Source organism: Halonatronum saccharophilum DSM 13868 (assembly GCF_000517025.1).
GTDB classification, from domain to species: domain Bacteria; phylum Bacillota; class Halanaerobiia; order Halobacteroidales; family Halobacteroidaceae; genus Halonatronum; species Halonatronum saccharophilum.
The window spans coordinates 51816-109486 of the sequence record NZ_KI912091.1 but is presented as its reverse complement, the minus strand read 5'-3'; the positions used below and the strand labels follow the sequence as shown (position 1 = coordinate 109486).

The following is a 57671-nucleotide window of genomic DNA, read 5'->3' as shown; positions in this document are numbered from 1 at the left end:
GATATAGATTATGCTTCTCCTCCACTTCAACCTTCTCCTATAAGAATATAATCCTATTAAATTTAAGAGGATTACCAAAATCTTAGTTGCATTAATTAAACTTTTATTTACACCTATATAAGAAGCACTAATTAGTCCTAATGCCATCAGGATAAAGATTAAAACTAAGGGTCTAGTCTTTAAATCAATAGGTAATCTGGTCTTTGAGTCTATCATAGGTCCTCTCTCCTATCCCTGAAACCTCCATTAAATCTTCTAAAGAGTCGAAGCCACCAACTTTATTTCTATAGTCTATTATCCGCCCAGCAGTAGCTGGGCCAACGCCGCTTAAAGTTTCAAGTTCATTAGCTGTAGCACTATTAATATTAACCAGTCCTAAAGCATCACCACTGCTTCCACCACCCTGAGAAGGTATGATAACCTTACCGCCATCTCTAACCTCATCTACAAGATTTATTAAATCAAGATTAGCTTTGGCTGTTGGCCCGCCCGCTTTCTCTACCAATTGATAAAGCCGATCCCCCTCTTTTAGCCTATAAACACCTGGATTATCTACTTCTCCTCCTATATGAACAAGAATCTCCTTAGCCACTTCTTTAGGAAGAGTTGATCTCTTCTCCTCGACATCTTTAATGTTTGAATTCTCTTTTTCAATACTACTCCTAATCTCTATACTATCTTCACTTCTAAACACACCATCACCAAGCAACAAAAAAATACTCGCTCCAATTATAAAGACTATAAGTACTAGCAAAATCCCATCTTCAATTTTATTTATTCTAAACATCCACATCACCCGGAAATTATCTTACCCGAATTAGATATTTTTATACTTGATTTTTACTACTTTTTAGTAATATAGTGTCACTTTCGTGCCACTAGTAATGGGTAATGAGTGAAGAGTAATGAGTAAAGTCAAAATCTCAAAACCTCTTATAAGTCTTAGGTAACAAAGGGGTTTCTGTTTTTTAAGGTTTTACCCATTACTCATTACTGATTACTCATCACCAGTAATAAAGCTACGCTTTATTACTATATTGTTTAACTTCTAAAAAACAAAAAGACCTTATACCTTTAGGTACAAGATCTAATCTAATTATACTATATCTAATATCTGACTTGGATTATGAACTATATAATCTGGGTTCTCTTTCTCTACAGCCTTCAATAAATCAAAACCCCAAGATACCCAAATAATCTCAACTCCAATCTTCTTACAAGCTTGAATATCTCTTTCTTCGTCTCCTACATAGATTATCTCAGAACTATTAAGTTTATTCTTTTTCAAGAATTTTTTTATCACCTTATCCTTACCAAAGATATTATTAGAGGAGAATATCTCTTCTATGCTATCTAATATCCCTTCACCTTCTAAAAATTCTCTAATATTCTCTTCAGCATTTGATGAAATAATAGCTAATTTATACCCCTTTTCTTCTAAAGAAGTCAACATATTCCTAATACCATCAAATAGCCTAAGTTCACTAAGAGATTCTTTAAATATTCTCTGAAACTCTAATGCTAAAAAGGGTAATCTATATATAGGAACATTAACAGCTTTACACTTTTCTATAACTGACAAGCCCCTTAGCTCTTCAATATTACCATCTTTAAGCTTCTTAAAACCATACTTATCAGCCATCTGGTTAAAGACCTTTACTCCAATGCCCATTGAATCTGCTAGGGTCCCATCAAAATCAAAAACTATATATTTAACCACACTCTATACCCCTTCCCAAAATTAGTCTTCTTTACAACGATTTAAGATTTAACCCTTATATAATTTAGTTTTAGCAAAATAGCTTGTTAATAAAATAATAACAACTAGCCTATTATTACTTCTACATAAAACTCATTCTCCCTTTAAAAATATTAATTATAAATAAAGAAGGTCTTGTCCTTATTAGGATACAAGACCTTTTAAGTTATTTATTTTACAACTAAATTAACTAATCTTTTTGGAACTACAATCTCTTTAATTATCTCTTTATCTTCTAAATACTCCTTAATTTTATCATCTTCTTTAACTAAAGCTAATAGATCATCTTTAGAAACTTGGGCAGAAACTTCTATCTTGGTCCTTACCTTTCCATTAACTTGAACAACTATCTCTATTTCATCTTTTTTAGTTGCCTCCTCATCAAATTCAGGCCAGGTTGCTAGATGTATACTCTCTTGATGACCTAGCTCTTCCCAAAGAGCTTCAGTCATATGTGGAGCAAAAGGAGCTAATAGTAATAATGCTGATTCCACTACCTCTTTTAAGAGCGAATAGTTAAGCTCATCAATTTCACTTAGATATTTATAAGTTGCATTTACCAACTCCATAATAGAACTAATTGCTGTATTTAGCTGTTTTCTCTCACCTACATCAACAGTCACGCTCTTTATAGCTAAATGAAGTTGACGATTTAATTCTTTTTCTTCTTTATTACTTAGTTCAAAATTGCTCTTTGCTTCTTTTAGAGAATCAATGTGTTCAGAAACCAATCTCCAAACCCTATTCAAGAACCTTTGAGCTCCCTCAACACCTTCATCATTCCAATCTAAATCTCTCTCTGGAGGTGCTGCAAATAGAATAAATAAACGGGCTACATCGGCACCATAATTATCAAGAATCTCTAAAGGATCTACAATATTACCTTTAGACTTAGACATCTTAGCTCCATCTAAAAGCACCATTCCTTGGGTCAAAAGATCATCAAAAGGCTCTTTATAATCTACTAAACCTTGATCACTGATAAACTTCATAAAGAAACGAGCATAAAGTAGGTGTAAGATAGCATGCTCAATTCCACCAATGTATTGATCAACATTCATCCAGTAGTTGGCCCTATCCTTATCGATAATCTTATCCGAAAGATCTGCACTAGTATACCTTAGATAATACCATGAAGAGTCTACAAAAGTATCCATAGTATCAACTTCACGCCTTGCCTTCTTTCCACACTCTGGGCAAGTAGTATTAACAAAATCTTCTATAGTGGCTAAAGGTGATTGGCCCTCTCCAGTAAATTCAACATTTGTAGGTAATTCAACTGGAAGGTCCTCTTCAGGTACAGGTACAACTCCACAACTATCACAATAGATCATTGGAATTGGAGTTCCCCAATATCTTTGACGAGATATCAACCAATCCCGTAATCGATAATTGACTTCTTTCTTACCTATACCTTCACCTTCTAAATAATCTATAATCTTATCTATTGCTTCTTTAACATTCAAAGCATTTAAAATATCTGAATTTACTACCTTACCGTTTTCTGTATAGGCCTCCTTCAGGTCATCTCCATTAAAATCTTCACCTTCAGGTTGGATAACTACTTTTATTGGCAAGTCATACTTTTTAGCAAATTCAAAGTCTCTTTGATCATGAGCAGGAACAGCCATAATAGCTCCAGTTCCATACCCCATCAAAACATAATTAGCAATCATTACAGGAATCTCTTCACCACTTAAAGGATTAATTGCCTTAATCCCTGTATCAAGTCCTAGCTTAGGCGCATCTCCATCCGTTCTCTCTTCTTCTTCTTGACCTTTCATCTTCTCTATAAAGGCCATAACCTCCCCTTCTTTTTCCGTTCCTTTGACCAATTCCTCTACCAAAGGATGTTCAGGGGCCAACACCATATAAGTTGCTCCATAGATAGTATCTGGCCTTGTAGTAAAAACCTCCAATTTCTCATCACTACCTTTAATCTCAAATTTAATCCGAGCTCCTTCACTTTGACCTATCCAGTTTTCTTGCATAGTCTTAACCCTTTTAGGCCAATTCTTAAGTAGTTTATGGTCTGCTAATAGATCTTGAGCATAATCAGTAATCTTAAAGAACCATTGCTCTAAATCTTTATCTATAACTTCACTATCACAACGCTCACACTCTCCATCTACTACCTGCTCATTGGCAAGAACAGTACTACAACTTGGACACCAATTAACAAGAGCTTTCTTCTTATAAGCTAAGCCTTTCTTATAAAGTTGTAAAAATAACCACTGAGTCCATTTATAATAATCTGGATTAGAGGTAGCTACCTCCCTATCCCAATCATAACTCAACCCCATCATCTTAAACTGTTTTCTCATATTATCAATATTATCACAAGTCCAACTATTAGGATGAATTTTATGCTTAATAGCCGCATTCTCAGCTGGCAAACCAAAAGAATCCCAACCCATAGGATGTAAAACATTATAACCTTCCATCCTCTTAAAACGAGCAAATACATCCCCTAAAGAATAATTTCTAACATGACCCATATGTAGATTACCTGAAGGGTAAGGAAACATCTCTAAAACATAATATTTAGGTTTATCCCCTTTAACCTCACTTTTATATATCCCATCTTCTTCCCACCTATTTTGTAACTTAGGTTCAATATTTTTAAAATCATACATTCCCATCATCTATCAACAACCCCTTTAACTTAGTGTTAGTTTATGTATACTTTATAATTAAAATCAAACTTCTTAAAATATTATTCCCTAAATCTATAAAAAACCCTCGTCTCTAATAAAGAAATAATTCTTTACTAGGGACGAGAGTTCTTTCTCGCGGTACCACCCTAATTGATATATTAGCACAATCACAAAATTTCCATTACTTAATAATTGAAATTTTGTGGTGTGACGGCCTCGATGACCTAACACCAAAAATTTCATCGCGTATTATAATTGAAATTTTTGGTGGAGATAGCCGGGCTCGAACCGGCGACCTCTTGTCTGCCAGACAAGCGCTCTCCCAACTGAGCTATATCCCCATAACATATCCTCTTAAGAACAGAATAACGACTGTTAACCGTATAAGCTACTACTACTTCACTTATAAAGCTCCAAGGCGAGTTCAGCTTAAGCCTACTACTCCTTTTCCTAGCCCACTAATATTCAATTCAACAATAATCATTATAAGATAAGATATTCCCTTTGTCAAGAGCTTTTAAGAAAAGAATTTTAAGGCGAGAAGGCTCGCCTTAAAATTAAACTTCAATCCTCTTTGCATCTCCCCATAGTCTTTCTAAATCATAATGCTCCCTTTCATCCTTGTGAAAGATATGAACTATAGCATCAGAATAATCTAAGACAGCCCAACGACCTCCATCTAACCCTTCTTTTCTATCAACATAGACCTCTTCATCCTCAAGCCTATGTTCAATAGAAGTAGCTACAGCTCTAACTTGAGTATTAGCACTACCACTACAGATGATAAAGTAATCAGCCAATATAGAGATCCCTCTAACATCTAAAACTACAATATCTTCAGCTTTTTTATCTTGTGCTGCTTCTACAATTTTTTCAACTAATTTGCTTTCCACTATCAAAATACCTCCTCATAACTCTAATCATTCTATATATTAATTATTCTATATTCAACTAAAAAGACCTTGTTCTATCTTGCGTTCAACTATATCTTTTCCAATAATAACTTCAATCAGAGCTCTCTCTTCTTCTAATCTCAAATCTGCGTTTAAATACTCAACTAAAGACCTAAGATCATCTGCCTTATCTTCAGGAGCAAAAACTAAAGTTTTCGAATAATCATAGCGATCAGCATTAGCGATACCTTCAACAGTATATCCTTGCTCACCTAAGATATTAGCAAAACCTCTAGCAACTCCAACTCGGCCGCTCCCATTTGAGATACGAAGATTCAATTTGGAATTATTAAAATAATACTTATTTCTAACTAGGGAATCTACTAAAAGCTCTATCTCATCCTTATGAGGGTACCAGTAACTAACACCGCTAATGTATCTAGGGTCTCCTGGCAAGGTCAACATCTCTAAATTATCTTCTTCAAAGTTGTATAAAAAAGAACCTAACTGAAGCATTCGACTTAAACCTAAGTCTGTACTAACATTCCGGTTAATAATCTGCACCAACTCTGGAACCTTTAGTATAGTTCTAAACTTCATAGCTTCATCTAAAGCTGCCTCTAAGAATTTCTGTTGTCTTTCTATCCTTCCAATGTCAGCAAAGAGTTCTTCTCTATAACGAACATAGTCTAAAGACTCTTCACCATCTAGTCTTCTTCTCCCCGCCTTTAAATTAATATATAGATCATCTGCTTGGTCTACATAATACATATCTTGCTCTATCTCTAGTTCAACTCCACCTAAGCTGTTTACAATTTCTATAAAACCTTGATAATCTAGCTCTAAATAATAATCCACATCTGTTTCTAATAGACCTTCTACAGCCTCCTTAGTTAAAGAGGGACCACCTTCTGCATAAGCAGTATTAATCTTACTATGATGATCTCTGCCAGAAAGTTTAACTCTAGTATCTCGTGGAATAGATATTATTCCAGCTTTATTAGAATCTAAATCTAAACTAAGAATCATTAAAGTATCAGCTCTACTATCTCCGTTATGAGCTGAATCAATACCTAATAAAAGAAAATTAAGAGTTCTATCCTCTTTTATCACTTCTTCTAAATCTTCATCTTCAAATTGATCTCTAAAAGGCGAGAACAAATTAAAACCAAAGATACCTGTCCCAAAAACCACCAAAAAAATTATTAAAGCCAGACCAATTATCCTGAAAGTCTTAGATTTAAGGGACATAATTTCACTTCCTCTCTAAATTAAAGAGTTTCTAGTCAATATAGTTTGTGGATGAATAATTCTTCCTAAAGTTAAATTATATCTTATTGTATTTTCACAAGCCATTCTAACTCCTTTATCTAAAGACTCTCCCTTCACCTTTTCTCTTAAAGTTTCTATAGCTTCACAGTTTCGATTAGGCTCAATAAAATCGGCTAAAAAGATAACCTTATCTAATTGGCTCATCTCTTCACTTCCTAAAGTATGGCAACTTATTGCTCTTAAAATTTCTTCATCTTCTATTCTAAATTTATTCTTTGCAATCTCTGCACCTACAGGACCATGCAACAAAGCAGGAACTTTTTTATAAATATCATCTATCACTATAGCAAATTCTTCTGCTTTCTTCAATAGGATATTATTGGGGATCCCCTTAGCACAATCATGTAACAAAGCAGCCCAACGGGCTTTCTCCTGATCAACACTATGAATCTTTGCTAATTTTATTGCTGTATCCCTAACTCCTAAAGTATGTTTTAAACGATCTTCACTTATCATTTGAGATAAAATTTCAATAGCTTTCTCTTCTTTCATTGAAAACACCTCTTTTTAACTTCGCTTGATAATTTATTGTAAATAAAAAAGCGAATAAAGAATAATGAATAGATTAATTTAGAATCAAAATCTATACCTTTATCCTTTATTCTCTATTACCTATTATTTATATCTTTATCTTGGGTTAGCAGGCTCCATAGTTATATTGTTACCTTTTATTCTATTATTCTGCATTACATTAAGCACTTCTCTAGCATGCTCTCTTGGAACCTCTACAAAAGTATATCTATCATAAATATCAATTAATCCAATCATACTTCCTGGAAGATTGGTTTCTCCTGCAATTGCTCCCACTACATCACCTGGACTTATCTTTTGTTTCTTTCCAATATTAACAAACAACCTTACCATACCAGGCTCTGCACCAGTATTTCTAAACTCATCCTCAAGGTCAGTATCCTCTTTAGCGGTATCCTCAAGGGCCAACTTTAATAGTGCAGCAGCAATATCTATTGCTGTATAGTCATCTTCTACTAAGTTTTCAATAAACTTAATCTCTTTAGATAATTTGCCGGCATCTAATACTTCAGCTACATTCTCAAGATATAGATTAGCTTTAATCTCCTCTACATCACTTGCTGAAGGTACTGACCTTCTCTTTATCTTAGTCTTAGTATACTTTTGAATATCCTTTAATTTATAGATCTCTTTACCTACTACAAAAGTAAAGGCCCTACCAGTTCTACCTGCTCTACCAGTTCTACCAATTCTGTGGACATAATACTCCTCATCCTGAGGAATATCATAATTAAATACTGCCTCAACATCATCAATATCAATTCCACGAGCTGCTACATCAGTAGCTACTAAAACTTCAATTGTACCATTCTTAAATTTGCCCATAACTCTATCTCTTTGAGGTTGATTTAAACCACCATGTAGTCCATCAGTAAAATAACCTCTAGCTTGTAATTGAATTACCAACTCATCAACCTGTCTTCTTGTATTACAAAAGACAATAGAAAGCTTAGGATTATACATATCTATCAGTCGAGATAATACATCTAACTTATCTCTCTTTTTCACCTCAAAGTAAGCTTGTTCGATACTTGGAACTGTTAATTTCTTATGAACTACTTTGATCAATTCTGGGTTCTTTTGATACTTCTTTCTTAAGTTCAAAATAGCTCTAGGCATTGTAGCAGAGAAGAATATTGTCTGTATCCCATTATTAAGCCCTTTTAATATTGTCTCGATATCTTCTCTAAAGCCCATATTTAACATCTCATCAGCTTCATCTAAGATGATTTTATTTATATTATCTAACTTCAAAGTTCTTCTTCTCATATGATCCATCAAACGACCCGGAGTTCCTATTACAATCTGTACACCCTTCTTTAGAGCTTTAATCTGACGATTAATAGATTGACCTCCATAAATAGGTAGTACTCTAACACCTCTCATATGTTTAGAAAGTCTCTTTAATTCTTCAGATACCTGTATAGCTAACTCCCTTGTTGGACATAAAACTAACGCTTGAGGTGCATTGATTCTTTCATCAATCATCTCTAAAATTGGAATACCAAAAGCAGCAGTTTTTCCAGTTCCTGTTTGAGCTTGACCAATAACATCTCTTCCATCTAGTATATGAGGAATAGCCTGACTTTGAATCGGAGTAGCCTCCTCAAAGCCCATATCTGAGACTGCCCTCTTTATATCATTAGATATATTTAACTCTTCAAATTTCTTCTTTTCCATATTTTAAACTCTCCTTTTTTATTTCGTTAGCTTCTTCACTATATAGTATTACAATTATTAGGATAAAAAATAACCATTTTAAAATTTTATTTAAATTATAACCTAAATTGACTTTATAACTTAGAATACTAACTTCACTTTTATTTATTATTAATATCTTAGCATTAATTATCTATTCCTATAATGCGACATTTAGACTCAAAGGATTTTTATATCCTTTAAATCTCTTAACCAATCAAAGCACAAAACTTAATGCCACAATCCAAGTCGATTTGGTAGTATTGGTCTCAACTATCATTTAAATACAAATAGAATTGACATAATAGTTAACTTATTGACCAAAGCTTTCTCTTTAAATCTAAAATTCCTTCCTTTCCCCTTTAATAATATAAGAATAGCTCATCTGCCTCGAATATGATAATCTATTTAATAGTATAGCCAACATTTACCTTATCATCTTCTTACTAAAAAGTAAAGAAATATAGTAATAAAGCTACACTTTATTATTACAATCTCTACCAGCCCTTAATCCTATCTGTATAGATTATGTTTTTTAATATAAGCTTCTATGCTTTCTGGTAACTGATACTTTATTGGACGTCCCTCTTCTACTCTTGCTCTTATATCAGTAGATGAGATAGCTAGTCCCGGTATTTGTAGAGGATGTATTGTCTCTCGATAAGAATCATATATCTTTTGACCTAGCTGTGACAGGCAATAACCTGGCCTACTTGCTGCAATAAACTCTGTCTCCTCTAATAGTTTTTCTGGATTCTTCCACGTAAATATCTCTAATATAGCATCAGCTCCAGTTATGAAATATATCTTTCTATCTGGATATATCTTTTTAAACTCTCTTACTGTATCTACAGTATATGACAGTCCTTCCCGATCAATCTCAATTCTAGATACATCAAAGATTGGATTACTCATAGTAGCCAATAAAGCCATTACATATCTCTCTTGGGCATCTGTAATCTTCTTTTCTGTCTTATGAGGTGGGTTTCCTGATGGTACGAAAATAACTTTTTCTAAATTATGTTGATAAGCTGCACACTGGGCAGTCAATAGATGTCCATTATGAATTGGATCAAAAGTTCCTCCCATAATCCCAATCCCTTTTTTATCTTCAGCCATACTTTCAACTCCTAATATAAGATTTATCGTAAGTATACTATATATATTATATCAACTTTCCCTTTCTCTCAAGTTAAATTTGACCCAAACAGGCTTTTTACTGACCCAAAGCCAATCTATTGATTATAAATAGTAGCTAATTTGGATAAACTAAAATAAAAAAGGAGGTAGCATAAGTGTTAAAAACTGAAAAGAAAAAACTTCTACCCATCGAAGAAGAGAATAAATTATTAGAACTAGAAGGCTTATACTATCAAACTCCCAAAGAAGAATTAGTTCCTGATAAACTTTATCATTTTATTCGAGAAGAGAAGAAGAGATATAAAAAAGAAGCCTTTGCAAAAATAAAGAAAGAAGGCCTAATAAATGCTAAAAACCCAAGGGGTACTACCTCCTTTATCGATCAGAAGGTAAAGCGCCCATTGGGTATATATTTCTGGGGAGAGATGATTAAAGAAGAGACCCATATTGAAGTAAAGATCAACAAACTTGACCTAACGAAACTTTATGCCTTCCCTCACCAAATTGCTGATGAAATTCTAAAACTCAATGAAGAATATCAAATATCTAATCACTTCTGGGAGAGATTAAAAGATATTGCCATTACTATCCCCTTTGAAGAATACCAGGGTCAATTCAAAGCAGAATTTATCTATACCAAAGATATTCCTTCTAAAAACCTTAATATCAAAAGAAGATAGCCCTTAGTCTAACCTCTCTTCTACCTTAAATCTAGATAAGCTTACCTTGGTCCCTTCATCACCAAAGAAAGATAGATAGTTACTTGTTAAAGTTGAATATGCTACATCTACTAACCTTTCCTCCTGCACATAAAGGGCCAACTTCTCCCCCTCAACCTTCCACTCTAAATTAATTAACTCTTCATTAGAATCAAATTCCCCTTGATAAATTAAATCACCTTTACCTTTAAGTAAAGTCAGTTCTTCTTTACTAAAATGTAGGGTATAGATATCTTCCCCTTTTAATATTAAAGCAAAAGGCCCCTGATTAATAAAACTAAAGTCTAATTCCAAAGAGAAGCTCTTGAAATTAAAGTTATCTAAGCCCATAATAGAGCTCTTGTTAAACTTAATAATATATGACTCTTCTCCCCGCTTACCACTAAATGAGTAGTTATCAACATCATCTAAATACCTAGGGTAATCCCTTTTAAAGTCCTCTTCTATAATTATACTCTTTTCAAAACTATCATCTAGGTCATTTAAAGTATAATCTAAAGCATAAGATAGACCTTCACGCCAGTTGGCCCATCCATTACCACTATAATGTTTTCTGAAGGTATATGAATAATCAAAAGCTTCTAACTTATGCAAAAGATCAAGAGTATTATTAAAATTAGAGTCCCAATTAAAGATGCCCCAATCTATATAAAACTCTAATCCCTTATTATCACCTTTTTCAATCAATGTTAAGAGATTTCTATCTACTATTGGGGATTGAAGAACTACTTTGTCTATTAGCCCCTCCCCCTCCAAAGAAGCCCTAGCACCTAGAGAAGCTAAGTTAGAATTAGACACTATAATCTGATCTTTAATCGCATTATAAGTGTCACTAATATAAGGCACTAAACCCTTAAGAATATCTATCCTCTCCTTATCATTATAAGATAACAGGTGATTATAAGGAATAAATATAGCAATAACCCCATCCACCTCTTTAGAATAAATTAAATTATCTAGGGTATTAACTGCTTTTCCATAACTTAGATATTCATTGCCGAGAAAATAGATTGCTGAATAATTTTCATCTTTATTATAATCAAAGGGTAAATAAAGTTGTATATTCATATCTTCGATACTAATATCCTTTATACTACCTCTCTCAACACCTTCCCTTTCTACCCAATAACCTTTAAGATCATACTTTTCCATAACTACTTGATTACTTTCTTCAAATTGATAATTAGCAACTTTTAGGCTATTTAAAGAATCAGCTTTGAATTCCCCATCAACCCAAAACTTATATTCAAAGCTTGACTTAGGGTCTATTTTAAGTTGTACATAATATAAAGAAGTATTGTCCAAATTATTCATATTAATCTTTTGCCAATTGCTTAGATCACTTAATAAATAAACTTCTTCTCCTACATCGCCTCTATAAAAAAAGATAACATCCTCTCCTTGAACTAAAGGAAAGCTACCTTCTCCCATTTTATCAATAATATCATCAATTAATTCCTCTTTTCCTTGTACCCCTCTAAGTTTTTTCACTTCTTCTTTGAAGTTTCTAAACTCTTTTAAAAGGTCAATACTCTCATTAACTACCTGTCCATTTTGACCACCATTTAACTTATCATCATCTTTACATCCAACTACAGTTAACATAACTACAAGAGATAATATAAAGACCAAAATTTTCCTCATCTTAATCCCCCCACTCCTGCTATTTATTTATTAAATTTAACGACTTTAGCCGCTCCTCTAATTCTTTAACCCCTTTAAAGTCTAAAGTTCTTATTCCTAATCTAGAAGCTATCTCCAAAGCTTTAGGATTATTGTCTATATATAAACATTCACTACCTGATACTTTTAAATGATTAAGTGCATACTCATAAATTTCTATATTAGGCTTTAAATATCCTACATTATGTGAATTAATAATAATATCAAATATACCATCAATTTGAAGCCTTTTTAATTTATTATCTAACAAACCAATATCATTAGTAATCAAAGCCAGTTTTATATTCATATTTATATTTGCTAAGGTTTCCTTCATCCCATCCTTTAAAACCTCTGCCTGGTAATATTCCATTACAAACTGATCTAATTCTCTTCTATCTACACGTCCAAAACCTTCATTCAAATAATCTATAAATTGGTTTAAGCTCATTTTTCCTGTTAACAATAATTCATACTCTTTAGAAAATATCCTTTCTTTTAAATCATCAACTTTCCATCCATAAATCTGACTATACTTTTTTAATACATTTTCAAATTTGGTTTGAGTAATTACCTCACCTAAATCAAAAAGAATAGCTTTTATCACCTTATATCAACTCCAAGTATTTTATTTAAGCTTATAGCTATACTGAGAAAAAGATACAATATAATTTTACCTATATCATATATAATTTATTCTAGATAACTTATCGTTATCCTTTATAAAAGAAGAGGGGATGGTTAAGTTAACTTAACCATCCCCTCTTTTCATAATTTAATAACTTATAAGGATACCTCTGCTTTGCTACGGTTGATCCATAGAATGAACAAAATACCAATTATATTAATAAAAGTGACAACCAATCCACCTTCCGGGCCAAAGTAACCTCCAGTTATCACCTCTGATCCATTGACTGAAAGGTGAAGTAAACTAACCGAACTTGCCATACCACTTACCTCTAAACCAAAGATATTACCTTGAACAAAGTTCCAAGCTGTATGAAAACCACAGACTCCCCACAGCCTTTCCTCTCCTAAAGCATAAAAAGCAAATAAAAAGCCAATCAAAGCCAAGTTGATAAGAGATATTAAGGTAACATTAGCATTAAAGATGTGCATAATAGCAAAGATAAGACTAGAAAAGACAAAGGCAAAACCAGGGGTATACTTAGCACCTAAGGTAGGCATCTGCCAGCCCCTTATTAAAATCTCCTCAGCTGCCCCCTGCACTACCCAAGCCAATAAAATTATAAAGATAGCAATAAAAATTCTTGGCCCATAAAGGTCTAAGCCACTAGCCTCCAAACTTACTAGGCCAAGTGTAGCAAGAATAATAACAGAAAGTATCATCAAAGCTGCTCCAAAAATAAATCCATTAATATACTTCTTCAAAGGGTTGACCCCTTCAAAGCCTAAAGACTTAAACCCTCTTCTTTCTACAAACCTAACCCAAAGATATACCCCTACTATCATCCCACCAAAAGGAAGTAATAAATATAGGGATTCTCCTAAAGAATAGAACATAGGTGAATCTAGAAATTGAGCTCGCAAGAATATATAATCAAAGATACTTCCATATCCATCTAAAAAAATATTTGTTACTATATTAAACAGGATAATTGGTATAATGGGAAAGATCATCAATAACAAGATAATTATCAACAAAGATACAAAAGCATTTGGTAGATACTTTGATTCGTTGGCCCTTCTAAATAACCTATTATCTTTAGATAATAAAACTTTAACACTATCTATAACCCACATAAGATACCTCCTTTTAATACTAATCAACCATAATCCTATCTCAACATCTTAGCAGCCTTGGTTATATTATCTGCTGCACCTACTAAAAATAACTGATTTAACTCCTTTATAATAGTATCACCCTTTGGTATTGTAAATAGATCATCTTCTTCATTATAAAGTCCAGCAATCAATATATTGTCAGGAAAACCTTCTGTTCGAACTAATTCAGATATAGTCTTCCCATGGCACCATGAACCTTTAGGCAGGGTAAGAATTGATATCTCTGCTTTACCACCGCTTAAAGCAAATAATTTCCTAACATCAGGCTGCTCTATATCTAAGACAAAATCCTCAACCATCATATCTACAATCCCTGCAATTGTAGTAGCACCTGCCATCCTATAGGCACTCTTGTACTCTGGATCCCTCATCCTTACCATAATTTGTTCTACACCATAATTTTTTGCTAACAAGGAAAAGGCTAAATTATCGGCATCATTTCTCATAACACTAACTACTACATCACACTTTTCAATTCCTGCTTCCCTTAATACATTTATATTCGTAGAATTTCCACATATACTAATAGCTCCGTAACTAGAATAAACCCTTTCACAAATATCTCGATCTAAGTCAATTAGTACTACATCATGTTTCTCAGCAAGACGCTTAATCAAATTACGCCCTACAACGCCTCCACCAGCAACTATTATATACATTCTCTACCCCCTCCAAGCTCTTCTATTAAAGATAATAAATAGTGGTAAGATCTCCAAACGACCGGCCAACATAGCAAATATGTATGTAATCTTTATCCAATCAGATAACTCTTGCATCTTCTCTACACTAAAATAAAAAGGCCCAATATTACCCAAGGCTGAAAAGATACCAGAAAAAGAATTCCAAGCAGGTAAATCAGAAGCCAGAGCAGTAATACCGCCACCTACTAAGATCAAAAATAGCCAACTAAAAAAGATTGATACTATTCTAAAAATCTCCTCATCTGGTATTATATTGCCATCAATCACTACAGGCAATACCGCCCCTTTAGGACTATATATCTTGCGTATCTCTCTTTTAAATAACCCTCCTAAAATTCCAATTCTAAATAATTTAAATCCCCCCGAAGTAGAACCGACACAAGCACCAGTAAACATAAATACTAAAAATATCTGTTTGGAAAATGATGGGAAGAAAGCCGAATTAATATCTTCTGTTCCATAACCTGTAGTAGTTAGAAGTGATACTACCTGAAAAATTGTCTTTCGAAAACTTTCTTCAAAATCAGCCCATAGAAAGGGGAAGTTAAGATAATGATTAATTAGTATAAGGCCTGTTCCACCAAATATTATACCCCAAAAATACTTCATTTCTAAGCTCTTCCACAAACTATTTAACTTTCCTGTAAGAACCTGATAATGCACCAAGAAATTAATCCCACCTAATGCCATAAAGAATGTAATTACATACTCTATCTGCTTATAGTTTTCATATCCAGCATTAGCAAAGTGAGCAATACTATCATCGTAGGTAGAAAATCCTCCAGTTGATAAAGTAGTTAGTGAATGATTAATAGCATCAAAATATGACAAACCTAAGAAACTTAAAATGATAAATTCTGATACTGTAAATATTAAATATATACCCCATAAAATTTTAACTGTCTTAAAAATATTAGGTACAGGACGAGCCATATCAATCTTATGACTTTCAGCAGTAAATAATTGAAATAATCCTGATTGTCCTCTAAAGGTAACAACTAAAAAGAAAGTTAAGAATCCCAAACCTCCAAACCACTGAATCAAAGAACGCCAAAAAAGAATAGATTTCGGAAGATTATCCAAGCCTGTAAAGACTGTAATTCCAGTTGTAGTGAATCCACTTACTGTCTCAAAGAGTGAATCTACATAAGAGTAATCAAGGGCCAAATAAAATACCAATGCCCCAACCAATGAAATTACAATCCAACCCAAAGCACAGATAATCATTCCCATTGATAATGATATCTTACTACCCCTACCCTTCCCCCGCAATATATACCCTACTATTAACGATAATAAAGAAGGAAATAGGTATACCCAAAATAACCCTTCTCTATAAACCAAACTCAGTATTAATGGAATAAATAATATTATTCCTAAAAGTATTAATAAAGATCCTAATAAACTAATTATGGTAAGCAAATTATCCATTTAAACACCTCCCTACAGTTAAGCTGTAAGCTATGTGCTGTGTGCCATAAGCTGATTCAACACCTTTAAAAAATCACAGCTAAAACAACCCTAAGCTTAAAAACTAGAATTGTTTTAAACTTTATAAAACTTTCTATTTTTTATCTCACAACACAAACACACCACTCATAGCCAGTAATAAAGCTATGCTTTATTACTTAATATCGCATCCATATCCTCTTTAGAGAACCTATAGTATTCACCACAGAAATGGCATCTAATCTCTACTTGGCCCTCTTTCTCCAAGATATCCTTTAACTCGTCTTCTCCTAAGCTAGCAGCTAAAGCCCCAACTCTATTTCGATCACATTTGCACTTAAATTGGGCATCAGCCTTAGCCAAAACTCTAAAATCAAATCCTTCTAATAATTTCTCTAATATACCTTCTGGACTTACTCCATCTTCAATCAAAGAACTTATAGAATTTACCTGACTTAAATTCTCTTCTAATTTGCTTATAGTTTCTTCACTAGCATCTGGTAGTAACTGAATCAGAAATCCACCTGAGGCTTTTACCGATAAATCTTTATCTACTAAAACACCCAACCCTACTGCAGAAGGAGTTTGCTCAGACTTAGTAAAGTAATAGGTTAAGTCATCACCAATCTCTCCTGAAATCAAAGGTATACTCCCTTGATAAGGCTCCTTTAACCCTAAATTCTTCTTAATAGTTAGACTCCCATTACCAATAGCACCACCTACATCTAATTTCCCCGCATCATTGACCATAAAATCAAGGTTTGGATTCCCTACATATCCTCTAACTTCACCTTTATAGTTAGCATTAACAACAACTCTGCCTAAGGGGCCATCTCCAGAGATTGTCAAACTTATCTCACTTCCTGACTTAAGTAAATTAGCTACTAATAACCCTCCAGTCAACGCTCTACCTAAAGCTGCTGTTGCTACTGGTGTAGTCTGATGTGATTTTTGAGCTTTGTTAACTAAATCTGTTGATCTAATAGCCAAAGCCCTAATCTCTTTATTTGTAGTAATTGCTCTAATTAAATAATCCTTTTCCATTATCCTTCACTCCTTAGCTCTTTTAGTTTCTCTATTATTGTATAATCATTTTCTGGTACTCCACCTAGATCTATTTTAGGCTTTAAATGGCCATGAAAATCACTTCCTGCTGTTGCTAGTAATTCTTTTTTCTGAGCAACTCTTAACCACTCTTCCATCTCTTTTTTATTATGGTAGGTACTATAAACTTCTAATCCTTCTAAACCCGCTTCCATTAAATCATCTATTACCTCTTCATCTAATGGATCTAAAGTAGATCCTGGATGGGCCAACACAGCAACTCCCCCTAATTCTCTGATCAACTCAATTGTACCCTTAGCATCAGGCTTCCAGCAAGGAATCTCAGCTATAGCACCTGGTTTAAAGAAGTCTAAATAAAAGTTAAAATAAGGTTGATCACTCTTCTCCCCACTATAATAGGTCTGTAACCTTTGATCCTCTTTGTTCTCCTCCTTTGCCAAAAGTACCTCTGCGATAAACCCACCTAAAGGTATAGAGACATCAGACTTCTCCAAAACCTCATTAGCTGTTATAGAATACCCTAACTCCTGCAATTTCTCTATCCTGCCATAAAACTGCTCCTTCTTAGCCTTTTCCATACCATCAAGCATCTCATCTATCTTAGGAGACTTCCAGTCCAAATAATAACCTAAGATATGAAGAGTATTGTCACCATAATTGGTATCAAACTCAACACCTGGGATAACCTCTAATTCACCAGCTACTGCTAGTGCCTCATCCACCGCAGATGTCACATTATGATCGGTTATTGCTATTGCAGATAAGCCTTTCTCCTTTGCCATCTCCACTATTTCTTTAGGAGATAAATCTGCATCATCACTATGACTGGTATGTATATGTAGATCTACCTTCTTCATTATTTTCCCCCTTAATTATAATCTTATAATCTCCTTTTTATAATATATCAAAAGATTAGTATAAAAATCAATATTTTTAGCTATCAGCGAAAACCTTAAAGCAAAATCATTTACACAGACAAGACCTTAGACTAAAAGATGACTAAGGTCTGACTAAACCTTTTTTATTCTTTATGCCTTGTCGGACCTTAGTCGGCTCTTGTCAGATCTAGTCAGCGCAACTGCCTTTGATCTTTATATATTAAAAACCCAAACCCAAAAACTTTTTTATTTTTTTAAAACCTTCAATCTGCTTTGGCTTAATATCTCTATTTCTTCTTGATAACCTTTAATCCCTGCAAAGGTTCTATTGCTCTTATTAAGACTTATTTAAAACTTTTAAATCTTCAACCACTAAATAAGTCCTTTTAATCCTTCTTTTAATTGAAGTTGGCCCATGATTAATCACCTCGTTATTTTTTATCTACTCAATAAAAGTAAATCAACTGTGATTATTTTACCTCTTTATTAAACCTTTATAATAATTTTAGTTGAAATGATAATAATATTCAAGAATGATTTTAAAATAAAGATCCCTCTTGTAATCAAGAGGGATTAATAATAATCTGCTGAAAAATAAAAGAAAAAATGGGGTAAGGCTAAATTTGACTCACCTAAAGCATTTATTTAATAAATATACTGACATATTAAAATTTCTAATTACAATTAGCAGAAAATATACCTCTTCACAACTACATTAAATAGCGAAGAGCCAAAACAATCATACACTTCTACTAAAAATTGAACCTTCCCTCTCCAAATCTTTCTCTTTATATTGGCCAAATTCTAAAAATCCATACTAACTCAACTTTAAGTCAATAATTATTTTTACCTGTTAGCATACCAAACTGCATAATCATCTAAGATTTTATAATTAACATCTTCTTTATTTGTTATTTCTAATTCTGATAATCCAAGCCAAAATATCTTATCATCTGATTTTCGTCTCACTTTAGCTCCTATATCCTCTCCTCTAAAAGAAAGCATCCATTTTGAATATTTATCTTTTTTTATCTCAATAAGTTCATATATATCTTCATAAGATGGTTGACTCTTTTTCAACTTTTCATATTCTTCATCACTTCCAAATCCAAATACATAAGGTTCTTCCCAATCAAAATCTTCAATACCTGTTACCTCACAAGGAAATTTTAAAGCATCTTTTAAATAATTAAAAAAACATATCTAGTTGTTCCTCGAAAGATATTTCTTTATCCTTAGTAATTTGATATATTCTTTCTGAAAAATTTTCATTTGCTTTTTTCATTTTAGCTAAATCCTTTCTTTTTTTGTGTTCAAGAATAATTATTTATTCCCATTTTTATATAATACAAGTGATTTATAGACCTTGATTTTGTGGGATTCTCAATTCTAGATAATTATTTTATCACCAACTACTTACATAAGCACTACTCAAGCGGAAGCTTATGTAAATATTCTAACTACTCCTAAAAATTCATTAACACTATCTAAGTCTGGATGTCCTTTCGGAAAATTATATTCCAAAATTTCCTTTGCCTGTTTGAAATATTTAATGCTTTCTTCATATGACCTCTGTTCAAAATAAATTATCCCTAAATTCCTATAGGCAGTTGCTAAACTAGGATGTTTGTCATCCAATATTTCTTCGCGTATCTCCTTTGTTTGCTTAGTATACTTCAAAGCTAATTCTAATTCTCCCTTAGCTTGATAAATCTGACCTAAACTATTACAGTATACGGAAAAATTAGGATGTTTGTCCCCTAATACTTCTTCGCATATCTCCTTTGCTTGCTTAGTATACTTCAAAGCCAAATTCAATTTTCCCATATCTAAATAAATTGTTCCTAAATTATTGTAGAAAATTGCTAAACTAGGATGTTTGTGATTTAATACTCCTTCGTGTATCTCTTTTGCTTGCTTAACATACTTTAAAGCTAATTCTAATTCTCCCATATCTTTATGAATTGCTCCTATATTACTATATGATTGGATTAAATCAGGATGCTTCTCATCTAATATTTCTTCTCTCATATCTTTTGCCTGCTTAATATACTTTAAAGCCAAATCTAATTTTCCTATATCTTTATAGATTGTTCCTAAATTATTATAAGAATGAATTAAATCAGGATGCTTCTCATTCTGTAATATTTCTTCTCTTATATCTTTTGCCTGCTTAGCATACTTTAAAGCTAAATCTAATTCTCCCATATCTTTATGAATTTGTCCTAAATTATCATAAGATGTAGCTAATTTAGAATCTTTCTCACCTAATACTTCTTCTATTATCTCCTTTGCCTGCTCAGCATAATCTAAAGCTAACTCTAACTCTCCCTTAGCTTGATAAACTTGTCCTATATTACTATAACATGTGGCTAGATTAAGATGTTTCTCATCCTGCAATACTTCTATATATATCCTTTGCCTGCTTAGCATACTTTAAAGCCAAATCTAATTTTCCTAGATCCTGATAAATTATACTTATATGGTTATAGGAATCTGCTAAGTCAGGATGTTTCTCACCTTGTAATACCTCTCTATATATATTCTTTGCCTGCTCAGCATACTCTAAAGCCAAATCTAATTTTCCTATAGCTTTATAAATTTGTCCTAAATTATTACTCAAATTTGCTAAATCTTTATTCTCCTGCCGACAATACTCTAATATTGACACTCCAAAATTAACATACTCCTTTTTCTCTAAAGGATTTTCATTTGGTGATGAATATAATAACGCCTCAATAGCCTTCACTAAATTTTCTGCTTTAGAAAATTCAAGCTCCTGTTCCTCACGGACAATCTCCTGAATTACATTATGAATTACAACATAATAATCACTAGTATCTTTATTATATATTTCCTTTAGCCAACCCTTCGCTATCAAATCATCAATAACATCTGTATTCTCTAACTTCAGCCATTCTTCTAAATTACTTATTTTTAAAGGAGTAGAAGGCAAAATCGATAAATTAAGCAAGACAACCTTTTCTTCTATTCCCAGATTAGATATATCAAAAACCTTCCTTAAATGCTGAAATAATTCCCGTTTATCATAGTCTCTATGCCTACTTGTATTTATCCTTTTCTTAATCACATCGCTAAGATTAAAACCTTTTTCCTTCAACAATTGATAAAACTCCTCCAAATCTTTACGAGCTACACGAGCAGTTCTGGACAATAATTCTACTGTTAGAGGATGATACCCTGCTAGTTCTACTATCTTTTCTACATACTCCTGATTACAGTCAGGTTGAGAATATTTTTTAAATAATTCTATACAATTTTCTTTAGCTAACTCTTCAATTTCTAATTTTTCAAATCCTTCTAAATTACTTCTAGAAGTTAGAAGCAAGTCTATATTTAATCCTGTAAATTCTCTTAAATATCGATCTACTCCTTCACTCTCTTCAACATTATCCACAACAAATAAAATATTCCCCTTTAAATTAGATAACTCAGCCATTACTCGATTAAATTTTTGATCAAGTTTTTCTTGTACTCTAAACTTAATCCCTAAACTTTGAGGATTAATAGCTCCAATAATTGATTCTTTAAAGTTCCTTTCATAGTTAATCCAGCCTAAATAATCATATTGATTCGATTTTTGATGATTAAAATTTCTTGGCTAAATCTGTCTTTCCTATCCCTCCAATTCCACTCAATACTAAGGGAATCTTTTCTTTTATCTTAGCTTCTATCTGCTTAAATTCCTCCCCTCTACCAATGAAATAAATATTTCGTTCTGGTGGGGAGGTTAAGACTTTTTTGGGTCATCCTTTTGATTTTGTATGAAATTATTAGTTTGTTGCCCACCATTATTTGTAATATTATTTTGATTCTCAACATTAGTCTGATTTTCTATATTATTTCCTTTTACAACTTTGTTATTATCCCCATTAATATTTGTTGCGGAACCATAATTATTAGTCTGATTAAAATCTCCTTCTGTTTTTCCTACAGCTATTCCTGAATTCTCATCGATATTCATAGAATCATCTTCACTTCTCTTATTTCTTTTAAACATAGTCCATAAACCTGTAATTATTCCAACACCAATTCCGCTAAAAACCCATTCTTTATTATTGTTTAGCCATTCTATGATTTTTTCGATTGCAATTTCCTCCTGTTCTATATTAACGAAGTATCTCACTTAAAAATTCTTTAGCTATATATCTTCGAAATAATAAAAACTCTACTCCCTCATTAAAAGCATTCTCTATAAATTTTGAAGTTTCTTGCTTAATTCTTGCCTCTATATCTTTTTTGATTTCTTCTTTAGTGGCAACTTTGAACTCTTTTTTTAATTTGACAACTCTTCTTTCAAAATCATCATAAACTTTTTTTCTTCTTTCCACTAAATCATCTCTATTTAATTTACAAATATCAATTGTATACTTACATCTGTCATCATAAGAATTGATCTTTCCAGTCTTCTCATACTTTATCTTATTTTCAACATTATCTACTTCTGGATTAATCATCAAAGGTTTTTCCTTAGCATTATAATTTTCAATATCATTATGTATCTCTTCTAATAATTCTTCCTCATAAACAACTTTTGTTCCATTTAATTTGAATTTATCTCCTTTATTAGTATTACATTGTGGACAAGCAGGTAACAAGTTGTCCCATGAAAACATAAGCCAATAATATATACTTTTTGGTCTGTAATGTTCAACATTAGGATACCAATCCAATAATGATTTCTCACAATATGCACACTTATTTTCATAAACACCTTTTAACTTCTCTTTAATATCATCTTTTTTATAATAATTATTGTGTTTGCTATTATATGATTGCTTCTTAATAACTTCTTTTCTAATTTCATTAGTCTTATCAGACTTCAAGGAGTCAGGGATAGTCCCTTTATTTTTAATAAATCTCATTATTCCCCCCTCCTTTTTTCATACTTTTTAATTTCCTCATCAATAAACGCATTCAATTCTTCTTCATCAAATATCCTTTCATCATTAAGGCTATTTTTCACTCGCTTATATATTTTAGAGTAAATATAGTCATCTGCCGTATTAAGTTCCTCCAATTTTGAACCAAAAGCTCTAGCTGTACCTAAATCAAATAACGGGGAAGTTAGAATTGTATTGGCCATCTCATTTTTCATTCTATTCATCTTAGGACTTAATTTTGTTTCTCCATCTTCTTTAAATAATCTATAAATCACTGCATCTTCTGATGCCCCCATGATTACTACTGGACTATGCGTTGAAATAATAAATTGAATATTAGGAAACCATTCCCTTAAATTTCTAACTATCTTATATTCCCATTTAGGATGTAAATGTATTTCTATCTCATCAATCAAGACGACCCCTGTTAAATCTTTTAATGACTTAACTTTTTTAGAATTACTTAAAATTCTAGATAATAAATCTAATACCCAAATAATAACGTTTTTATAACCACTAGATAGTTGATGTAGCTTAACTTCATTCCCTCGTTCTTTAAAAACTACATCTTTAGGAGAAACTTTAATAATTTCAACATTATTATTTAAAATTTCTTTCACCATCTTCTTTACATCATCAAGCGATACTGGAAAATCTTTATTAGACTGCTCATGATAATCAACTTCTTGTAACCAATCTATTGGATCATTCAATATATATTTATCTGTAAATAAAGATTCAAAGATTTCCCTTTTGCTAGACTTCTTAAGTTTTTTGCTTCGATTACTACCATAACTAAAAATATTATTAAAAAATAATTCAGTTCTAACTTGAAATAATTTATTAAGTAAATTTTCTTTCCTACTTTTCAAATGATCCTCTTGATAATAATATCGATAACTAAATTTATTACTATCACTTCCTTCTAATGTAAAAGGTTCTAAATTATTTTTAAGGTATTCATTTATTAATCCCACTTTTTCTTCTCCACACATAAAAGAAAGTAAAATAGCCTGTAATAAAATTGTCTTCCCGTCGCCATTCTCACCTAAAAAGTATATCTCTTTATTATCTTTCAAATTTTCTAATTCAACATCTTTTATTGATAAGTAATCTTTAATTTTTACCGTATTAATATAATTACCTTCTGCAAATTCATCTATCTCTTCTTTATCTTTATCTTTAATCTCATTTAAGATTTCAATATACTTTTTTAAATATGAATTAACTTTTTGTTTATTACTGTTAGAGCTATTTAATATAAGCAGTACTCCTGTTTCTAAGTGATTTACAGCTTTTTTGATATTAGCATTTATATAATATATTTCTCCTGTCTCCATATACGAATCTAATAAATCAGGATGATTTTTATTTAATACTTCTTTCCTCATAGTTAATGCTTTTTGCATATATTCTAAAGCTAATTCTGGTTTTTCTCTATCTTTATAAACTTTCCCTACATCACTATAAGATTTAGCTAATTCAGGGTGATTCTCACTCAATACCTCTTCTTTTATTTTCAATGCTTTTTGCGTATATTCTAAAGCTAATTTTAGTTCTTCTCTATCTTTATAAATATTCCCTAAATCATTATAAGAATCAGCTAAATCATTATAAGATTTAACTAACTTAGGATGATTTTTATTTAGTATTTCTTCTCTTATCTTTACTGATTTTTTAGCATATTCTAATGCTTTTTCTAACTCCCACATATCTTTATAGATTGTACTTATATTATTGTAAGAATCTGCTAAATTAGGATGTTTATCATCTAATTTATCATCTAATACTTCTTCTATCTCTATCGCTTTTCTAACATATTCTAAAGCCAAATCTAATCTTCCTAAATCTCTATAGATTGTACTTATGTTATTATAAGAAATCGCTAAATTAGGATGTTTTTTATCTAACACTCCCTCTAATATTTTCATTGCTTCCTTAGAATATTCTAAAGCTAAATCTAATCTTCCTAAATCTTGATAAATCATACTTATATTATTATAGGGAGTTGCTAAATCAGGATGACCATCATCCAATACTTCTTCTTTTACCTCTTTTGCCTTCTTAGCATATTTTAAAGCTAATTTTAATTCTCCTAAATCTTGATAAATTACGCTTATATTATTATAGGAAGTTGCTAAATCAGGATGATCATCATCTAATACTTCTTTTCTTATCTCTTTTGCTTTCTTAGTATATTTTAAAGCTAATTTTAATTCTCCTAAATCTTTATAAATCATACTTATATTATTATAACTAGTTGCTAAATCAGGATGATCATCATCCAATACTTCTTCTCTTATCTTCTTTGCCTGTTTAGCATACTCTAAAGCAAATCCTAATTCTCCTAAATCTTGATAAATCAAACTTATATTACTATAGCAAGTTGCTAAATTAGGATCTTTCTCATCTAATATTTCTTCCGCTATCTCAATTGCTTTCTCATTATACTTTAAAGCCAATCCTATTTCTCCTAAGTTTCGATAAATGACTCCCAAAATATTACTTAAATTTGCTAACTTTATGTTCTTTTGTTGGCAATGATTTAATATCGATACTCCCAAATCAAGATATTCTTTTTTGCTTAAAAAATTCTCGCCTGCAGTAAGAGATAATAACTCAGTAATAGCATCTACTAAATCTTCTATTTTAGAAAATTCAAGTTCCTGCTCCTCTCGAATAACTTCTTGAATTACATTATGAATTATAACATAAGATTCTTTGTTGTTAATCTCTTGCAACCAACCTTTTTCCACTAGGTCATTAATAACATCTATTGTTTCTAATCCCAACCAACCTTTTAAATCAATAATTTTTATTGGTTTTGAAGGCAAAATAGATAAATTAAGCAAAACATCTTTTTCTTTATCTTTTAAATCAAATATATATAATATCCTCTTCAAATACTCAAATATTTCCCGTTTACTATAATCATCTTTTTCTAAATTAAATCCTAACTCAAGTAATGACTGATAAAAATCATCTAAATTATTTCTTGAAGTTTTTATATTCGTAGCCAATAATTTTATCATTAAAGCATACCCCTCAGTTAATTCAACTAACTTCATAACATATTCATTATCACAACTCTCTCCAAAATATTCACAAAATAATTCTACACTTTCATCTTTATTTAATCTTCCAATATTTATCTCCGTTATATTCATAAATTCTTCTAATTTAGACCTTGAAATTAAAATCAAATCAATATCTAATTTCATTAATGCTCGTAATGCTTCATTAACTTCATCTATCTCATCAAGCACTAACAAAGTTTTTTGCTCTAAACTAGCCAACTTATTAATAATTTTTTTGAATTTTAAATTAAGATTTTCATCATTCTCAAAAACAACTCCTAAGTTATCTTCATTAATATCTCTAATGATTGATTCTTTAAAGTTATTCTCACAATTAATCCATCCTATATAACTGTATTCAGCAAATTTTTGATAAAAATATTCATTTGCAACTGCTGTCTTTCCTATACCTGCTGTACCAGTTAAGGATATTATTCTATTTTTTTCACTTATTTTCTCATCAATTTCTTTTAATTCCTTTTCTCTACCAATAAAATTAATGTTTTTATTTGGTAAAGGCGTTAACTCTTTATTGATTTTCTCTTCTCTAATTTTAATATCATTCTCATTTTTTATTTTGACAGTAGCTCTTTTTATAGAAGTTCCTATGTTCATTCGACTTTTTATGTTCATTTGACTTTCTATATAATCTCTTCCAGCAATTCTATTATTATTTCCTACAACATTAATATTGGTGGAATTATTTTTATTATCAATAATCTTCATAATAGCATTGTTATTTTTGATAAGTTTTTCTACTTCTTCTTTGCTCTTTTTTTTATTCCTAGGTATTTCATTTATCTCATCAGAAATTGTTATATAATCCTCATCATGCAACTGCTTCCCAAATTTATTTTTTAATAATTTTCTTGTTATTCCTAAACCTTTTTTCTCTTCCTTCCAAATAATTTCTGCCAACAATGAAACTCTAATTTTATCATTCAATTTAAATCCCTCCTAATATTATTACAACATACCTTTCTTTATCTTTGACCCCGTTTTATCATAACCTACAAAATCCAATACAAACACATCCAACATCCTAAACTTCGTTTTCATAAAATTAGATAACTTCCTGTCATGAGTTGAGATAAATATCTGCTTAGAATTAGCTTTCTTAAAAATAATATTTCTTATAACATCTATCCAAGAAAAGATATTAATATCATCCATATTTTGAACAGGATCATCCATAAAAATAGCATCTAACTTACTCCAGTTTTGTTGAAGAGCAAAACTTAAAAATAACGATAAAACTATCACATTAACCTGAGCAGAACTATAAATATATGAAGGGTTAGCTTCCTTACCATCATCAGAATACATCTTTAATCGCAAAGTCCCGTTATTATGTCCTGTTGAATCTATCTCCCAATCCATCCTTGTATAAATAGGTTGTGGGTTAATCTTTTGATAGATAGTATTAGCTAATTTTTTATATGGACTTAAAATTTCTTCTGTCATTTCATTAATTACTGTAGGAACTTCTTTTTCAATCTTTTTTAATTCTTTTTCCTTTTTCTTTAAAAACTCTATTTTTTTCTTGATAATACTAATCTCTTTTTTTAGCTTCTTTAATTTGTCGTTATCTTTTGAAACTTCTATAGCCTTAATAATACTATCTAATTCAGAAATTATCTCATTAATTTTTTCTATCTTATAATCAACTTTACTTATCTTTTCCTCAGTTTTTTTAAATGTGTCTTTTAATTCACTTATGTTATCTATTCCTAAATTATGTAATTTGACTTGATAGGTATTGATTTTATCATCAAGTTTTTCTAATTGATTAGTTAACTGTCCTAGATTTTCACTATTATTATTGATAGTATATCTTTTATAGTTATCATTTAACAATACTTTATTATTCTTAGCTTCTATCTCTTTTAATTTATCAAATATATTATCTGAAGTTCCTTCCAAATTAAGTTCCTGTAGATAAAACTTAACCTTTTTTATATTATCCATTTTTTCATTTAGTTTTTCTTTTAGATCAAGTATAATTTTATAATCTTTAAAAACTTCATCCTTAAGTTTTAAATATTGATCTTCAATTTTTTCTTTTATTTTATCTCTTTCATTTATATTATACTCTAAATCATCTTCAATATCTTCTTTTTGTTCCAAATAATTTTTTATTAACTTTCCACCTTCTTTTTCAAGACGTTCTTTTAAATCACTAACTAAATCATCCACTTCAATTTCAATTTTTTTAAAACAGACTGGACACTTTTCAGCTGAACTATTTTTTAGAAAATAGTTGTGTGCTCCTACTAAAAGTTTCTTTTCTATATTACTTATTTCTTCAATCTTATTCTCAATATCATCTAATTCTTTATTTATATCATTAATTTCTTTATTTAATTCTTCAAAGTTAAGTATTTTATTATTAAATCGTTTTTTTATTTCAACTTCTTTCTCTACTAACAAGTCTAATTTTTCCATTATATTCATATCTTTTTTTTCAATAATTACAATTATTTCTTCTAAATCAACTATTTTTTTACTTATGTTATTAATTTTTACCTTTAACTCCTGTTCATTCAAATCACTCTCGTAGTTTTTCTTTATAAAGTTAATTTTAGATTTTTTATCTAAAGCCTCTTTTATTCTTCTTAACTTCTTTTGTTGATTACACCATTTGCTATAATCTTTTTTTCCTTCCTGTAAATCAATTATCTTGTTTAACTTTTCTTTATAAGAAGTATTCTTTTTATCTAAATTATTTTTTTCTTCTCTTAAAATTTCTAAAACCTCATTTTTATCCATATCAATAACATCTTGTGAAAATATACTATTATCAATTGAATTATGTAAAGAAATCTCCATACTAATTTTAGAATACTTTGTTTTTAAATCCTTCCCATCTTTATCAGTAAAATTTTTAACTTTCTCCTTTAATTTTATTACTTCTTTTTCTTTTTCTCCACTTTCTTTTTCTAAACCTCTATATTGTGTATTACATTCCTTTCTTAATTCCTTTAATTTTTTACTATAAGCATCATAATTTTTAAACCCTATTAAATTACTCAAAACAGAATAACGTTCAGTTTCATGATTTCTCACAAAATCACTAATTAATTCCTGACTTAAAAGATGGGAGAAATTAAAAGATTTATTAAACTCAAAATCTTTTTCTTTATTACTCTTAACCAATATATCTGTAATTGCTCCTTTTAAATTCTGATTTATTTCTAGTATTCCTGGATTATAATCATTTCCTCTATCCTCTTTAGTAGTTCTTTTTATATAAACTTCTCTTCCTTCTTCATCTTCAAAAATAATATTTACATATCCTTGTTCATTAGCATGTTTATTTTTAAGAAAACATTCTGAATTTCTTTCATTGCTAGGAGGTTTATATCGTTTAATTTGCCCAGTGATTCCCCATTCAATTGCATCAAAGAAAGACGTCTTCCCTAACCCATTATTACCTGTAAGCAAAATAATATCTGCTTCTTTAGGTATCTTAATCTTTTCTTCTCTATAGCCTCTGAAATTTTTAATATTAACCTCTTTTAATTTATACATTTATTTTCCACCTCTACTAACCAATTTTCAATTATATCGTTAATTTTAAAATTATTAGCCTCATCTAAACTATTTTCTTTTATTAACGAAATTAACTTTTCATCTTTCGTTTTTTTACTCAAATTATTCCTAAACCTTTCTTCACTAATAATTGTATTTACCATTTCTGGTTTCAAATTTTGGAATAAGATTAATTTAGATAGATTTTCTTTTCTAGATAAATCAGCATCATAATTCAAAATAACCTTTTTGCAATATAGCCGATTACTTTCTATTTTTATTTTTGAAGCCAAATCAAGATCAAAATCAACTAATAATACAATATACACATCCCAAATAACATCTTGATTATCAAAATAATTATCAATAAGCTCTTCATTATTTTGAATGAACCCTAAAACAAAATCTTCTAATTTTTCCCGTTTATATTTTAACTCTTCTTTATTCATCGCAATTCCAAGTACAAAAATAGCAAACGAAGTATAAAAAACACCATTATGTAACTCCCTTGTTTCTTCTGGAAACTCAGTTTTATCTAACTCTTTTATACTAATTTCTTTACCCATATTAATCAATCCCTTTTAATATTTTTTTAGCTCTTTCATATTTAGGTAATTGAGATAAGCAATTACCACAAATTAAATTTGAATTTCCTTGTACCTTATTAAAAAAATCAGGATGTTTCTCTTTAATATATGTGAAATCATTGATGATGTTGGAAAATATTTCTTTAGGTTTTTCGCAATCATTACTACATCCTGGAAAAATGGTATCACAAATTAAGATTTTTTCTGTTTTTTTAAGATGATAATTATGACGTCTTAAATGTTTAAGGATTTTAGCACCAACACTTTTAATATGTCTTTGCTCTGTCTTATTCAAATTATATAAAATAAATTTAATCTCTTTTTTATCTAAAGTAGATAAAATTTTATATAATTTCTTTTCCTTTTCAATATTATAATCTTTATTGCAAGCTGATAAAATTATTAAAAAATTCAGTAATGTTCTAATTCTCATTTTCTTTCCATCTTCCGTATTTTTTTCATACCCTTTCATTTGTTTTATTTTCTGCTCTATTAATTCTAAAACATTCCTGTCATCACATATTTCATCTTTTATATCAAGCACCTTCTCTTCAATAAGCTCAATTATATCTTCATCATCTTCTATAAAACATCTTCCGTCTTCTTTTATATACTCTATTCGACCATCAATTATAGTTTCTAAATCATCTACAAACTTTTTGACTTGTTTATTTTCTATATTATTAATCTGAGTCTTAATATTAGTCTGATTCTCTACAAAATCTCGCTTTATTCCACTCAATGCTAAGAGAGTATTTTCTTCTATCTGCTCAAACTCCTCCCCTCTACCAATGAAATAAATATTTCGCTCTGGTAGGGAGGTTAAGACTTTTTTGGGTCATCCTTTTGATTTTGTATGAAATTATTAGTTTGTTGCCCACCATTATTTGTAATATTATTTTGAGTTTCTATATTAGTCTGCTTTTCTATATAATCTCTTCCAGCAATTTTATTGTTATCTCCTTTAACATTAATATTAGTAGAGTTATCTTGACTATTATTAATAATATCCAAAATAGTCTCATTGTTTTTAATCAATTCCTCTATTTCTTTTTTACTCTTCCTTTCGCTTCTTGGAATCTGATTTATTTCTTCACATATTTCTATATAGTCATCATCATTTAATTTTCCTCCAAATTTTTCTTTTAAAAACCCCTTTGTCAATCCTACCCCTTTTTTTCCTGCTTCCCAAACTGCTGTTGCCAGCAATGATGCTGTAATTCCTTCTATCATTTTAATTCCTCCTTCAATTTGTTAGTATTATTAAAATCATTAAATAGCACTCCTTGCTTATCAATCGCATCTATCACTAATATATATTAGTTTCATTTTCTTTGTGATCTCTTCCAGCAATTCTATTATTATCTCCTTTAACATTAATATTAGTAACATTATCTTGATTATTAAAAACTAAATTAATAAAACCCCACTTTTGCATTTTATCAATCACACTTTCAATATTTAATGCTTCTTCACTTTTATTCAAAAGATATTTTTCTTCTAAATTATCTAAAAAATAGTGTAAATTTGTAACTTTCTCATAAGTCGAAGAATAACTACTAATAAATTCACCAACACTTTCTTTTACTAAATTGTAATTTTCTTCTACTAACAATGCTATCTTAATTAAAGTTTCTTCAATTCTACTATTTAATATATTAGGTCTATTATCTATAAATTTATATTTAAAAGATAACTCCAATAATTTCATTAATTCTGGTACTGCATTTGAATCTTCCAAATACAACAAACAATAGGGATCATCATAACGCCTTGGATCTTTGGGAATCTCGCCATATTCATCTACCCATTCAACATAATATTTCAAACTTTCTAAATCACCAAGTTTTATTAAATATTGTGCAGCCTTTATTTTAATTTCTTCATCTTCACTTTTAAAAATATCTCTCAAACGATTTTTAAGACTATCTTTTAATTCTTCATAGTAATAATTATCTTCTATTTCAGATTTTTTTATAAAATTAAGCACTTCATGAATCATAGTCCACTTAAACTCATCTTTTACTTCAAATATCATTTCTTCTAAATCATAACTATCATCAGATAGTTTACAGATAGTTTTCAAAGCAGATTTTCTTGTTGTATTATCTATTTTATCATCTATAACTGAATTTATAGCATAGGGTATAACTTCTTTAATTGAATATCTTTCACAAAAATCAATATGATTTCTTAAAACAATATCAGCATCAATCCCATTCTTCAAATTATCTAATACTCTTTCACTTATATCTTCATTATCTAAGTATTCTTCTAGATATTCAATCCCCAAAAAACCATTTCCTTCATAACAATCAAATGAAAGCATATCAAGCAAGATATTTTTAGAATACTGAAGATTAAATTTTCTTAAAAAAAACCAAAGATAAATTGCATTCTCATTAAAACTATACTTTCCATTTTGATTTAATGCAGTTTTAAAATTAATTTTATTAATATTAGAATAACACCAGTTTTTTATATAATCTTCTTGCTCATCAGTAAGAGGCAGACTTGTCCCCTTGCTTAAATAATCATAAACTTGCCTAATACAATAACTATCCCAATTTAAACTATTTATCTTTTTAATAGCTTTTTCTAATGATATACCTTCTTCCCCTACTATTTTGCTTGATTCTATAACCAGATTCTTCAAAATATAACTATTCTTATAATTCTCATGATATATTCCCCAAATATAATCACTATTAAGAACATCTTTTCCACTAATATCAAATATTTTTCTAATTTCAGCAATGAATTTATCCTTATCAAATAATAACTTAATATCTTTTTTCATTCTCTCTTCTCTTTTTTTCTCATTGTTTCGTGCTGATTTAATTTTAAAACTATCATCAGTCTGCTCATTAATAAAATTATTAAAGTCTTTATATAAACCTACATCTAAACTATTTTGAAAAAACCAAACTTCATTTTTTGCAATAGCTCCTTCTTTATATTTAGTTACAAAATAATCAAAAAAATCTTTTTCTACTAATAAAGCTAGAGCATTAAAATGACTTATATCATCAGTTCTTTGTTCAAAAACATCTTTAAAGGCTTTAAACTTAGTTCTTGTCTCTTCAAAGAAAACTATTAATTGTTTTGCTTCATTATTACTATAATTTATAACTAAAGTTACAAATAGATTTAAAATTTTATTGAAAATTGATAAGTTATTACTATAAGCATTAACACAGTTTTTGGCAATACTTTTAAGATGATCTTCTATATATGTCTCAACAATATCTCGTGGATTATTTATAAAATAATCAAGTATTTTAATTAACCCTTCAACAGTTTCTACCTTTTCAATGCCCTTTCTTAAATTCATTCCCTCGTTAATTAAAATTGAGCTATTACTATCATTACGCTTATCTTTAATATTAGCTATTCCTTCTAAAAAAACCTTAATATTTTTATCTAAATAATTACTACTATAAAGAAAAGTATATAAGCTAGAACGTATAGACTGATTATCAGAAGTTCTAAAAATATTTACTACTTTTTCTACAATATCTTTAGAATTTATATTTAATCTCGTTAATGCATTAATCAAATGACTTTTAATACCCTCTTGGATTTCATTATCAATAATTTTATCCATTAAAATTCTTTTAGCTTTTTCTTTTTGCTTATAATAGATTTTCATATTTTTTAATAATAATAAACTAGTTACTAGAACTTCATCGGTTTGTGTATTTTCTATTTCATCCAATAAAAATTTAATTATCTCCTTAGATTGGCCAAATTGAGCTAATTTATAGTAATCAATCTTGCTACTATTTATTACTATATTTTTCTTTTGTAATTATTAAAAATATCCTTAAAAATCTTAATCCTAGTCTTTCTATTAACTTTATCTGTTTCAAATTGAACAATAAGTTCAGGAGAAACATCTTCAACCCACTTCAATATTTCTTTTAATAACTGATTATTTCTATCAAGAATACTGACTAAAAAAGATAAAGTATTTATCCAAGATGGATTTATATTTTCATAATCTGTTTCAAATGATATGCATTTTTTTATAGTTTCAAATTTTTGTTCTGAAAAAATTTGAGCAGATAGAAACTCTTGAAAATTATTATGTTTAAATTGCCATATTATAGTTGTGTTTTCTTTTTTAGTCCATACTTTAGAATGTTTAAGTAATTCACGTGTAGCTTTATCACTAATTAATTTTTTAAACTCATTATTAGTAATATAATTTCTCCCTAATAAATTCATAGCAATAGCAATAACTTCAAGAAATCTAATTATTTCTTGCTTCTCTTCATTTAAATCTCTCTTCGTTATAAAATGCTTTGTATCAAACTTAATATCTTGAATCAATAATTGTTCAAAAATATCAGCTTTATTCTTAGGTAATTGTCCATTTTCTTCAAATAAATTAACTAAAGCTACTAAATAAAATGGTGTTCTTAACAAATCACTAAGTTGATTATTATAAATCTCTTCATTAAATTTTTGTTTTCTTACTAGTTTATCATTTAGATATTCTTGTATTTGATTTGAAGTTAAATTTTCCACTAAATAACATGAAAAATCTTTTAATTCTCCTGAAGACTCCTCATTTATCCCATTATAAAAATTCCTACGACACGAAATAATAACCTTAGCTTTTTTGTATTGTTCACATCTAGTAAAAGATAAGATACGACGGATTACTTTTAATTTATCTTTACTTTCTATTTCATCTAATCCATCTAAAATAATTAACAATCTATCACTAGGTATATTTCGCCAACCACAAAATTTATCATCTAATAAATCAATAATCTTTTCATCATCATAAGTATCTAGATTTACATAATAAGGATATAAAGAAGCCTCTTCTCTAGCAAAACATGCTGCAATTTGTTTTAATTCTGTTGTTTTACCACTACCTCCATCACCAAGAAGTATAATTTTATAATCTTTATTAATATCATTAAATCTTTTCGAATATTTATCTTCTGAAAATAACTTTTCATCAGATTCTTTTTGATTAATCTTATGCCACTTTCTTTCTAAATAACTATCGACTTTATGATAATTTTGTTTGCTCGGTAAATCCTCATTTTCTTTTGGTAATTCATTTATAATTTTATTACCATAAACTACATCACCATCTATTTTATTACCCTTAGTTATATTTGTATTACTCATAAATCATTGCCCCTTAGTAGAAACATTAAATTTATTTTTATTACCAAAAACTAAATCTCCCTTAACTTCATTATCTCTAGCAATATTAGCTCCATTTAACGAATTATTATATTTTTCTTGTTTATTACTATTTCCTCCCTGTATGATTTGACTATCCTTAGTTTGACTATTATTTATTGTATTCTCATTTTTAGATTTTTTTACTATTTATTCAATAGTTTCATTATCATCAAGAAAATCATCTAAAAATTTTTCTGTTTTCTTAAGACTATCAGGAGCATTATTTATTTCTTTAGCAATCTTTTTATAATCTTCTTCATCTAATATCCACTCTCTTAATCCATTTTTCAAGTAATTAGTAGCTACTTTTCCTATTTTTTTAATTGATTCCCATACAATTCGCCTTAATATATCTGTAGTTAAAGAATCCATAATTAATTCCCCTTTCTATAGAATATCTTTATTTTAATTAAAATTAAACAATCTTATCAAAAAATATTTAAATTACTATATTTTTAATAAAAAACTTACCTATTCAACTATTATATATAATTTTTACATATCTTAAATTTTAACTATTTCCCATTTAGCATATAAATATCTTCAAGATGTTCATCACACCTATCTTTATAAATTGCCAAAGCCAACAAATGATTTACACGGCTAAAACCTACTTACACAATTAAACAAAAGCTAACTTCTCAAATTATATAAAGTAAAAACTAACCAATAAACATTATACCAATTTTTACCCTAATAATCAATTTCATCTGCCTTTTTTCTACAATTTATCCAGTAAAATAACTATACTATAAACAAAAAAATCCAGAAAAAGCAGTATCATAGCTTTCTCTGGATTCATATTCTTATGATCTGACTTCAAAAATGATGAACTTAGTCTAGCTATCATTTTCAAACCGCCATATGCCTATTTTACAATCAACAACTTTCATTTCTTATTCTCTATGCTCTTGTCAGATCTAATCAGCGTCTATGCCTTTGATCTTTATATATTAAAACCCCAAACCCAAAGACTTAGCACAGATTAACAAAGATTAAATCTGATTTTAGAACTTTTTTAATCTTATTTTTAATGCTCTAATCAGAAACTTATCGGTTCTTATCAGATCTAATCAGTGCCCAAGCCTTTGATTTTTATTCTTTTAAAGCTCTAAATCTTGATAACCTTTAATTAACCTGCCCAAGATCTTAATCCCTTTCTCAATATCTTCAGGCTTAGAATTAGAAAAAGAAAGTCGTATGTATTTACTACCCTCAGTTGAATCCACAGTAAAAGCACTACCGGTAACAAAAGCTACCTTTTCTTCTAAAGCCTCTTTTAAAAGATCACGACTATCAAACCCCTCTGGCAGCTTAACCCAAAAGAAGAAGCCACCTTTTGGTTTAAACCACTCTGCTGTTGCAGGAAAGTATTTATCTAAGGCTTCACTCATAGCTTCTAATCTAGGTCGATAAAACTCTGCCACCCGCTCTATCTGCTCTCCTAACAACCCTTCCTTCCCAGCCTGACAAAGGATTAACTGACCCGCAGTAGCAGATGCCAAATCAGTATTTTGTTTAGCCTTACTTGCTAACTCAATAAATTCACTGCTACTATGTATCCACGCAATTCTAAACCCAGGTACAAAAAATTTAGAGAATGAGCCTAATAAGATCACCCTATCTGTAGAATCATAACTCTTAATATAATCTAATCGCTGATCATAATAATTTAACTCACTATAAGGAGTATCTTCGATAATATAAAAATCATATTCCTCTGCCAATCTCAAGACCTCTTTTCGCTTCTTTAGTGATAAGCGAGCCCCAGAAGGGTTGGAATAATCAGGAACTGAATAAAGAAACTTAATTGACTCTCCTTTCTCTTTAAGCCCTTGTAGATATTCCTCTAACAATTGGACTTTAAGACCATCTTCTTCTACAGGAACTTCTTTTATCTTAGCTTGATAACTTTTGAAAGTCCCAATTGCTCCTACATAAGCAGGTTTTTCAATCACTATTTTATCACCAGGATTTAAAAATAATTTTGCCACTAAATCCAAGGCCTGTTGAGAGCCAGAAGTAACTATCAACTCCTCCCGTTTAGGATTAAGGCCACCCTTAGTTAAAAACTCTACTAGATAATCTCGTAATAAATCATCTCCTTCTGTGCTGCTATATTGATAAAAGATTTCTTGCTTTTCATCTAATACTTCTTTAGTTATTCTATTTAATTTAGCTGTGGGAAATACAGCAGGATCAGGGATACCTCCTGCAAATGAGATTAAATCATCTCTTCCAATAATTCGCATTAAATCTCCTAACTCTTTATTCTCCATCTCTTCTAATCTATCGGCAAGTTTTTCTTTCATAACAATTTCCTCCTTGAAATAATCTTCAAATCTATACTTATAACTCTTTACTATCATCTAGCTTAGCCTAATATCTTTCAGTTTCTACCCACACTGGCACAGACACTATATTATTACTACCTCGAAACAAAAGAATTCCCCTCTATATAAAATCTCCATTCCTTATCCTTATACTCCTGGGCATAATCTATATTTATCCTCTTATCAGCCACTACCTCTACCTTCTCATCACTATCTAAGATATAAATCTCATCACCAGAGACCATATCATATCCATTTAACTCCCTATCTATCTGCAAGGCTTGACAGAGTTTGCCTGGACCATTGGTTAAATCTTCAATCTTCTTGGACTTAATACTTCTATTCTTCTTAATAGTCTCTAATCCCTGCAAAGGCTCTGCTGCTCTAATTAGGACAGCCTCAGGAATCCCCTCCTTAGAAGCGACTACATTAAAACAGTTATACATCCCATATATAAGATAGACATAGGCTCGTCCACCCTCCCAAAACATCACCTCAGTTCTTTTAGTCCTCTTGTTGTCATAAGCATGGCAGGCCTTGTCCCTTGGGCCAAGATAAGCCTCTGTCTCCACTATCGTAGTAACTATCCTCTCACCAGCAACTTCCCTTACCAATAACTTTCCCAGTAGATCCTTAGCCAATGTTAATCCATCCCTCTTATAAAAGCTTGAATCTAATCTCATCTCAACACTCCTTTGCACTCTGGATATGACATATATAAAGGGCAGCACAGGGACCTGCCCTTCAGGGTTTTTAAAAAACAAAAACTCTCCGTGCGATTCTAATTTCAAAGGTGCCCACGGAAGGTTTTTTAATTCTTAATTCTCATCTACCCTCCACTCCTCCAGTCTTTAAATGGCTTAAATCAAACTTCTTACTAGCTACTAAGATCAATATTATCCAGCTAAAACCTGCTACAATCAAAAATACATAAGGGTTGATAATATCAATTAAGAAGCCTACTAATGCCATAGATATAGGAACCAAACCCTGACTAAAAGTCCCTAATAAAGCAAATATCCTCCCCCTTAACTCATTGGGGATCAACCTTTGTAAGAAGGAATGAAGAGGTATATGTAATATCGTATTGGAGATTCCAAATATAAATAAAAAGATTAATATACCTATAGATATGAAAGTTAGATTATAGAAATTTAGTACCTGCGGAAATATCATAACTCCCATAATAATAAAGGCAGAAGCCATTATTAGATTAGTCTTAACCATTAGGCTATGAAAGTTTTTTGCTTTGGGTAAGATATTAAAGAGAAGAGCTCCAACTACAGCTCCAATTGGCATAATCGATTGTCCAACCCCAAATAGCTTACTATCAAATTTCAAAACCTCAGTGAAGATATAAGGAACACCTACTGCAATTGTCCCTGCAGCTATAAAATTAATTATTATACTTCCTAAAATTATAACTCTAAGATCACTGTCATTAAATAAATATTTGATCCCAAATTTAAAATCTTCTATAAAGGTAAAGGACTCTTCTTCCTTTCTTTTCAACTTTGGAATATTAATGAATAGCTCTGAAAAGGCCGATACTAAGTAGCTGACACCATTAATTAAAAAAACTCCAGCAACACCGAAGATAGCAATTAGAACACCTCCTAATGCTGCTCCAATAACCCCAGTCAAACTAAAACTAAAGTGTTCTATAGAATTAGCCTTCTCTAAATTATGATCTGCAACTAAGCTAGGAACTGTAGCACTAACTGCAGGATCAAAAAAGGCACTTCCTACTGCTACCAAAACTGTTGCTACTCCTAAATGTACTAAAGTTGCGGCCCCACTGTAAACCACCCAAGCTAACCAGAGAATAACTATACCTCTAAAGACATCCATAAGAACGATCAACAACTTACGACTAATTCTATCTGCTACTACACCACCAAAGGGTCTAATAAAGATACCAGGTAGATTGGATAGTAGAAGAATGGTCCCTGTAGCAGCACCACTTCCTGTAGTATCCAAAACAAACCAAGTTAGGGCTACATAATGAATACTATTTCCCAACCTAGATATAAGCCCTCCCAAAAACAAGAGGATGAAATCTTTATTATGTAATAGGTTATCTTTGCTTTTCTTCATTATTCATCACCTCTAGAAATATTATATACTATCTATATTAACATTAATAACACCGGGCCAAAAAGCCCAGTGTTTAAAGTTGTTTATCTCCCCATTTTCTTTTTAATTCTTAATTATTATTGTACCATAAGGTGGTACTCTTATAAAGCCTCCCTCTTCAAAGACTAGCCTATCTCTTCTAAGGTAGTTGAAGATTTTGCTTTCATTAACAGAGTGCTCAATATCTACATTTCTCATCTCATCGCTTAAGTTATGATAAATATAGATCTCTTGATCTTCATTAAACCTCTTATAAGCAAGAACCTCATCTTCTGTCTCTATAGGTGCAAAATCACCATCATATAATAATGGATTATCATTTCTAAAAGCAATCAACTCTCTATAATGGTTGAGTAGGGAAGTTGGATTATTCAATTGACTCTCTACAGATACACCCTCTGGACTTAAGACAAAAGTCCACTGCGACTCACCTTCACCTTTACCTTCAACCCATTGGAAAGGCTCACGGATTCTCTCATCTGGCTTGGTTCCTGTCATCCCAATCTCTTCACCATAATAAATAAAAGGATTTCCTGCTAAAGTTAGGTAGATACTAGCCCCGACCTTTGCCTTGTCTATATCACCATCTAGTTGGCTCATCATCCTATCTTGATCATGATTAGTAATGAAAGGAGCATCAATATAATTACCCTCACCTATCAAATTATCATAAAGCCTATAAGTCTGGTCTATCCTTTCGCCCAATCCTCGATTTTGACCATCCTGTAAAGCCTTAATTATCTCTTCACCAACCATAAAGTTAAAGTTAGACTCTAAAGCTTCAAAGTAAGGGCCAACAACCTCTGGCTCATCCCAAACCTCACCAACTAGATAAACTTGAGGATCAACCTCCTCCATAGCTTCTTTAAACTCTCTCCACCATTTCAAATTCTTTTCGTGAATATCTCCAGGAAAGATATGCTTTGCCGCATCCAGCCTAAAGCCATCAGCACCCTGCTCTAACCAAAACCTGCCTATATCAATCATCTCTTCTCTAACAGCTGGGTTCTCATAATTAAAGTCAGGCATTCCACCCCAAAAGAATCCATAGTATAGTCCACCAAAGGTCCTATGCCATAACCTAGCACCATCATGAGGACGTCGTTCATTAGTATCTGTATCCTCGTTGGCCCAGATATAATAATCTCTATATGGGCTCTTATGATCTAAACTAGCCTCAATAAACCAAGGATGATCTGAGCTACTATGATTTAACATAAGGTCTAAGACTACTTTTATTCCTCTCTTATTTGCCTCCTTACTCAACTCATTAAAGTCTTCTAAACTCCCATAATCAGAATTAACTTCATAAAAATCTATTACATCATAGCCATGATAACTTTCAGAGTCCATAATAGGCATCAACCAGATACCTTTTACTCCTAACTCCTCTAAGTAATCTAAATTCTTAGTAACTCCTCTCAAATCACCTATCCCATCACCATTAGAATCATAAAATGATCTAACAAATATCTGATAATATGTCCTATGGGTATTACTAGCCTCTCCACCAATTTGAAAGGACAACACAATTGCTACTATAAGTATAATAACTAAAAAAGACTTGCTCCTTCTCAACTTTACCACTCCCAATATATTTAATCTAATCTATTTAAATATTTCTATGTATCTATTCCAACCCCTCTTTATTTAATCCTTTATTACAATAAAATAACCTCTTTAATTCTTTTTAACTTTTTTTCTTATAAGGGCATAGAATATAATATCAGTAGCTAAGAAAGGAGTGAGTATTATGTGTGTAAAAGGCAAACAAGATCCCTTTACTTTATTTCTAATATTAATCTTACTAGTACTTGGCTTCTATAGCTTCACTACCTGTAAGAAGTAATTTATTAAGCCCTTTAGCTTTTAACCTTCAATCACCAGTTAAAGGTCAAAAGCATATTATCTATAGACTCTAATAGAAACTTTTTCTACTAAACAAATATAGCTAGTAGATCTTAAGATCTGCTAGCTATATTTGCTGTTTCCTACATTTTAAAATATGAAATTTTTTAGTCTTAACTTTGAAAAACATAGTAATTTATTAATTCTCAAAGGGTCTGACTCCACTCTCATCTACTTCAAAGTACTCTCCCTCTTCTAAAATAATGTGACCTGATTCATATCTTTTGCCTTCTAGAGTTATTAAAACTCGGTACATACCATAATGCCTTCCTAAAGTATTAACTATACTCTGAATAATCATCTCTTCTAACTGAGCACCAGCATTCATCTCTGTAACTAATGATCTAGTGAAATCAACCTCTAAGATACCTTCTCCACCATCAAGAGAGATAGACCTTATCTCAGCATTTGGCCCAAGCATTGGACTTAATTCATCAGAAGGTAAATCCCTTAGATTCTCTTCAAAAAGCTCAGTTATATCCCAATTAGTTCTAAACTCTACACCCCTATCTACATATACAATCTCCCCATCATGAAAGTTAGGGTAAAAGAACCTAATTGGATAATCTACTCCTCTTCCTTCAACTATATCATCTAGGAAGACTTCAATCTCTTGTCCCCCCTCGCTTACAAAGAGACTTCTAACATGGCCTACACCACCTACATAATAATCCTTTACTGTAGATGACTCTGCTTCAGTAGTAACCTCTATACCTCTAAAATTATCAAACGGAGTCTCTATCTCTACATCAACTCCTGATATATATCTTTTCCTTCCATCTTCTAAGGTCCAACTATTACCTTCCTCTATCGGCTCTTTTAATATTATATCACCATCACCATTCATATCCCTTATATCCCTCAAACCATAGAACTCACCTATAGAGACCCTCTCTCTAATCTCACCTTCTCCTATTTCTATGATCTTTCCAATATAGGTTCCTGGGTTAAAAATTCTAACTTGGGCCCTATCCCCCTTAATAAAATCAAAATATACCTCTTGTTCAGCATACTTACTCCCTTCACCAGAGTAACTTAACAAGGTAGCCTCCCAAAAGGGATAATAATCACCTAGTGTATACTCTTCTCTTTGTGGTTCCCCTGCTCCCTCTTCTCTATTAGGAGGAGCACAAGAAGTTAAGAGAATAAATAATAGAAATAATACTAATAACTTCTTCACAGCTAATCACATCCCCTTAATCTATTAACTTCTCCTCTTATTATGTCCCTAAATCTAACTTTAAATTCAATTTGAGCTATCAGTCTTCAGCTCTCAGCTCTCAGCTAAAAATCTAAAATTTTTTCCTTCAAAAATAAAAAAGCAGCAGAATTCTGCTACTTTTTTTATCTTCCAACCTTCTATTCTTCAAAAGGCCTACTCTCACTTAAATCTACCTCAAAGAACTCTCCCTCTCCAAGTTCAATATGTCCTGATTGATACCTCTCACCCTCTAAAGTTATAACTACATTAGAGACCTTATAATGATCTCCAAAGGTATTGACTATACTCTGAATTATCATCCCTTCTAATTGGGCTCCTGCATTCATCTCGGTAACCAACTCTCTAGAAAAATCAACCTTTACCAGGCTCTCTTCTTCATCAACCTCTATACTATTTAGTTGGGCCGTTGGCCCTAAAACAGGGTGCAAATCCTCTGAAGGAAGATCACGCAAATGACCTTCAAAGATCTTTTTAATATCATCATTGGTCATAAAGTCTACCCTTCTATGTAGATATACAATCTCTTCATTATGAAAATTCGGATAGAAGAACCTGACAGGATAACTAACTCCTGTACCCTCTATTATATCTTGAAGATTTGTCTCTACATTAAATCCATCTTCACCAACAAAGACCCTCCTTACATGGCCAACTCCAGCTACATAATAATCTTTTACCGTTGAATGCTCCGCTTCTGTAGTAACCTCAACCCCTTCAAAATCTTCATAAGGAGTCTCTATCTCAATACCTACCCCTGATATACTTCTCCTTCTTCCATCTTCTAAGGTCCAACTTGTCCCTTCCTCTAATGGAGTCTTAAGTAATATATCCCCATCACCTTCTACTTCCATCAGATTCAGCAGACCATAACTCTCTCCTCTAAATAGTACCTCTCTAATCTCTTCATCACTTACCTCTACAACTCTAATCCCAAAGGTACCAGGATTGAAGACTCTAATCTGAGCTCTATCACCATCAATAAAATCAAAATAGATATCCTGCTCTGCAAACTCATTTCCTACCCCCTCATAAGAGAGCATAGTCTCCTCTAAAAAAGGAAAATAATCACTCAAACCATACTCTTCAACCTCTTCTTGAAGCGGTACACAACCAGTTATAAGAAAAATAAGCAATATTCCTAATAAAATAACCTTTAATTTTATCATTTAAGTTTCTTCCTTTCTATATTCTATATATTCTCTACCTTATAATTATTATATACTAATTATAGATTTAAATTCAAAAGAAAATTAAACTAATTAAAATATCAATCCCTTTATAAACGTGATAATAATAGCAATTACTATAGCCATAAAGACCAACTTTAAAATACCGGTATACACTTTGGTCAGTATCGTCTCCTTCCCTATTAATCGCTGAAGACCTTCAGAAACTAAGGCACCTAAGGCTCCTATACCTGCCAAAGCTAATATCTCCAAAGCCAAACCCATCCCCCTAGGAATAAAGACTATACCTAAAGTAAGTATAAATAAACTAATAGGACTCACAAAATCTCCTCCTTCTTTATATTCTTTTCCGAGAGCATACCTTCCAATAATCCTACCCCCTCAATACTATCTAAAGACTTCTTCACCTCTACCCATCTTCCTTCTTTTGATAATAACTCTAACCTTCTTTTTCTAAGAACTCCCCTCTTCTCCTTAATTCGATAAGCCAATACTTGTCTCAACTCAAATCGATATATAAGTCCGAAATCACCACTATAAATCAAATACCTATCACCTATAATAATTTTATCATTTACTAAATTGTTAATTAGACCTATAAAGAAGATATATAAGATAAAATTAAAGACTCCCTCATTAATTATATCATCTGTCAATATAAAGAGGTAAATTGGTATAAGCATAAATATAATAGCTATAACTGTTTTATTTACACCATCCATTCCCACATTGATTTTCTTACCTCCGTCTAACTGAACATAGTAATTCCTAGCCAAAATATTATCAATGCTAATCGCTAAGAAGAAGGTGATTGCTCCATGACTAATTATCATAGATATTATACTCTTCTCTATCTTAAGACCAACCCCTATCATAATAGGTAAAAAGATAAGAAAAATAATCATCCAAATTAATAATACTGTTTTCTTGTTATAATTCACCTAATCACTCCTTTATAATAAAACAACTAGACTAAATGATTAGTCTAGTTGTTTTACAGCAAACATCTAATAATAGATCAAAATCCAATAAGGTCAATTATGAAGTACAGATCTGTATTATCTTCCAACTCAGCATCTAATGCTTTGGAAAACCCTATTCTAGCATTACTCCTTGAAGTTGCCATTCCAGATAAAGCATATAATTCAAAGATTAATTCATATCCATAAGCCCCTAAATTTTTATCACCATCACCTGCATAATCAACAAATAGATTCCCATATAAATCGCCTACAAAAATATTAGGATTCCACCACCCATCTCTTACCTTCCTTAACTTATGATTATAGTTTAGACCAATACTATATACATTACCTTCCTCTTCTCGAGGAAGTTCGAATCTTCTAACCTCTAAATAATCATTAGTATTGTAATCAAAAGCTGTATCAACTCTTATCGAACTACTATCGAAACGATGCTCATAAACACCTAAAAGACTAGCTGACTCATCGTCTATATTATATGACATCCCCATCCCTATACTATCTCTAGGATAAGAAAATCCAAAATAAAGTCCAGGAATAGAATCATTAAAGTCTGTACTATAAGTTAAATCAACATAAGATAAACCTTTACTTAGAGACTGATACAACGGATAATTTAAATCAATATTATGCTCTCGCTCCTTCTCATCATCTTCATTCTCATCAACAAAAGTATAATAGTTTATTGTTAAAGGAGTTAACATTCTACTAGAGAAACTAAAGTTCACATCTCCAAGATAAGTTAAATAGTAGCTATTTAAGCCTAAAGCATCTTCACCCATCAATGAAAATGGGGTTCTAGTATGTGGCTTAAGTAAATAACTCATATTTTTGCCAAAAGCTCCACCCTCCTCAACATCAAGGGCCAATTCAAAGCTATATTCATCTCCATAGTAAGAAGGAGTAAAGGAATATGCTACCTCATTTACACTATCTCTATAGATCTTTTCACCACTAGAATCTATCCCGACGTAATATAGGTCCTCTCCAGCTACCAACCCATCTGTTGCATATGGGCCAACGCTCACCTTGAATAACTCTTCACTAGCTAAATCATAACGATATATGCCATAAGCACCACCATAGCTTGAAGTGAAGTAAAGGTTTTGCCCTTCAACTTTGATAGACTTCTCTGTATAATTACTCTCAACTATAGGGCCAAGCTCCAACTTATCTAACTCTAAATGATTTAGATTCCAAGACTTCATATTTTCCTTACTTACAACTATAAACTGATCTTCATAAACTTCTATCTCTGAGAGCATCTGATCTAAACTTCCTAGATACTCCTTATCTCCTTTAGAATATCTCCAGATCTCTGAGCCAAATCTAGATTTAGTATCCTTAACATATATAATATCCCCATCTTCTAATACTATAAAATCCTTAAACTCACCCCTTAATACTCTTTCAGCCCTACCACTCTCTAAATCATAACTATATAAGTCAGCAACAACGCCCATTCCAGAATAATCGGTATTAGCAAAACCTTTCTCCAGATTTAAAAGAGAGTAATAAACCTTGCCATCAATAACCTGTAGTTTTCCGTTAGTACCTGCATTGAACTCTTTGATAATCTTTTCCTTGCCGCTATTAAGATCATATTCTACCAAAGAAGTTATCCATCCTGTACCAAAGGATTTAGGAGAGCTTATATTTGATTTAAAGTAATATAGGTTATTATCAAAATATACTAGATTTCTTATCCTGCCAACATTACTCCTTACTATAACATCACCACTTAATTCCCAATCTTTATGCCTCTCTTCTTCATACTCCCTCCACTCATCATAGAGTTCTACAAAGGTCTTTCCATATATCATATTAGCTGATTTATCAATTCCTATTTCAGGAAATAGTGAACCAAAAGGTCCCCATTCGTTATAACCATGACTTTTAAAGAATTGGGCCAACATCTCTTCACCATACTCATTACTCAAATAATTGATTAAGTAAGCCCCATAAAGATAAAAATCCTCCTTATATTCCACTTCTAAAAGACTAGGCAACTGACCAGCGTTGGCCCTGCTTGCTATTACAGCATCATAATAAGGCATATTAAGCCTTCCCTCAAAGGGACTAATTTGAGACTCTGCATAAACTGCTATCCCCTCTATCATCCACATAGGTGTCCATAAATTAGGAGAGAATGCATTACCAAATAATCTACTCATCCCTCCCATAAATCCTGAGGAATTATTAAGTTGGCTAATATGTACTAACTCATGAACAGCCAGGGTTCTCAACCAACTCTCACCATTCTCTAGTCCATTCACTCTATTATAGGTAGACGGTGTATTAGTAAAGACCCCAATCTTTTCAGTTATTGGTTGGGCATACCCATTACTTAATAATCCTATATCCTGTACTACAACCCTTGTCTTAAAATCCCTACTGTTTCCTGTCAACTCCATTGCCCACTCTCGATTATTCTCTAAGTGATAAAGGGTCTCCCTTGCCTGCTCTTCATACCCTTTTGGATAAAAGACAGTAAAGTATTCACTTTCATAGACCCTCCAATCAAATATTGAAGCTGATGCTTCATTGGGAGCCAACACAATTATCACAGCTACAATTAATAAATGAAAACAGAGAATTCTTTTCATTATTCAATTTCATCTCCTTTTATTATTAGTGTCTGTATCAGTGTGAATATCAGTAAAATATTAGTTTAGTTACCAGTTAAAAGACAGGATCTTAAAAAACTCTTTTCATTATATATAACTGATAGGCTGTCTTAATCCTTTCTGCTTTAATTGGCACTTTATAGCTCTATACTTTCACCCATCCCATCTTCTGAATCAAAATACCCTTTCAATAAAAATACCCCTCCAAAGAATATCAACCCTGATATTATAAAGAGTATAAGATTTTCATAGCCTAGCTCTGGTACTGAACTTGGACTCTCCCCAAAGTCTATCTGACTAAGTAGTACTGGTACTATATTATAGACAAAGTGAGCATAGATACAGACTAAGACAGACCTAGTCTTAATATAGACATAACCTAAGAAGAGACCTAAGATAAAGGTTGGCAGGAGTTGAATTAAATTAAAATGATAGGCTGAAAATAATAATGCACTCACTACTATAGATACTTTCTTAGAATGTCTTGTAGACAAACCTTCTAATATAATTCCCCTAAATATTATTTCCTCAAATATCGGGGCCAACACCAAGCCAAATATAATTCCGACCACTCCTCTTGTAACCTCACTAACCCCTTCAACTTCAGAGTAAGAAACCCCTAATATATGCATGAAGAAGTTAACGATCTCCCCTACAAAAAGCGGAAGTATTATAGCCGATAGACCTATAATAGCAAGAAGTTTTAAGTTAACCTTCTCCTTATTCTCAAAGAGCAATTCCTTTAAGTTTATCGCCTGTTTCTTTATCCCTATAGCTATCAAAATTAGATTACTTATAAAGGCAGAGCCTATAGCGACATAATTTATATTCTGCATTATTGTTGCATCTACAATTTGAGTGATCTCTTCTACAGCCATACCTTGGGCTCCTAGTCTAATACCCATAACTAACCCAATAACTGCACCTATTATAATACTATTTAAGGTCATCAAAATTAACCCTATTACTACTAAAAATATTGATCCTTTAATTCCAGGGAACTTTTTGCTTTCAGACATTATAAAATCTCCTCCTTGTTAAATATAATATTTATTTTCTATACACACCATAATTATACAACTTTCTTTGGTATAAATTCAAGTAACCATAGTCATATTTTTAAAAAATCAAGAGTAAAATAGCTTTTAAAAGCCACCCCACTCTATACAACACTATATCTTAACACCTAAAAAATAAACCAGCCTAAGCTTAGCAAGAAATAAGCTATCTTTACTAATTAATAAATTGACCCTTGCTTCCCCAAATTCTATCTTCTTCTTCTCTAACTCTATTTTAGATACTATTCCCTCTGATAGCTCTTCTTTAAGAATAAGCAACTCCAAGTCATTCTTATCTAAGACCATCCTCTTTTCTTTTAAGGTCAGTTTAGATTCTTCTAATCTATTAATTAATTCCTTTAAATCTAGCTCTAAACTCCTTACTAATTGCTGGTACTCATCTTCTAGCTTTTTAAATTCTTCATCATAACCTTCTTGCGATAATTTGTGTTGGCCCCCATCAAAAATATTATAGCTTAAGTATACTCCTATTTCCCAGTCTTCACTCCTATAATCATAGTCTCCACTTAAATTAATTTGGGGGTGTCTTCCTCTTTTATTCCACTTTCTTCTTTGAATAAGCCACTTCTTATCTAAATCTTTAGCTTTAAGAGTTGGAGATATTTGTTTTGCCATCTCTAATAATTTTATCTGATTAGCAAAATCAAATTTTAAATCATCTATTTCTCCTCTTATCACTTCTAAATAATTATCTTCATCTGATAGAATAATATCTTTGCCTTCTAAGAGAGAAAGTTCCTCTAACCACCTATTCTTCTCATTTTTAAATCGATTCTTTGCTTGTAAAAGACCTATCTCCCCTTCTTTTAAAGCAACCTGAGCAATTAATCTCTGCCTTCTTCCTCCCTCGCCAATCTCTTCGCGCCTTAAGGCTCTATTAAGGTTATCCTTAGCCAGTTTATAATTTAACTCTGCTAAGTCTAAACTCTCCTTTATCCTTAAAAGGTTTAGATAACCTTCTATAAATTCAATCTCCTTTAACCCTTTCTCCCACTCTAACTGCTTATTAAGTTTTTTTAGTTCATTTTGGATAGCTTTATACTCCTGCATAGCTTCGATAGGTAAGAAAGGATATAGTCGTTGATTTAGATTTAATTCAAAGTCAAAATCTTCTTCAAATTCAAAAGGGTCTTCTTCTATTAAAGAAAGATTTGATTCTATACTCAAACCCCAAGGAAAAGACCTTCTTCCTTGGAACCTTAAGCCAAACTCTTTCTCTTCTTCTCTCTCTTTTTGAGTAAGACCATACTGGTCTAAATAAATTGATTCATAATCTCTATAGACCTTACTCGATAAGAAGTCTACCTGCCACCCCAATCCAGCCTTGATCTTAGCTAGCTCTCTTTTTAATCTATCTTCCTCATACTTTAATTGACTAATTGAGGAATTGTTCTTTAGCCCCCATTCAATGGCCTCTTTAAGTGTTATCCCTTCGGCTTTGACCTCTTCTCTTATCGATAGGGTAAGGATTATTGTTATAATTAAAGTTATTAAAATCTTATTCTTTTGAAGGCTTCTCATCGGATAATCCCCCTATCTCTAAGCCCATTACCTGCATTAAATTTAATTTGCTTAAATAATAATTTGTAATGGCACCTTGATAGTGATATTTGGCTTCTTTTAGATTAATCTGGGCTCCTAAGATATCATTTTGACTTCTAATCTCTGCACTTCTTTGCTCTTTTATAATATTATAGTTATCTTTAATCTGTTTTAGTTGTTTCTCTCTTAACTCTAAGATTCTAGCCCCTTGTTCAAATTGAGCATAGCTCTCTTTAATTTGGTTGACTACGTTATCATATTCTTTGTTGTAGTTAAGCTTTGCTATCTCTTTATTATTTCTTAACTCCTTTAAATCTAACTTAGAAACTTCCATTACCTTGGCCCGTTTCAAATCTATCTCTCTTAACTCTAATATCCCTTCTCGTAACTTTAGAGTTTTATTGTTAGCTTTAGCTATAGCCACTATATCCTCTTTTGTTAATTCCCATAGCTTGGGAATGTTAACTTCGGTTATTTCTATCTCCTCTTTAGTGCTCCCTACCTTTGCTTCTAAATCACTTAAGAGTAAGTGATAATCATCCTTTGCCTTTCTTAGCTCAAAGACTTCATTATTATAATCGATCTGCTTTTCTAGTAGGTCTACTTCTCCTTTATACCCACCTTTAACATCTATTTTGATATTATTAAGGAGCCTCTCTTCTAGCTCCACCCTTTTTTCTCTTCCTGCTATATTTATATTCTCTTCTACTAATTGTAGGTAATTATAGATTAAATCAATTATAACTCCATTCTTAGTTTCTAGATACTCTCTCTTTGCTTCCTCTACCTCTAGTTTATTCTCTAGATAGTTATAGCGAGATTCTAAGAATAAGTTATTACTCTTATTTCTTCTATAATTGATTGAAGAGTTGTCCAAGTTTAACTTGGCAATCTGTAGGTCATAGTTATAATCTAAGGCTAGATTAATTAGCTTATCTATGTTGGACTTCTCTTCTCCATAGACTTTAATTGATAAGATTTGCAGTAATACTAAAGAGATAAAAAACACTTTTAGCTCAAAGAATCTTTTTTTAGTTGTTGAATTAATGCTTATCATTCTAAACCATCTCCTGATTTTTAAGTAAATCATTATAGTAATATAGTGGCACTTTCGTGCCACTAGTAATGGGTAATGAGTGAAGAGTAATGAGTAAGGTCAAGAACTCACACCTCACCCCCCCTACCCCCCTTTCGGATCTATCGACCACTCCGTGCAAAACCAGCCTCTCCTCCTCTGAAGAGAAGGGGAAAGTAGCTCCCCCCTCAGAGTCTAAAGAACAAGACTCTTCGTGCCAAGATCAGCTTCTCCTTAGATAAGGGGAAGGGCTTAGGGAAATTATCTTCACAATCACTTTGGTGAAGATAATTTCCATGAAGAGTTTCTTGAAACTCGTAAGGGGGATGGGGTCTGAGGTTTTAAGGTTTTACCCATTACTGATTACTCATCACCAGTAATAAAGCTACGCTTTATTACTACAAAGTTACACTAATATAAAAACATCCATTATTTTATACTTACACCACTTATGATATAAAATCTAATTTCTCCAAGACGATATGGAGTATCTTCTTTCTTCTAACTACTATTCTTGCTTCATTTAACATCCCAATCCTTACAAAGGCTGGATCTCCTTGTTTATCATAGAGCTTTATATCATCTAAGGTTGCTTCTACATTATAATAAAGACCTTCTTCTACTCTACTCATATTGGCATCACTTGATATCTTTGAGATTTCTCCATTTAAGATTCCATACTCCTTGTAAGGTAGGGCTAGGAAGCGATAGTTTATCTGTTGACCCTCCTCTAGTTGACTGATATCTTCGTTTCTTACTGTAAGCTCTACTCGATAATCTGAGCTATTACTTGGAACTACTCGCAAGACCTCTACCCCACTTGGTAGATAATCACCTCGGTTAAACCTCTCTAATATCTGAACTGTTCCTGAGATAGGTGCTCTAACCCTGCTTCTTCTAATATTATCTTTTATATCTTTAAGCTCTTCTTCTAATCTGGTCAGCCTATCCTCTTCATTTTCGATCTCATTTTTGATATTAACGAGAAATTCACTCCTGTAGGAGTCTCTACTAAGCTTAGCATAGCGATACTCTGATTTTAACTCTTCGATCCTACTTCTGGTAGTTGAGTTACTGCTTAGGCTTAGCTCTCGTTGGTATCTATTGTTGGCCCGTTGATAGTCAAGGCTTCGCTGTTCATAACCTGACCTATAAACAAGGTATCTATTATAGTAGTTGATATCTTCTTGGCTAAGTAGGTTCTTATCTTCTCTGATACTTTTTTCTAGTTTGTTGAGCTTTTTGATATTATCCTTTCTTCTTTTAATATCACGTCTTATATTATTCTTTCTATTCTCTAGAGATTGTGTATCTATCTGATATAACAAGTCCCCTTCTTCTACCTCTTGATTTTGGTAATAATTTATCTCTTCTATATTTCCACCGTTTATATTTCTAATTAGACTTATATTCTCTTCTGGTCTTACTACCCCTGTAGCTTTGACAACTATGTCTACCTCCCCAAACCACATCCAAGCTAAAGCAATCAGTACTATTAATAAAAAACCATAGATGAAGACGGCTATAAAGTTGGGTTCTTTGGCTTCTAACATCTCCCTACTATCTGATAGGTCTTCAAAGTTTACTATCTCTGCTCTCATGATACCTCGTCTCCTATCTTCTTGTTATCTAAGGTTTGTCCTTGCCATAGGTTGTAGTATTTACCCTTCTTCTTTATAAGTTCTTTATGGCTACCCAGCTCGAGTATCTTACCCTTCTCTAAGACGACTATCTTATCACATTGCATTATGGTACTTAAGCGATGGGCAATGATGATAGTTGTGATACCTTGACTGATATCCTCGACGGTATTATGGATTGCCCTCTCTGTTGCTGTATCTAAGTTACTGGTTGCTTCATCAAGGACTAAGATATCTGGGTTCTTAAGGATTGCCCTTGCTATTGCAATTCTCTGTTTTTGACCTCCTGATAGGTTAGAACCCCTCTCTCCTACTAAGGTATCGTACCTTAAAGGGAGTTCATTGATAAATTGGTGAGCCTGAGCCTTCTTTGCTGCATCGACTATCTCATCCATACTCACATTCTTTAGACCAAAGGCTATATTCTCCCGCACACTTCCACTAAAGAGGAAGATATCTTGGGGTACATAACCGATGTTGGCCCTTAAGCTCTCTAAGGAGAGGTCTTTGATATTATAACCATCAATTAATATCTCTCCTTCTGTGGGCAGGTAGTACTTTAACAATAACTTACTTAAGGTAGTCTTACCTGAACCACTCTCTCCAACTAAAGCCACCTTCTCACCTGGCTTTATATCTATACCGATATCCTCTAAGACCTTCTTTCTAGTCCCATAACGGAAATGAAGGTCTTTAATCTCTATCTCACCTTTAAGCTTATCTGGTTTTATCTTCTGTGACTCTTTTTCTTTTTCAACCTCTAAATCCAATATCTCTCCCAAACGATCAGAAGCAACAAAGGCCTCTTGAAGCTGAGGTTGTAAATTGATTAAGTTTTGAATCGGTTCATAGAAGTAAGCCAATAAGGCATTAAAGGTAATCAACTGTCCTATACTCAGCTCTCCTCTAATTACTAGTAAACCACCTATCCACAGGATAACTAGTTCACTAACTGAAGTGAGTACTGTTTGTAAGGAAGACTGAACATTTCTCATAAAGATTGCCTTAAAGATTGATTTGATAAATTTAATAAACCTAGATTCCGTCTCTAGATTTGCTTCTCGCTCTGCATTGAAGGCCTTAATAGTTGCTACCCCTGAGACAGACTCGACTAAGTAAGACTGCACATCGGCAGCTTCTTCCATCTCTTTGCGGTGAATTCTACGAAAGGGTTTATTAAAGCTCCAAACTACGGCTATGTAGAAGGGAATTATAACTGCCGATACCCAAAACAAGGTCGAGCTTTGAATATAAAGGATGATTCCTCCGACAAGAATCATCAGGGTATCTAGCATTACCGAAATCGTTGCCCCCGATATAGCATCTCTAATCTTGGAAGCATCATTTAAACGAGATAGTATCTCCCCAACCTTTCTCGAGTCAAAGAAGGACATGGGAAGCTCTAAGACATGTTGATAATAATTTAATATAAGTGCAATATCTATCTTCTGACTCAAATAAAGCAACAGATGGCTCCTAAAGGCATTCATCGCCACCTGGAGTATGGTTAAAATCACAATACCTGTCGATACTATATGTAGATTCCTTACTAGACCATCGGCTAAGACGGTATCTATCAAATATTTGAAATAAAATGCACCTGCTAGTCCCATTAAAGTATAAAGGATAGATGATAGAAATATCTCTATCAATAACCTTTTGTGAGGTAGGATCAACCCAAAAAAGCGAGCAAATAAGCCCGTGGTTTCGTCACCTGTTTGAAATTCTTCTGTCGGTGTTAGTAAAATTGTAACACCTGACCAGATCTGATAGAAATCTTCTGGCTTATAATAGACCATCCCCTCGGCTGGGTCGGCAACTATTACCTCTTCTTCGTTGGCCCCGTATACTACAACATAATGCATCAACCCATCCTTGATCACATGGGCTATTGCTGGAAAGGGTACCTCTTCCATCAGATGCTTAGGCTCTGCCTTAACACCTTTTGCCGAAAAGCCAAGCTCTTCTGCTGCTTTAATCAACCCCAAAGCATTGGTTCCCCGCTTATCCGTCCCAGCTATCTCACGAATCTGAGTAATTGGAATCTTTAAATCATAATGCTTTGCTATCATCGCCAAACAAGCTGCACCACAATCGGTGATGTCGTGTTGTTTGATAGCGTAGTATTTTTTGAACTTTCTTTTTATCTTTTTTATTAGCTTTTTCATTTCTAACCACCTTAAATTTAATATCAACTTTAATTTTTCAACTCTAAACCAATACTTTATTTTTATCTATAAATTAACACAAACTCTTCTATAAAGAATAAATAGATTTTGAGACAGATAATTATCAAATCAGAAATCAAAAAACAATTAAGAGAAAGTGCATAAATGTCCAGTTTTTTGTATCCAAGATATTGACATAGGTTCAAACTTAGCATTTATACTTTTATTACATATATAGATAACAAAAGCACTTACATGTATTTTCCAATAAAGTATCCTAAATAATAAAAACTAATTATAATTATTAATAATATAATTAGACTTAATATCCCCCTTTTAACATGTTTTATCTTGTTTTCTTCTGTTTTCTTCTCGGCTTTTCTTTTAAAATGATCAATACCTCCTGTATCTTTAATTATTTCAAAGCCTATTTTATTAGAATGATCTATAACATATTCTTGCGATTCTATCTCTTTACTTTTCCAAAATACAACAAAATCCGTTGCTGCACCAGAAATCATAATTACCCCATATAAAACTAACCAATGATTTCCTAAAAACAATCCTACTATAGAGGGAATAGCACCCAATATTATACCCGGCAACAAAATTGCTATTCTATAAACTTTCATCTTTACTGGAACAATACAGTGAGTATAAAGGATTGCTTCTTTATATTTTATACCAAATTTTAAATTTTTCAATTGTACTTTTCCAAAAATAATAAAACCTACCCCATGTAATAATTCATGTGTCTGCATTCCTAGAAATAACATAATAATAAATAAAATAAAATTTATTAAATTTACTTTCGAAAAATCAACAGTCCAAATTGAAAGATATGGAATATAAAAAAATAAAACACTTATACAAAAACCAATAAATTCAAAAAGAACTATTTTACTTTCATCAGTAGATAATATTACACCTTCTTCTTTTTCCATCTGTTACCCATCCCTTATGTATTTTTGTATAAATAAAACTAAAAAGAGTATAATTGTAAATACTAACCTCTTATAACTTTTTTTAGCCCTAAATTGCAATAATTTATTAAGTTATTTTAAAGATATGGTTTTACCTAGTGGATACCATTCGTTTAAAACTTATTAAACTTGCTTCACAGGTAATTAAACCAGCGAGATGTATTTAGTTTAAATTGTGTAGTAGTTGCCACTATCAAAAATAATTCTATGCTGTTTTAGAAAATATAAGATTACTCCCGCAGTTAGAATAATGATAAATAATGAACTGTGATAACTCAAAAATTCTAAAACAATAGCTAAAATAAGAGCTATAGAATAACTCTATCTTCCTTGTGTAAAATATTAGTTAATAAAAAATAATAACCCTTCAAAAAGAGTCACTAACTGATTTTAAATTAAATGAAATGAAAATTCATTAATAATTCAGGTTAATTAATTATTTCTCTGCTTCTAAATTTAAAACAGTTAGCAATGTTATATATAACATTGCTAACTAAATATTATGATTATCATAACTACTCAGTCATTCCAGCAGCACATCCTCCTATAAAGCCAAGTCCAGTACATGCTGCAACTAAAAGTGCTCCTTTAGTTATAGCTACACCACCATCAATATTCATTAATTCTTTATTGTCTAATGTTTTCATTTTTATATACCTCCGTATTCTTATAAAATTTAACCTCACTTATCACTCATTAATTGTTTGGATTAAGTCTACGTCCGACATACAAACCTGCTCCTGATCCTGCCCCTGCTCCTGCTAGACATTTTATGACTAAGCCAGCAGTTATGGTAAACCCTCCATCAACAGCCATCAATTCTTTCTCATTCAATCTCTTCATTAACCTTCACCCCCTTAATTTTTATTATATTTACCCCTTGAGAAGTATTACATTAGTTATTCTACCATCATTATCCTGATATGTAAACTACCCAAAAGGGTAGTCTTTTTCTTGAAATTGACTTTTCACTACCCATTTGGGTAGTTTTTGTGCATAATTTTTGCAAGACTACCCAAATGGGTAGTCTGTTCTGACTATCATCTCATAATCAAATCTCCTCCAAAGAAATCAATCCCCTTCTTACTCCCTCTAAAACAGCCTACAACTTTAGAGTTAACACCTAGCTTATCAAAAATCCTACTCTTATGATACTTGGTATTACTTTTAGAACAGCATAACTTATCT

At 31.6% G+C, this 57671-nt stretch carries 47 protein-coding genes and 1 tRNA gene (1 of these 48 only partly in view); 1 reads left to right on the top strand and 47 read right to left on the bottom strand.

Translation table 11 applies throughout. The features are described 5' to 3' along the window. From HALSAC_RS0100665 to nadD, 10 genes are all read right to left on the bottom strand, one after another. A protein-coding gene (locus HALSAC_RS0100665) for a DNA internalization-related competence protein ComEC/Rec2 (protein WP_027338634.1) crosses the window boundary here: on the bottom strand, positions 1-216 show its beginning. It extends 2139 nt beyond the left edge of the window; the window shows 216 of its 2355 coding nt (coding positions 1-216); its start codon is at positions 214-216; its stop codon lies beyond the left edge, outside the window. Continuing rightward, the gene (locus tag HALSAC_RS14640; protein WP_051412024.1) at positions 185-787 is read right to left on the bottom strand and encodes a helix-hairpin-helix domain-containing protein; all 603 of its coding nucleotides are present in this window, start codon (positions 785-787) and stop codon (positions 185-187) included. Before HALSAC_RS14640 ends, HALSAC_RS0100665 begins: the two co-directional genes overlap by 32 nt. 309 nt (positions 788-1096) lie before the next feature. Further along, positions 1097-1720, bottom strand: coding sequence for an HAD-IA family hydrolase (locus tag HALSAC_RS0100655; protein WP_027338633.1), 624 nt, complete (start codon positions 1718-1720; stop codon positions 1097-1099). 209 nt (positions 1721-1929) lie between these two features. Next, complete coding sequence (gene leuS, locus HALSAC_RS0100650) at positions 1930-4404, bottom strand: leucine--tRNA ligase (protein WP_027338632.1); 2475 nt, start codon at positions 4402-4404, stop codon at positions 1930-1932. A 277-nt stretch (positions 4405-4681) separates the two neighbouring features. Then, positions 4682-4757: transfer RNA gene (locus HALSAC_RS0100645), tRNA-Ala, on the bottom strand. Positions 4758-4973: 216 nt separating this feature from the next. Next, positions 4974-5318, bottom strand: a complete 345-nt coding sequence (gene rsfS, locus HALSAC_RS0100640; RefSeq protein ID WP_027338631.1) for a ribosome silencing factor — start codon at positions 5316-5318, stop codon at positions 4974-4976. A gap of 45 nt (positions 5319-5363) precedes the next feature. Further along, positions 5364-6560 carry an LCP family protein gene (locus tag HALSAC_RS0100635; protein ID WP_027338630.1) on the bottom strand — a complete coding sequence of 399 codons (1197 nt, stop codon included), beginning with the start codon at positions 6558-6560 and terminating at the stop codon, positions 5364-5366. A 15-nt stretch (positions 6561-6575) separates the two neighbouring features. Continuing rightward, positions 6576-7133: a bis(5'-nucleosyl)-tetraphosphatase (symmetrical) YqeK gene (gene yqeK / locus HALSAC_RS0100630; protein WP_027338629.1), complete on the bottom strand. Its 558-nt coding sequence runs from the start codon at positions 7131-7133 to the stop codon at positions 6576-6578. A gap of 135 nt (positions 7134-7268) precedes the next feature. Next, positions 7269-8852: a DEAD/DEAH box helicase gene (locus HALSAC_RS0100625; RefSeq protein ID WP_027338628.1), complete on the bottom strand. Its 1584-nt coding sequence runs from the start codon at positions 8850-8852 to the stop codon at positions 7269-7271. Between the two features lie 531 nt (positions 8853-9383). Then, complete coding sequence (gene nadD, locus HALSAC_RS0100620) at positions 9384-9989, bottom strand: nicotinate-nucleotide adenylyltransferase (RefSeq protein WP_027338627.1); 606 nt, start codon at positions 9987-9989, stop codon at positions 9384-9386. A gap of 176 nt (positions 9990-10165) precedes the next feature. Between nadD and HALSAC_RS0100615 the strand changes: the two genes are divergently transcribed. Further along, positions 10166-10690, top strand: coding sequence for a hypothetical protein (locus tag HALSAC_RS0100615; protein ID WP_027338626.1), 525 nt, complete (start codon positions 10166-10168; stop codon positions 10688-10690). Positions 10691-10693: 3 nt separating this feature from the next. On the opposite strand, the gene HALSAC_RS0100610 is transcribed toward HALSAC_RS0100615, so the two are convergent. The 37 genes from HALSAC_RS0100610 to HALSAC_RS16745 all read right to left on the bottom strand — a co-directional run bounded on the left by HALSAC_RS0100610 (position 10694) and on the right by HALSAC_RS16745 (position 57326). Beyond that, a complete protein-coding gene (locus HALSAC_RS0100610; protein WP_027338625.1) occupies positions 10694-12373 on the bottom strand; it encodes an alpha/beta hydrolase-fold protein in 1680 nt (559 codons plus the stop codon). A 19-nt stretch (positions 12374-12392) separates the two neighbouring features. Beyond that, on the bottom strand, positions 12393-12998 hold the full coding sequence (locus HALSAC_RS0100605; RefSeq protein WP_027338624.1) for an HAD family hydrolase: 606 nt from the start codon (positions 12996-12998) through the stop codon (positions 12393-12395). Between the two features lie 176 nt (positions 12999-13174). Further along, a complete protein-coding gene (locus HALSAC_RS14635; RefSeq protein WP_051412023.1) occupies positions 13175-14155 on the bottom strand; it encodes a CPBP family intramembrane glutamic endopeptidase in 981 nt (326 codons plus the stop codon). Between the two features lie 35 nt (positions 14156-14190). Further along, positions 14191-14856, bottom strand: coding sequence for a potassium channel family protein (locus HALSAC_RS0100595; protein WP_027338623.1), 666 nt, complete (start codon positions 14854-14856; stop codon positions 14191-14193). Positions 14857-14859: 3 nt separating this feature from the next. Next, positions 14860-16329 (bottom strand): TrkH family potassium uptake protein, encoded by a 1470-nt coding sequence (locus HALSAC_RS0100590; RefSeq protein WP_027338622.1) that lies wholly within the window; start codon positions 16327-16329, stop codon positions 14860-14862. Positions 16330-16512: 183 nt separating this feature from the next. Next, positions 16513-17391 carry an Hsp33 family molecular chaperone HslO gene (gene hslO / locus HALSAC_RS0100585; RefSeq protein ID WP_027338621.1) on the bottom strand — a complete coding sequence of 293 codons (879 nt, stop codon included), beginning with the start codon at positions 17389-17391 and terminating at the stop codon, positions 16513-16515. Continuing rightward, positions 17391-18269 (bottom strand): PHP domain-containing protein, encoded by an 879-nt coding sequence (locus HALSAC_RS0100580; RefSeq protein WP_027338620.1) that lies wholly within the window; start codon positions 18267-18269, stop codon positions 17391-17393. The genes hslO and HALSAC_RS0100580 overlap by 1 nt, the downstream gene beginning before the upstream one ends. Before the next feature lie 867 nt (positions 18270-19136). Continuing rightward, positions 19137-19370 (bottom strand): hypothetical protein, encoded by a 234-nt coding sequence (locus HALSAC_RS14630; RefSeq protein WP_027338619.1) that lies wholly within the window; start codon positions 19368-19370, stop codon positions 19137-19139. A gap of 363 nt (positions 19371-19733) precedes the next feature. Further along, a complete protein-coding gene (locus HALSAC_RS14625; protein ID WP_084804243.1) occupies positions 19734-20723 on the bottom strand; it encodes a tetratricopeptide repeat protein in 990 nt (329 codons plus the stop codon). Beyond that, positions 20680-21750 (bottom strand): tetratricopeptide repeat protein, encoded by a 1071-nt coding sequence (locus HALSAC_RS17740; protein ID WP_027338617.1) that lies wholly within the window; start codon positions 21748-21750, stop codon positions 20680-20682. Before HALSAC_RS17740 ends, HALSAC_RS14625 begins: the two co-directional genes overlap by 44 nt. Before the next feature lie 291 nt (positions 21751-22041). Further along, entirely contained in the window at positions 22042-22437 is a 396-nt protein-coding gene (locus HALSAC_RS14620; RefSeq protein ID WP_035571009.1) for a hypothetical protein, read from the bottom strand. Then, positions 22421-23176, bottom strand: coding sequence for a retron system putative HNH endonuclease (locus HALSAC_RS16210; RefSeq protein WP_027338616.1), 756 nt, complete (start codon positions 23174-23176; stop codon positions 22421-22423). Before HALSAC_RS16210 ends, HALSAC_RS14620 begins: the two co-directional genes overlap by 17 nt. Next, a complete protein-coding gene (locus HALSAC_RS16205; protein WP_051412022.1) occupies positions 23176-27216 on the bottom strand; it encodes a tetratricopeptide repeat protein in 4041 nt (1346 codons plus the stop codon). The genes HALSAC_RS16210 and HALSAC_RS16205 overlap by 1 nt, the downstream gene beginning before the upstream one ends. Positions 27217-27237: 21 nt before the next feature. Further along, positions 27238-29802 (bottom strand): AAA family ATPase, encoded by a 2565-nt coding sequence (locus tag HALSAC_RS0100540; protein ID WP_027338615.1) that lies wholly within the window; start codon positions 29800-29802, stop codon positions 27238-27240. Beyond that, the gene (locus HALSAC_RS0100535; protein WP_027338614.1) at positions 29790-30368 is read right to left on the bottom strand and encodes an ABC-three component system middle component 1; all 579 of its coding nucleotides are present in this window, start codon (positions 30366-30368) and stop codon (positions 29790-29792) included. The genes HALSAC_RS0100540 and HALSAC_RS0100535 overlap by 13 nt, the downstream gene beginning before the upstream one ends. 1 nt (position 30369) lies before the next feature. Beyond that, entirely contained in the window at positions 30370-31131 is a 762-nt protein-coding gene (locus HALSAC_RS0100530; protein ID WP_027338613.1) for a hypothetical protein, read from the bottom strand. 80 nt (positions 31132-31211) lie between these two features. Then, entirely contained in the window at positions 31212-31622 is a 411-nt protein-coding gene (locus tag HALSAC_RS0100525; RefSeq protein WP_027338612.1) for a hypothetical protein, read from the bottom strand. 76 nt (positions 31623-31698) lie between these two features. Continuing rightward, positions 31699-34107 (bottom strand): hypothetical protein, encoded by a 2409-nt coding sequence (locus HALSAC_RS0100520; RefSeq protein ID WP_027338611.1) that lies wholly within the window; start codon positions 34105-34107, stop codon positions 31699-31701. A gap of 74 nt (positions 34108-34181) precedes the next feature. Then, complete coding sequence (locus HALSAC_RS0100515) at positions 34182-35540, bottom strand: NACHT domain-containing protein (RefSeq protein ID WP_027338610.1); 1359 nt, start codon at positions 35538-35540, stop codon at positions 34182-34184. A 207-nt stretch (positions 35541-35747) separates the two neighbouring features. After that, the gene (locus HALSAC_RS0100510) at positions 35748-35972 is read right to left on the bottom strand and encodes a hypothetical protein (protein ID WP_027338609.1); all 225 of its coding nucleotides are present in this window, start codon (positions 35970-35972) and stop codon (positions 35748-35750) included. A gap of 731 nt (positions 35973-36703) precedes the next feature. Further along, positions 36704-37912 (bottom strand): aminotransferase-like domain-containing protein, encoded by a 1209-nt coding sequence (locus tag HALSAC_RS0100500; RefSeq protein WP_027338608.1) that lies wholly within the window; start codon positions 37910-37912, stop codon positions 36704-36706. A gap of 116 nt (positions 37913-38028) precedes the next feature. Beyond that, entirely contained in the window at positions 38029-38616 is a 588-nt protein-coding gene (locus HALSAC_RS0100495) for a DNA-3-methyladenine glycosylase (protein ID WP_027338607.1), read from the bottom strand. A 142-nt stretch (positions 38617-38758) separates the two neighbouring features. After that, complete coding sequence (locus tag HALSAC_RS0100490) at positions 38759-40030, bottom strand: MFS transporter (RefSeq protein ID WP_027338606.1); 1272 nt, start codon at positions 40028-40030, stop codon at positions 38759-38761. 102 nt (positions 40031-40132) lie between these two features. Continuing rightward, positions 40133-41647 (bottom strand): alpha-amylase family glycosyl hydrolase, encoded by a 1515-nt coding sequence (locus HALSAC_RS0100485; protein WP_051412021.1) that lies wholly within the window; start codon positions 41645-41647, stop codon positions 40133-40135. 469 nt (positions 41648-42116) lie between these two features. Next, complete coding sequence (locus tag HALSAC_RS0100480) at positions 42117-43157, bottom strand: GerMN domain-containing protein (protein WP_027338604.1); 1041 nt, start codon at positions 43155-43157, stop codon at positions 42117-42119. Between the two features lie 179 nt (positions 43158-43336). Beyond that, the gene (locus tag HALSAC_RS0100475; protein WP_027338603.1) at positions 43337-44365 is read right to left on the bottom strand and encodes a GerMN domain-containing protein; all 1029 of its coding nucleotides are present in this window, start codon (positions 44363-44365) and stop codon (positions 43337-43339) included. A 93-nt stretch (positions 44366-44458) separates the two neighbouring features. Beyond that, on the bottom strand, positions 44459-44707 hold the full coding sequence (locus HALSAC_RS0100470) for a hypothetical protein (RefSeq protein ID WP_027338602.1): 249 nt from the start codon (positions 44705-44707) through the stop codon (positions 44459-44461). Continuing rightward, a complete protein-coding gene (locus tag HALSAC_RS0100465) occupies positions 44704-45327 on the bottom strand; it encodes a hypothetical protein (RefSeq protein ID WP_027338601.1) in 624 nt (207 codons plus the stop codon). The genes HALSAC_RS0100470 and HALSAC_RS0100465 overlap by 4 nt, the downstream gene beginning before the upstream one ends. Positions 45328-45404: 77 nt before the next feature. Beyond that, a complete protein-coding gene (locus HALSAC_RS0100460) occupies positions 45405-47975 on the bottom strand; it encodes a gluzincin family metallopeptidase (RefSeq protein WP_027338600.1) in 2571 nt (856 codons plus the stop codon). Positions 47976-48133: 158 nt separating this feature from the next. Continuing rightward, positions 48134-49015 carry a CPBP family intramembrane glutamic endopeptidase gene (locus tag HALSAC_RS16200; RefSeq protein ID WP_027338599.1) on the bottom strand — a complete coding sequence of 294 codons (882 nt, stop codon included), beginning with the start codon at positions 49013-49015 and terminating at the stop codon, positions 48134-48136. A gap of 153 nt (positions 49016-49168) precedes the next feature. Further along, positions 49169-50596: a TolC family protein gene (locus HALSAC_RS0100450; RefSeq protein ID WP_027338598.1), complete on the bottom strand. Its 1428-nt coding sequence runs from the start codon at positions 50594-50596 to the stop codon at positions 49169-49171. Continuing rightward, entirely contained in the window at positions 50574-51674 is a 1101-nt protein-coding gene (locus HALSAC_RS0100445; protein WP_027338597.1) for a TolC family protein, read from the bottom strand. The genes HALSAC_RS0100450 and HALSAC_RS0100445 overlap by 23 nt, the downstream gene beginning before the upstream one ends. Before the next feature lie 467 nt (positions 51675-52141). Further along, entirely contained in the window at positions 52142-53293 is a 1152-nt protein-coding gene (locus HALSAC_RS0100435) for a beta-barrel domain-containing protein (protein ID WP_027338596.1), read from the bottom strand. Continuing rightward, positions 53290-55500, bottom strand: a complete 2211-nt coding sequence (locus HALSAC_RS0100430; RefSeq protein WP_035571005.1) for a peptidase domain-containing ABC transporter — start codon at positions 55498-55500, stop codon at positions 53290-53292. The genes HALSAC_RS0100435 and HALSAC_RS0100430 overlap by 4 nt, the downstream gene beginning before the upstream one ends. Positions 55501-55751: 251 nt before the next feature. Then, positions 55752-56444: a DUF3267 domain-containing protein gene (locus HALSAC_RS0100425; protein ID WP_027338594.1), complete on the bottom strand. Its 693-nt coding sequence runs from the start codon at positions 56442-56444 to the stop codon at positions 55752-55754. A gap of 554 nt (positions 56445-56998) precedes the next feature. Beyond that, positions 56999-57130: a class IIb bacteriocin, lactobin A/cerein 7B family gene (locus tag HALSAC_RS16750; RefSeq protein ID WP_084804233.1), complete on the bottom strand. Its 132-nt coding sequence runs from the start codon at positions 57128-57130 to the stop codon at positions 56999-57001. A 49-nt stretch (positions 57131-57179) separates the two neighbouring features. Continuing rightward, positions 57180-57326, bottom strand: coding sequence for a class IIb bacteriocin, lactobin A/cerein 7B family (locus tag HALSAC_RS16745; protein WP_084804231.1), 147 nt, complete (start codon positions 57324-57326; stop codon positions 57180-57182). Between the last annotated feature and the right edge of the window lie 345 nt (positions 57327-57671).

Excerpts from the sequence above, each read along its gene's own strand:
- HALSAC_RS0100580 (WP_027338620.1), bottom strand. The coding sequence starts at position 18,269 with ATGAAGAAGGTAGATCTACATATACATACCAGTCATAGTGATGATGCA.
- HALSAC_RS0100435 (WP_027338596.1), bottom strand. The coding sequence starts at position 53,293 with ATGAGAGCAGAGATAGTAAACTTTGAAGACCTATCAGATAGTAGGGAG.
- HALSAC_RS0100595 (WP_027338623.1), bottom strand. The coding sequence starts at position 14,856 with ATGTATATAATAGTTGCTGGTGGAGGCGTTGTAGGGCGTAATTTGATT.
- HALSAC_RS0100540 (WP_027338615.1), bottom strand. The coding sequence starts at position 29,802 with ATGTATAAATTAAAAGAGGTTAATATTAAAAATTTCAGAGGCTATAGA.
- HALSAC_RS0100610 (WP_027338625.1), bottom strand. The coding sequence starts at position 12,373 with ATGAGGAAAATTTTGGTCTTTATATTATCTCTTGTAGTTATGTTAACT.
- HALSAC_RS0100625 (WP_027338628.1), bottom strand. The coding sequence starts at position 8,852 with ATGGAAAAGAAGAAATTTGAAGAGTTAAATATATCTAATGATATAAAG.
- HALSAC_RS0100475 (WP_027338603.1), bottom strand. The coding sequence starts at position 44,365 with ATGATAAAATTAAAGGTTATTTTATTAGGAATATTGCTTATTTTTCTT.
- HALSAC_RS0100445 (WP_027338597.1), bottom strand. The coding sequence starts at position 51,674 with ATGATAAGCATTAATTCAACAACTAAAAAAAGATTCTTTGAGCTAAAA.
- HALSAC_RS16200 (WP_027338599.1), bottom strand. The coding sequence starts at position 49,015 with ATGTCTGAAAGCAAAAAGTTCCCTGGAATTAAAGGATCAATATTTTTA.
- yqeK (WP_027338629.1), bottom strand. The coding sequence starts at position 7,133 with ATGAAAGAAGAGAAAGCTATTGAAATTTTATCTCAAATGATAAGTGAA.
- HALSAC_RS0100495 (WP_027338607.1), bottom strand. The coding sequence starts at position 38,616 with ATGAGATTAGATTCAAGCTTTTATAAGAGGGATGGATTAACATTGGCT.
- HALSAC_RS16750 (WP_084804233.1), bottom strand. The coding sequence starts at position 57,130 with ATGAAAACATTAGACAATAAAGAATTAATGAATATTGATGGTGGTGTA.
- HALSAC_RS0100450 (WP_027338598.1), bottom strand. The coding sequence starts at position 50,596 with ATGAGAAGCCTTCAAAAGAATAAGATTTTAATAACTTTAATTATAACA.
- HALSAC_RS0100425 (WP_027338594.1), bottom strand. The coding sequence starts at position 56,444 with ATGGAAAAAGAAGAAGGTGTAATATTATCTACTGATGAAAGTAAAATA.
- HALSAC_RS0100510 (WP_027338609.1), bottom strand. The coding sequence starts at position 35,972 with ATGGATTCTTTAACTACAGATATATTAAGGCGAATTGTATGGGAATCA.
- HALSAC_RS16745 (WP_084804231.1), bottom strand. The coding sequence starts at position 57,326 with ATGAAGAGATTGAATGAGAAAGAATTGATGGCTGTTGATGGAGGGTTT.
- HALSAC_RS14625 (WP_084804243.1), bottom strand. The coding sequence starts at position 20,723 with ATGCTAAGCAGGCAAAGGATATATATAGAAGTATTGCAGGATGAGAAA.
- HALSAC_RS0100635 (WP_027338630.1), bottom strand. The coding sequence starts at position 6,560 with ATGTCCCTTAAATCTAAGACTTTCAGGATAATTGGTCTGGCTTTAATA.
- HALSAC_RS0100590 (WP_027338622.1), bottom strand. The coding sequence starts at position 16,329 with ATGGATAATTTGCTTACCATAATTAGTTTATTAGGATCTTTATTAATA.
- HALSAC_RS0100460 (WP_027338600.1), bottom strand. The coding sequence starts at position 47,975 with ATGAAAAGAATTCTCTGTTTTCATTTATTAATTGTAGCTGTGATAATT.
- HALSAC_RS14640 (WP_051412024.1), bottom strand. The coding sequence starts at position 787 with ATGTTTAGAATAAATAAAATTGAAGATGGGATTTTGCTAGTACTTATA.
- HALSAC_RS16210 (WP_027338616.1), bottom strand. The coding sequence starts at position 23,176 with ATGAGATTTATTAAAAATAAAGGGACTATCCCTGACTCCTTGAAGTCT.
- hslO (WP_027338621.1), bottom strand. The coding sequence starts at position 17,391 with ATGGAAAAGGATTATTTAATTAGAGCAATTACTACAAATAAAGAGATT.
- HALSAC_RS0100430 (WP_035571005.1), bottom strand. The coding sequence starts at position 55,500 with ATGAAAAAGCTAATAAAAAAGATAAAAAGAAAGTTCAAAAAATACTAC.
- HALSAC_RS0100525 (WP_027338612.1), bottom strand. The coding sequence starts at position 31,622 with ATGATAGAAGGAATTACAGCATCATTGCTGGCAACAGCAGTTTGGGAA.
- nadD (WP_027338627.1), bottom strand. The coding sequence starts at position 9,989 with ATGGCTGAAGATAAAAAAGGGATTGGGATTATGGGAGGAACTTTTGAT.
- HALSAC_RS0100535 (WP_027338614.1), bottom strand. The coding sequence starts at position 30,368 with ATGGGTAAAGAAATTAGTATAAAAGAGTTAGATAAAACTGAGTTTCCA.
- HALSAC_RS0100490 (WP_027338606.1), bottom strand. The coding sequence starts at position 40,030 with ATGAAGAAAAGCAAAGATAACCTATTACATAATAAAGATTTCATCCTC.
- HALSAC_RS0100500 (WP_027338608.1), bottom strand. The coding sequence starts at position 37,912 with ATGAAAGAAAAACTTGCCGATAGATTAGAAGAGATGGAGAATAAAGAG.
- HALSAC_RS17740 (WP_027338617.1), bottom strand. The coding sequence starts at position 21,750 with ATGGCTGAGTTATCTAATTTAAAGGGGAATATTTTATTTGTTGTGGAT.
- HALSAC_RS14635 (WP_051412023.1), bottom strand. The coding sequence starts at position 14,155 with ATGTGGGTTATAGATAGTGTTAAAGTTTTATTATCTAAAGATAATAGG.
- leuS (WP_027338632.1), bottom strand. The coding sequence starts at position 4,404 with ATGATGGGAATGTATGATTTTAAAAATATTGAACCTAAGTTACAAAAT.
- HALSAC_RS0100515 (WP_027338610.1), bottom strand. The coding sequence starts at position 35,540 with ATGAGTAATACAAATATAACTAAGGGTAATAAAATAGATGGTGATGTA.